53 protein-coding genes are annotated in these 44,993 nt (G+C 69.4%); 38 read left to right on the top strand and 15 right to left on the bottom strand.

Annotated features, from left to right (window positions below; genetic code table 11):
• The first annotated feature begins 123 nt into the window (after positions 1–123).
• Together AB0J39_RS15695 and AB0J39_RS15690 are read left to right on the top strand one after the other, a co-directional pair.
• Positions 124–849, top strand: a complete 726-nt coding sequence (locus tag AB0J39_RS15695; protein WP_363464705.1) for a hypothetical protein — start codon at positions 124–126, stop codon at positions 847–849.
• Between the two features lie 9 nt (positions 850–858).
• Positions 859–1,095, top strand: a complete 237-nt coding sequence (locus AB0J39_RS15690; protein ID WP_363464702.1) for a hypothetical protein — start codon at positions 859–861, stop codon at positions 1,093–1,095.
• Positions 1,096–1,208: 113 nt separating this feature from the next.
• Here the strand turns inward: AB0J39_RS15690 and AB0J39_RS15685 are convergent, their stop codons facing one another.
• Entirely contained in the window at positions 1,209–1,430 is a 222-nt protein-coding gene (locus AB0J39_RS15685; protein ID WP_079315524.1) for a BldC family transcriptional regulator, read from the bottom strand.
• Positions 1,431–1,689: 259 nt separating this feature from the next.
• On the opposite strand from AB0J39_RS15685, the gene AB0J39_RS15680 reads away from it, so the two are divergent.
• Positions 1,690–1,899: a DUF4229 domain-containing protein gene (locus AB0J39_RS15680; protein ID WP_346225051.1), complete on the top strand. Its 210-nt coding sequence runs from the start codon at positions 1,690–1,692 to the stop codon at positions 1,897–1,899.
• Here the strand turns inward: AB0J39_RS15680 and AB0J39_RS15675 are convergent.
• Entirely contained in the window at positions 1,896–3,026 is a 1,131-nt protein-coding gene (locus AB0J39_RS15675; protein ID WP_363464699.1) for a hypothetical protein, read from the bottom strand. The two genes, AB0J39_RS15680 and AB0J39_RS15675, sit on opposite strands and share 4 nt — an antisense overlap.
• Before the next feature lie 218 nt (positions 3,027–3,244).
• On the opposite strand from AB0J39_RS15675, the gene AB0J39_RS15670 reads away from it, so the two are divergent.
• From AB0J39_RS15670 to AB0J39_RS15580, 19 genes are all read left to right on the top strand, one after another.
• Entirely contained in the window at positions 3,245–3,967 is a 723-nt protein-coding gene (locus AB0J39_RS15670) for a demethylmenaquinone methyltransferase (protein ID WP_363464696.1), read from the top strand.
• Between the two features lie 163 nt (positions 3,968–4,130).
• A complete protein-coding gene (locus tag AB0J39_RS15665; RefSeq protein ID WP_363464694.1) occupies positions 4,131–5,384 on the top strand; it encodes a geranylgeranyl reductase family protein in 1,254 nt (417 codons plus the stop codon).
• The gene (locus AB0J39_RS15660; RefSeq protein ID WP_363464691.1) at positions 5,381–5,527 is read left to right on the top strand and encodes a hypothetical protein; all 147 of its coding nucleotides are present in this window, start codon (positions 5,381–5,383) and stop codon (positions 5,525–5,527) included. Before AB0J39_RS15665 ends, AB0J39_RS15660 begins: the two co-directional genes overlap by 4 nt.
• A gap of 2 nt (positions 5,528–5,529) precedes the next feature.
• A complete protein-coding gene (locus AB0J39_RS15655; protein WP_079315519.1) occupies positions 5,530–5,889 on the top strand; it encodes an NADH-quinone oxidoreductase subunit A in 360 nt (119 codons plus the stop codon).
• 2 nt (positions 5,890–5,891) lie between these two features.
• Positions 5,892–6,443 carry an NADH-quinone oxidoreductase subunit B gene (locus tag AB0J39_RS15650; protein ID WP_169980970.1) on the top strand — a complete coding sequence of 184 codons (552 nt, stop codon included), beginning with the start codon at positions 5,892–5,894 and terminating at the stop codon, positions 6,441–6,443.
• On the top strand, positions 6,440–7,105 hold the full coding sequence (locus AB0J39_RS15645) for an NADH-quinone oxidoreductase subunit C (RefSeq protein WP_363464688.1): 666 nt from the start codon (positions 6,440–6,442) through the stop codon (positions 7,103–7,105). The genes AB0J39_RS15650 and AB0J39_RS15645 overlap by 4 nt, the downstream gene beginning before the upstream one ends.
• Before the next feature lie 43 nt (positions 7,106–7,148).
• Complete coding sequence (locus AB0J39_RS15640) at positions 7,149–8,465, top strand: NADH-quinone oxidoreductase subunit D (RefSeq protein WP_363464686.1); 1,317 nt, start codon at positions 7,149–7,151, stop codon at positions 8,463–8,465.
• Positions 8,462–9,133 (top strand): NADH-quinone oxidoreductase subunit NuoE, encoded by a 672-nt coding sequence (gene nuoE, locus AB0J39_RS15635; protein ID WP_363464683.1) that lies wholly within the window; start codon positions 8,462–8,464, stop codon positions 9,131–9,133. Before AB0J39_RS15640 ends, nuoE begins: the two co-directional genes overlap by 4 nt.
• Positions 9,134–9,221: 88 nt before the next feature.
• Complete coding sequence (gene nuoF, locus AB0J39_RS15630) at positions 9,222–10,508, top strand: NADH-quinone oxidoreductase subunit NuoF (protein WP_363464680.1); 1,287 nt, start codon at positions 9,222–9,224, stop codon at positions 10,506–10,508.
• On the top strand, positions 10,505–12,901 hold the full coding sequence (locus AB0J39_RS15625) for an NADH-quinone oxidoreductase subunit G (RefSeq protein WP_363464678.1): 2,397 nt from the start codon (positions 10,505–10,507) through the stop codon (positions 12,899–12,901). The genes nuoF and AB0J39_RS15625 overlap by 4 nt, the downstream gene beginning before the upstream one ends.
• Positions 12,898–14,259, top strand: a complete 1,362-nt coding sequence (gene nuoH, locus AB0J39_RS15620; protein ID WP_363464677.1) for an NADH-quinone oxidoreductase subunit NuoH — start codon at positions 12,898–12,900, stop codon at positions 14,257–14,259. The genes AB0J39_RS15625 and nuoH overlap by 4 nt, the downstream gene beginning before the upstream one ends.
• Positions 14,246–14,761, top strand: coding sequence for an NADH-quinone oxidoreductase subunit NuoI (gene nuoI, locus AB0J39_RS15615; RefSeq protein ID WP_111700538.1), 516 nt, complete (start codon positions 14,246–14,248; stop codon positions 14,759–14,761). The genes nuoH and nuoI overlap by 14 nt, the downstream gene beginning before the upstream one ends.
• Positions 14,754–15,683 (top strand): NADH-quinone oxidoreductase subunit J, encoded by a 930-nt coding sequence (locus AB0J39_RS15610; RefSeq protein WP_363464674.1) that lies wholly within the window; start codon positions 14,754–14,756, stop codon positions 15,681–15,683. Before nuoI ends, AB0J39_RS15610 begins: the two co-directional genes overlap by 8 nt.
• Entirely contained in the window at positions 15,680–15,976 is a 297-nt protein-coding gene (nuoK, locus tag AB0J39_RS15605) for an NADH-quinone oxidoreductase subunit NuoK (RefSeq protein ID WP_030506864.1), read from the top strand. The genes AB0J39_RS15610 and nuoK overlap by 4 nt, the downstream gene beginning before the upstream one ends.
• Positions 15,977–16,042: 66 nt before the next feature.
• Positions 16,043–17,884 (top strand): NADH-quinone oxidoreductase subunit L, encoded by a 1,842-nt coding sequence (gene nuoL / locus AB0J39_RS15600; protein WP_363464710.1) that lies wholly within the window; start codon positions 16,043–16,045, stop codon positions 17,882–17,884.
• A complete protein-coding gene (locus tag AB0J39_RS15595) occupies positions 17,884–19,389 on the top strand; it encodes an NADH-quinone oxidoreductase subunit M (protein ID WP_182907084.1) in 1,506 nt (501 codons plus the stop codon). Before nuoL ends, AB0J39_RS15595 begins: the two co-directional genes overlap by 1 nt.
• Positions 19,389–20,942 (top strand): NADH-quinone oxidoreductase subunit NuoN, encoded by a 1,554-nt coding sequence (gene nuoN, locus AB0J39_RS15590; RefSeq protein WP_363464670.1) that lies wholly within the window; start codon positions 19,389–19,391, stop codon positions 20,940–20,942. Before AB0J39_RS15595 ends, nuoN begins: the two co-directional genes overlap by 1 nt.
• Before the next feature lie 11 nt (positions 20,943–20,953).
• Positions 20,954–21,949: a polyprenyl synthetase family protein gene (locus AB0J39_RS15585; protein ID WP_363464667.1), complete on the top strand. Its 996-nt coding sequence runs from the start codon at positions 20,954–20,956 to the stop codon at positions 21,947–21,949.
• Between the two features lie 213 nt (positions 21,950–22,162).
• Positions 22,163–22,306: a hypothetical protein gene (locus AB0J39_RS15580; protein WP_363464665.1), complete on the top strand. Its 144-nt coding sequence runs from the start codon at positions 22,163–22,165 to the stop codon at positions 22,304–22,306.
• 55 nt (positions 22,307–22,361) lie between these two features.
• On the opposite strand, the gene AB0J39_RS15575 is transcribed toward AB0J39_RS15580, so the two are convergent.
• Positions 22,362–23,105, bottom strand: coding sequence for an NAD(P)H-binding protein (locus AB0J39_RS15575; RefSeq protein WP_363464662.1), 744 nt, complete (start codon positions 23,103–23,105; stop codon positions 22,362–22,364).
• Positions 23,106–23,182: 77 nt separating this feature from the next.
• Between AB0J39_RS15575 and AB0J39_RS15570 the strand changes: the two genes are divergently transcribed.
• Positions 23,183–23,656, top strand: coding sequence for an Rrf2 family transcriptional regulator (locus tag AB0J39_RS15570; protein ID WP_363464659.1), 474 nt, complete (start codon positions 23,183–23,185; stop codon positions 23,654–23,656).
• Positions 23,657–23,658: 2 nt separating this feature from the next.
• On the opposite strand, the gene AB0J39_RS15565 is transcribed toward AB0J39_RS15570, so the two are convergent.
• Entirely contained in the window at positions 23,659–24,486 is an 828-nt protein-coding gene (locus AB0J39_RS15565; RefSeq protein WP_363464656.1) for an LLM class flavin-dependent oxidoreductase, read from the bottom strand.
• A 75-nt stretch (positions 24,487–24,561) separates the two neighbouring features.
• On the bottom strand, positions 24,562–25,467 hold the full coding sequence (gene rarD / locus AB0J39_RS15560; protein ID WP_363464653.1) for an EamA family transporter RarD: 906 nt from the start codon (positions 25,465–25,467) through the stop codon (positions 24,562–24,564).
• 135 nt (positions 25,468–25,602) lie between these two features.
• Here rarD and msrA point away from each other — a divergent pair, with 135 nt between their 5' ends.
• From msrA to AB0J39_RS15545, 3 genes are all read left to right on the top strand, one after another.
• Positions 25,603–26,268, top strand: a complete 666-nt coding sequence (gene msrA, locus AB0J39_RS15555; protein ID WP_363464708.1) for a peptide-methionine (S)-S-oxide reductase MsrA — start codon at positions 25,603–25,605, stop codon at positions 26,266–26,268.
• Positions 26,269–26,362: 94 nt separating this feature from the next.
• Complete coding sequence (locus AB0J39_RS15550) at positions 26,363–26,674, top strand: hypothetical protein (RefSeq protein ID WP_363464650.1); 312 nt, start codon at positions 26,363–26,365, stop codon at positions 26,672–26,674.
• Positions 26,650–27,066 (top strand): PIN domain-containing protein, encoded by a 417-nt coding sequence (locus AB0J39_RS15545; RefSeq protein WP_363464647.1) that lies wholly within the window; start codon positions 26,650–26,652, stop codon positions 27,064–27,066. Before AB0J39_RS15550 ends, AB0J39_RS15545 begins: the two co-directional genes overlap by 25 nt.
• 183 nt (positions 27,067–27,249) lie before the next feature.
• On the opposite strand, the gene AB0J39_RS15540 is transcribed toward AB0J39_RS15545, so the two are convergent.
• Positions 27,250–27,861 (bottom strand): DUF4240 domain-containing protein, encoded by a 612-nt coding sequence (locus tag AB0J39_RS15540; RefSeq protein WP_363464644.1) that lies wholly within the window; start codon positions 27,859–27,861, stop codon positions 27,250–27,252.
• A 108-nt stretch (positions 27,862–27,969) separates the two neighbouring features.
• On the opposite strand from AB0J39_RS15540, the gene AB0J39_RS15535 reads away from it, so the two are divergent.
• From AB0J39_RS15535 to AB0J39_RS15525, 3 genes are all read left to right on the top strand, one after another.
• Positions 27,970–28,311, top strand: coding sequence for a hypothetical protein (locus AB0J39_RS15535; RefSeq protein ID WP_363464641.1), 342 nt, complete (start codon positions 27,970–27,972; stop codon positions 28,309–28,311).
• Between the two features lie 427 nt (positions 28,312–28,738).
• Positions 28,739–28,963 carry a hypothetical protein gene (locus tag AB0J39_RS15530; RefSeq protein ID WP_363464639.1) on the top strand — a complete coding sequence of 75 codons (225 nt, stop codon included), beginning with the start codon at positions 28,739–28,741 and terminating at the stop codon, positions 28,961–28,963.
• A gap of 190 nt (positions 28,964–29,153) precedes the next feature.
• A complete protein-coding gene (locus tag AB0J39_RS15525) occupies positions 29,154–31,226 on the top strand; it encodes a WD40 repeat domain-containing protein (protein WP_363464637.1) in 2,073 nt (690 codons plus the stop codon).
• Between the two features lie 603 nt (positions 31,227–31,829).
• Here AB0J39_RS15525 and AB0J39_RS15520 read toward each other — a convergent pair.
• On the bottom strand, positions 31,830–32,570 hold the full coding sequence (locus tag AB0J39_RS15520) for a TetR/AcrR family transcriptional regulator C-terminal domain-containing protein (RefSeq protein WP_363464634.1): 741 nt from the start codon (positions 32,568–32,570) through the stop codon (positions 31,830–31,832).
• Between the two features lie 100 nt (positions 32,571–32,670).
• Between AB0J39_RS15520 and AB0J39_RS15515 the strand changes: the two genes are divergently transcribed.
• Positions 32,671–33,390 carry a DUF2306 domain-containing protein gene (locus tag AB0J39_RS15515; RefSeq protein WP_363464632.1) on the top strand — a complete coding sequence of 240 codons (720 nt, stop codon included), beginning with the start codon at positions 32,671–32,673 and terminating at the stop codon, positions 33,388–33,390.
• A 381-nt stretch (positions 33,391–33,771) separates the two neighbouring features.
• Here the strand turns inward: AB0J39_RS15515 and AB0J39_RS15510 are convergent, their stop codons facing one another.
• Both AB0J39_RS15510 and AB0J39_RS15505 read right to left on the bottom strand, forming a co-directional pair.
• Positions 33,772–34,077 (bottom strand): hypothetical protein, encoded by a 306-nt coding sequence (locus tag AB0J39_RS15510; protein WP_363464629.1) that lies wholly within the window; start codon positions 34,075–34,077, stop codon positions 33,772–33,774.
• Positions 34,078–34,502: 425 nt separating this feature from the next.
• A complete protein-coding gene (locus AB0J39_RS15505) occupies positions 34,503–35,126 on the bottom strand; it encodes an NAD(P)H-binding protein (protein WP_363464627.1) in 624 nt (207 codons plus the stop codon).
• A gap of 102 nt (positions 35,127–35,228) precedes the next feature.
• Between AB0J39_RS15505 and AB0J39_RS15500 the strand changes: the two genes are divergently transcribed.
• Complete coding sequence (locus AB0J39_RS15500; protein WP_363464625.1) at positions 35,229–35,615, top strand: helix-turn-helix domain-containing protein; 387 nt, start codon at positions 35,229–35,231, stop codon at positions 35,613–35,615.
• Between the two features lie 134 nt (positions 35,616–35,749).
• Here AB0J39_RS15500 and AB0J39_RS15495 read toward each other — a convergent pair whose 3' ends face one another.
• Complete coding sequence (locus AB0J39_RS15495; RefSeq protein ID WP_363464622.1) at positions 35,750–36,217, bottom strand: VOC family protein; 468 nt, start codon at positions 36,215–36,217, stop codon at positions 35,750–35,752.
• A gap of 92 nt (positions 36,218–36,309) precedes the next feature.
• On the opposite strand from AB0J39_RS15495, the gene AB0J39_RS15490 reads away from it, so the two are divergent.
• Entirely contained in the window at positions 36,310–37,323 is a 1,014-nt protein-coding gene (locus tag AB0J39_RS15490; protein ID WP_363464620.1) for a YafY family protein, read from the top strand.
• Positions 37,324–37,445: 122 nt separating this feature from the next.
• On the opposite strand, the gene AB0J39_RS15485 is transcribed toward AB0J39_RS15490, so the two are convergent.
• Entirely contained in the window at positions 37,446–38,171 is a 726-nt protein-coding gene (locus AB0J39_RS15485) for a MerR family transcriptional regulator (protein ID WP_363464619.1), read from the bottom strand.
• Between the two features lie 62 nt (positions 38,172–38,233).
• On the opposite strand from AB0J39_RS15485, the gene AB0J39_RS15480 reads away from it, so the two are divergent.
• A complete protein-coding gene (locus AB0J39_RS15480; protein ID WP_363464616.1) occupies positions 38,234–38,896 on the top strand; it encodes a hypothetical protein in 663 nt (220 codons plus the stop codon).
• A 94-nt stretch (positions 38,897–38,990) separates the two neighbouring features.
• On the opposite strand, the gene AB0J39_RS15475 is transcribed toward AB0J39_RS15480, so the two are convergent.
• Together AB0J39_RS15475 and AB0J39_RS15470 are read right to left on the bottom strand one after the other, a co-directional pair.
• On the bottom strand, positions 38,991–39,677 hold the full coding sequence (locus tag AB0J39_RS15475) for a siderophore-interacting protein (RefSeq protein WP_363464614.1): 687 nt from the start codon (positions 39,675–39,677) through the stop codon (positions 38,991–38,993).
• Positions 39,674–40,027: a hypothetical protein gene (locus tag AB0J39_RS15470; RefSeq protein WP_363464612.1), complete on the bottom strand. Its 354-nt coding sequence runs from the start codon at positions 40,025–40,027 to the stop codon at positions 39,674–39,676. Before AB0J39_RS15470 ends, AB0J39_RS15475 begins: the two co-directional genes overlap by 4 nt.
• Positions 40,028–40,055: 28 nt before the next feature.
• Between AB0J39_RS15470 and AB0J39_RS15465 the strand changes: the two genes are divergently transcribed.
• Entirely contained in the window at positions 40,056–40,481 is a 426-nt protein-coding gene (locus tag AB0J39_RS15465) for a MerR family transcriptional regulator (protein ID WP_363464610.1), read from the top strand.
• 302 nt (positions 40,482–40,783) lie between these two features.
• On the opposite strand, the gene AB0J39_RS15460 is transcribed toward AB0J39_RS15465, so the two are convergent.
• Entirely contained in the window at positions 40,784–41,155 is a 372-nt protein-coding gene (locus AB0J39_RS15460; RefSeq protein WP_363464608.1) for a DUF5997 family protein, read from the bottom strand.
• Between the two features lie 56 nt (positions 41,156–41,211).
• Between AB0J39_RS15460 and AB0J39_RS15455 the strand changes: the two genes are divergently transcribed.
• Positions 41,212–41,940 (top strand): LysR family substrate-binding domain-containing protein, encoded by a 729-nt coding sequence (locus AB0J39_RS15455; RefSeq protein ID WP_363464606.1) that lies wholly within the window; start codon positions 41,212–41,214, stop codon positions 41,938–41,940.
• A 159-nt stretch (positions 41,941–42,099) separates the two neighbouring features.
• Here AB0J39_RS15455 and AB0J39_RS15450 read toward each other — a convergent pair whose 3' ends face one another.
• Positions 42,100–42,993, bottom strand: a complete 894-nt coding sequence (locus AB0J39_RS15450) for an NAD(P)H-binding protein (RefSeq protein WP_363464603.1) — start codon at positions 42,991–42,993, stop codon at positions 42,100–42,102.
• An 80-nt stretch (positions 42,994–43,073) separates the two neighbouring features.
• On the opposite strand from AB0J39_RS15450, the gene AB0J39_RS15445 reads away from it, so the two are divergent.
• From AB0J39_RS15445 to AB0J39_RS15435, 3 genes are all read left to right on the top strand, one after another.
• Positions 43,074–43,637 (top strand): helix-turn-helix domain-containing protein, encoded by a 564-nt coding sequence (locus AB0J39_RS15445; RefSeq protein ID WP_363464601.1) that lies wholly within the window; start codon positions 43,074–43,076, stop codon positions 43,635–43,637.
• A gap of 84 nt (positions 43,638–43,721) precedes the next feature.
• Positions 43,722–44,570 carry a GNAT family N-acetyltransferase gene (locus AB0J39_RS15440; RefSeq protein ID WP_363464599.1) on the top strand — a complete coding sequence of 283 codons (849 nt, stop codon included), beginning with the start codon at positions 43,722–43,724 and terminating at the stop codon, positions 44,568–44,570.
• Between the two features lie 3 nt (positions 44,571–44,573).
• On the top strand, positions 44,574–44,822 hold the full coding sequence (locus tag AB0J39_RS15435; RefSeq protein WP_363464596.1) for a hypothetical protein: 249 nt from the start codon (positions 44,574–44,576) through the stop codon (positions 44,820–44,822).
• Positions 44,823–44,993: the final 171 nt, after the last annotated feature.

Here is a 44,993-nt window from a genome sequence, read left to right as displayed (position 1 = left end):
TGCCTAGTTTATTGCCTTTAGTACCTAGGTTTGCATTCGCTAGATGGGGGGGCGCGGGGGATCGCTTTTTGGCTTGCGTCCGGCGCTGTGTACTGGGGGGCCGGCCGGCCGCCGGAGCGGCCGGTGGACCGGGTCCACGCGGTCACCGCGCCCGTTGTGGACGACCGGCCGCAGTACACCTGGCAGGACTTCGAGCTCGACGACTCGCCGACGCGGGCCGCGCCCCACCCGCCCGACGCACCCGACCTGCGGGACGGCAGACGGCACTGCGGGCCGCTGGAGCGCATCCTGTACCGCGAGTGGGACGCCGCCGAAGGGCCTCCGTCCGCCGACGCCGTACGGGCCGTGGACAGCCTGGCGAGGCTGCCCGAGCAGCTCAAGACGAAGCTCGCCATCGGGCTCGAAGGCATCTACGTCGGGCGCGGCGGTGTGCCCGACCTGGACGACATGGGCTACCTGCGCGGCGCGCCGCTGCCGTCGGGACGGGCCACCTGGGACATCTGCGCCGGCGCGTACGGCGACCGCAAGATCGTGGTGGGGGACCGGCCGTCGCCGACGCCCGACGTGATGATGCACGAAGTGGGGCATGCGCTGGACGACGTGGACGCGGGTCCGGGAGAGTGGGTGTCGGACTCCCCGGAGTTCGCGGCGCTCTACGAGGAGTGCCTGCCGCTGTTCGCGTCGTCGTTCCATCGGCAGCCCGGCGGCCTGGGGCGCAAGGAGTTCTTCGCCGACGCGTTCGCGGCGATCGCGTCCCGGCAGCGTCCGGCCCTGGTCGACATGCTGGGCGGCGACACGCGGACGGCCCTCAACGTCATGCTCTTCTTCAACCGGCGTTTCGGAATCTAGGTGATTCGGATGTACGTGATCCGGCTCGGCGACGGCACGCTGCGCGTGCCCCGGTCACTGACCACCGATGACGGGCGCCTCATCGGCAACGCGTACGTGGAGGTCACGCCGGGCGAGCCCGGCTACGAAGGCTGGCTGGCCGAGTCGATCACCGAGGAGGAGGACGCCGAGCGCCGGCGCCGCTGGCGTGAGGGCGACGACGCGCTCGAGCAGGCGTTCCTGGCCTTCAAGGCGGAGCAGGACTGACGTACCCGGCAAGGGAGCAGGACAGGCCGGGGACGCAGACTCGACGTGGGACTGACTCCGGTGACCCTGCGGCGTCCGGGTAGCGCGCAGGATCACCTGGTGCTGGTACTGCGTCAGACTCGCGGGGAGTCGCCGTTCGGCCTTTCGGCCGTGAGGACGTCCTCTCCGCGAAGGAGGGCGTGCACTTCCGATTCACGGAACCGCCGGTGCCCCCCGGGGGTACGGATGCTGCTGATGCGCCCGGCCGCGGCCCAACGGGTCACGGTCTTCGGGTCGACCCTGAAGAGAGCGGCAACCTCTCCAGGAGTCAGCAGTCGCTCGCTGCTACTCTCCACAATCTCTCCCCCTCGCGTCCCGCGTCCTGCAGCGGGCGGACAGGTAACCAGTGTGCCGAGCGAAGCCTGATTTATCCGTGGTTTTCGGAGAAGATCACGGGTTGTTACCGGCTCAGTGCCCGATTGTTATATGATAGAGCCTCTTTGGGGCGCTCATGGGTGTTTCTTTACAAAAGCGCCTTGTTGTGAACACTAGCAGTGCCCGCAGCAGATGCGAAGAGAGACTGGCGGGCCGGGAGGGTGACGTAACCTCGACGCTGTGCATCCGGTTGTCGTTTACACCCTTTCGCGCCTCGGCCTGTTCGCCGTCGCTCTCGGCGTCCTGTATCTCGTCGGCCTGCGGTCGTTCCCGCTTCTCCTGGTCGCCGTCCTGGTCAGCGGTCTGGCCAGCTACGTGCTGCTGTCCAAACAGCGCGACGCGGTGAGCGAGCGCATCGCCGGGAAACGGCGGGAGGCGGGGAAGAACTAGGTCGCCGGGAACATGCCGACGCGGGCATGGTACTCATGCCCGAGCTCCGTCGTGTCGCTTCCCACCAAAAGACCTGTCTTTACGGTCAGGAAGGCCTTTACCCCGATTCCCCTTTCCCTCGTCGGGTTCCATCGCAGCGCCCTGCCTCTGACCGGGTCGATCGCCCCGATGCCGGGCCGGTGGACCGCCCCCGGGCCGGCCGTGTCGGCGCCCTTCGGGTTGTCCAGCCAGCGCTGGTGTCCGCCCACGTAGACGGCGGACCCCGTGACCGCGACCGCGTACAGGGAGTCGCCTCCGGTCAGGTTCACCCAGGTCGGGCGGATCGCCTCCCCCTTCGCGTACGTCTCGAACCTGGCGGCGGAGTCGCACAGCTTCGAGGTGCCGCGCGCCGCCCCGCCGGTCGTGACGACCACGAAGTAGCGCCCGTCCGGAGACAGGTCTAGCCCCCGCACGTACGACGGGAAGTCCGGCTTGCATGCCGGGGCGTACGCCTCGGTGTGCCAGTCGGCCACCTGCCCGGTCGTGAGGTCGATCACACCGAGCTGCGGGCGGCGCAGGCCGTCGAGCGTGGTGAACGCGCCGTCCACCACTAAGCGGTCGCGGACGGCGGCCATCGCGTGGATCCGGGGATCGCCGCGGCGCCCGTCGCCGGGCGTGACGGTGAACCGGGGGTCGACCGCGCCGGTCTCGGCGTCCACGCGGGCCAGCGCCGTGCGCGGGCTCCGGCCGATCCTGCTGAAGTCGCCGCCCACGTAGAGCGCGCCGCCCAGCCGTACCAGGCTGGTGACGTCCCCGCCGTAGACGGGGGCGGAGAAATCGCCGGCGACGGCGCCGTCGGACACGCGGAGGCGGACCAGGGCCCGGTCGGGCATCCCGAAGGCGCCGCCCACGTAGACCGTGTCGCCGGGACCGGCGGCCAGCGCGGCCACCGGCCCGTCGAGATCCGGCGCGAAGTCGCGCAGCACGCGCCCGGTGTAGAGGTCGAAGGCGAAGACGTTCGCCCGCGGCAGGTCCTCCCCGCCCCGGGCCTCGCGGACCGCGCTGAACTCGCCCCCCACCACGACGGTGCGGCCGACCAGCGCGAACGCGGTCACGATGCCGTCCACCACGTGCGGTGTGGTGTTCACCGGATTCTCCGACACCACGCGGGGCTGGCGGATGCGGGCGGACGCCGTGACGGCTGGGAGAAAGGCGGCGCATGTGACGAGCGATGCGACCGGAAGCAGTGCGGTGGTGACGCGCATTCCCCAATTTCTAGCAGACTCAGCGTAATCGGAAAACTACGTTCCGCTTATCCGGTGGCGGTGGTGAGGGGGCGCGCCCGTCGCGTCCTAGGCTTGCCTGCATGACGCGCGCATCGCTGGACAAGCAGCCGCACGAGGTCGCCGCGATGTTCGATCGCACGGCCCGGCGCTACGACCTGGTCAACGACGTCCTCTCGCTCGGCCAGGACCGCCTGTGGCGGAAGGCCACCGCGGCGGCGATCGACGCGGGGCCCGGCGAGCTGGTCCTCGACCTCGCCGCGGGCACCGGCACCTCGACCGACGCGTTCACCGAGCTCGGGGCGCGGGCGATCGCGTGCGACTTCTCGCTCGGCATGCTCCGCACCGGGGTCGAGCGGCGCGGCGGTTCCGGTCTGTACGGCGGGGGCGTGCGCGGGGTGACGTTCGTCGCGGGCGACGCGCTGCGTCTGCCGTTCCGCGACGAGACGTTCGACGCCGTCACGATCTCCTTCGGCCTGCGCAACGTGGCCGACACCGAGCAGGCGCTGCGCGAGATGCTGCGGGTGACCCGTCCGGGCGGCCGGCTGGTGATCTGCGAGTTCTCCCGGCCGACGCCGAAGTCGTTCGACCTCGTCTACTCGCAGTACCTGATGAAGCTGCTGCCGCCGGTGGCCCGGATGGTCAGCTCGAATCCCGAGTCCTACGAGTACCTCGCCGAGTCGATCCGGGCCTGGCCGGACCAGGAGGCGCTGGCGCGGATCATCCAGCGGGCGGGCTGGCGGAAGGTGGCCTGGCGCAACCTCACGCTCGGCATCGTCGCCCTGCATCGGGCGGTCAAAGCGTGATGAGGCGTGCTTGGCCGTACCCCTCTGACACTTCGCCCCGGATAGGGGTTAGACTGCGGCGCGACAGTTTGTGAAGTTGTTCACAAAGGCACGAAGGTCTAAACCAATTTCGAGGCCTTCCTTCCCTGGAACGGACAGGTCCCCCGTGAGTGAGCGAACCCGCGTGACGCGGAGAGAGGTCGACGCCGACGTCATCGTCGTCGGCGCGGGCCCCGCGGGTGCCACGACGGCCTTCCACCTCGCCCGCGCCGGTCTCGACGTGCTGCTCCTGGAGAAGACGCGCTTCCCCAGGGAGAAGGTCTGCGGTGACGGGCTGACCCCGCGGGCGGTGAAGGAACTCGTGGCCATGGGCGTCGACATCGACGCTCCCGGCTGGATCAGGAACAAGGGGCTGCGCGTCTACGGCGGCGGCATGCGCCTCGAACTCGACTGGCCCGAGCTGTCGAGCTATCCCGACTTCGGCCTCGTGCGCACCCGCGCCGACTTCGACCAGATCCTCGCCAGGCACGCCGAGCGCGCGGGCGTCCGGCTGCGCGAGGGCGTGAACGTTACAGGCCCCCTGCTCGACGAGCGCAGCGGCCACGTCGTGGGCGTGACGGCCAAGGCGGACGGCGAGGAGGTGTCCTACCGCTCGCGGCTCGTGGTGGCGGCCGACGGCAACTCGACCCGGCTGTCGATCGCGCTGGGCCTGCACAAGCGTGAGGACCGCCCGATGGGCGTGGCGGTGCGCACCTACTACAAGAGCCCGCGCCACGACGACGACTATCTGGAGACGTGGCTGGAGCTCTGGGACGGCGACCGGCTGCTGCCCGGCTACGGCTGGGTCTTCCCCGTCGGCGACGGCACCTCCAACGTCGGCCTCGGCCTGCTGAACACCAGCGACGCCTTCAAGAACATCGACTACCGCGACCTGCTGCGGCGGTGGATGAAGAACACGCCGGAGGAGTGGGGCTTCACCGAGGAGAACATGACGGGCCCGATCAGGGGCGCCGCGCTGCCGATGGGCTTCAACCGGCAGCCGCACTACTCCCGCGGGCTGGTTCTCGTCGGCGACGCGGGCGGGTCGATCAACCCGTTCAACGGCGAGGGCATCGCGTACGCCATGGAGACCGGCAGGACCGCGGCCGAAGTGATCGCGCAGGCGCTGTCCCGGCCGACGCCCGCCCAGCGTGAGCGCGTATTACTCGCGTATCCTCGTATGCTCAAAGACGCCCATGGCGGATACTTCACCCTCGGCCGACTGTTCGTGGAGGCGATCGGGAGGCCGGGTGTGATGAGCTTCGCCACCCGGCACGGGATGCCCCATCCCGCCCTGATGAGATTCGCCTTCAAGCTGCTCGCTAATCTCACAGACCGGCGGGGCGACGTCTCCGACCGCATAATCAACGCCCTGTCCAAGGTGGCTCCGCCATCATGATCGCCGAAGCCAGCATGACTGAAGCCCGCATGACCGAGACGATGCGCATGTCGCCCCCGGCCCCGCAGGTGGCCGCCCGGCCGGCCGCGCCCTCCGGCATTCTCGTGATCGCCCAAATTCATCGAGTAAGCGAGGACATGTAGCCATGGAGCTGTATGTGCCGATCGTGGTGCTCGCGGTCCTCGCGGCGGGATTCGCCGTGTTCTCCGTGAGCATCGCGCCATTCACCGGGCCCAAGCGCTGGAACCGCGCGAAGCTGGACGCCTACGAGTGCGGCATCGAGCCCACTCCGCAGCCGGTCGGCGGCGGCCGATTCCCGCTGAAGTACATGATCACCGCGATGTTGTTCATCGTGTTCGACATCGAGATCATCTTCCTCTATCCGTGGGCGGTGGCCTTCGACAAACTCGGCGTGTTCGGGCTGGTCGAGATGGTGCTGTTCATCGTCACCGTTCTCGTGGCGTACGCCTACGTGTGGCGGCGTCGCGGCCTCGATTGGGATTAGCCATGGGTCTTGAAGAGAAACTCCCGAGCGGGTTCATCCTCACCACCGTCGAGCAGGTGGCGGGCTGGGCCCGGAAGAACTCCGTCTGGCCGGCGACCTTCGGTCTCGCGTGCTGCGCCATCGAGTTGATGGCCACCGGCGGCCCGAAGCACGACCTGGCCCGCTTCGGCATGGAGCGCGCCTCCGCCTCCCCGCGGCAGGCCGACCTCATGATCGTGGCCGGCCGGCTGTCGCAGAAGATGGCGCCCGTCCTCCGCCAGATCTACGACCAGATGGCCGAGCCCAAGTGGGTCATCGCGATGGGCGTCTGCGCGTCCAGCGGCGGCATGTTCAACAACTACGCCATCGTCCAGGGCGTGGACCACGTGGTGCCGGTCGACATCTACCTGCCCGGCTGCCCGCCGCGCCCGGAGATGCTGATCGACGCCATCGTGAAGCTACACGACAAGATCCAGAACATGAAGTTCGGCGCGCACCGCGAGAAGCAGATCGAGGAGCTCGAACTCCAGGCGCTGCGCACGCTGCCGCTGATCGACCAGGGAGCCGGGAAGTGACCACCGAGAACCTGCCCGGGCTGCCCGAGGAGCCCGTCGCCCGCAGGGGCATGTTCGGCGTCAAGGACAGCGGCGACACCTCCGGCTACAACCGCCTGGTCGTCCGCCGCCCGCCGAAGCTGTCCAGCAGCCGGCCGTACGGGTCGTACTTCGACGAGGTGGCCGACGCGCTGGAGCCGGCGTTCGCCGACGCGATCGAGCGTGTGGTCGTCGACCGCGGTGAGATCACCTTCCACGTGCGGCGCGAGCGGCTGCCCGAGGTGATGAAGCACCTGCGTGACGACCCGGCGCTGCGGTTCGAGCTGTCGCTCGGCGTCTCGGGGGTCCACTACCCCGAGGAGATCGGTGCGGAGCTGCGCGCCGTCTACCACCTGTGCTCCATCACGCACAACCGGCGCGTCCGGGTGGAGGTCTCCTGCCCCGACGCCGACCCGCACATCCCCTCCACGGTTCAGGTCTACCCCACGCACGACTGGCACGAGCGCGAGACGTACGACTTCTTCGGAATCGTCTTCGACGGCCACCCGGCGCTGACCCGGATCGAGATGCCGGACGACTGGGAGGGACACCCGCAGCGCAAGGACTACCCGCTCGGCGGCATTCCGGTGGAATACCGCGGCGCCGAGGTCCCCGCGCCGGACCGGAGGAGGTCGTACTCGTGAGCGTCGACCTGCACGAGTGGACGAGGGCAGCGAGGAGAGCGTCGTGAGCACCACCGAGACCGAGGGCCGGATCTACGACGTCGCCGGTCAGGACTGGGACGAACTGGTCAAGACCGTCAGCGAGTCGGCCGAGGAGCGCCTCGTCGTCAACATGGGCCCGCAGCACCCGTCGACGCACGGCGTGCTCCGGCTCGTGCTGACCCTCGACGGCGAGACCGTGACCGAGGCCCGCACGGTGATCGGCTACCTGCACACCGGCATCGAGAAGAACATGGAGTACCGGACGTGGACCCAGGGGGTCACGTTCGTCACCCGCATGGACTATCTCGCGCCGATCTTCAACGAGACCGCCTACTGCATGGGGGTCGAGAAGCTTCTCGGGATCACCGACAGGATCCCGGACCGGGCGCAGGCCCTCCGGGTCCTGACGATGGAGCTCACCCGGATCTCCTCCCACCTCGTCGCGATCGCGACGTTCGGCATGGAGCTGGGCGCGACGACGCCGATGCTGTTCGGCTTCCGCGAGCGCGAGATGGTGCTCGACCTGATGGAGTACATCACCGGCCTGCGGATGAACATGGCGTACGTCCGGCCGGGCGGCGTCAGCGTCGACCTGCCGGCCGGCGCCGTCGACAAGATCGGCGAGTTCCTCAAGATCATGCCGGGGCGGATCAAGGAGATGCGCAAGCTCCTCGACGCCAACCCGGTCTACACCCGGCGTACCAAGGACGTGGCCTACCTCGACCTGACCGGGTGCATGGCGCTCGGGATCACCGGGCCCATGCTGCGGGCCGCCGGCCTGCCGTGGGACCTGCGCAAGTCCCAGCCCTACTGCGGCTACGAGACGTACGAGTTCGAGGTGGCGACGCAGAACACCTGCGACGTGTACGGCCGCTACCTCGTGCGCATGGCCGAGATGGACGAGTCCCTCAAGATCATTGAGCAGGCGCTCGACCGGCTGTCCGGCCCGCTCAAGGGCGGCCCGGTGATGATCGAGGACAAGAAGATCGGCTGGCCGTCGCAGCTCGCGCTCGGCCCCGACGGCCTCGGCAACTCGCCCGACCACATCGCCCACATCATGGGCAGCTCGATGGAGGCCCTGATCCACCACTTCAAGCTGGTGACCGAGGGCTTCCGGGTGCCGGCCGGGCAGGCGTACGCCTCGGTCGAGTCGCCGCGCGGCGAGCTGGGCGCGCACGTGGTCAGCGACGGCGGCACCCGGCCCTACCGGGTCCACTTCCGCGACCCGTCGTTCACGAACCTGCAGGCGGTGCCCGCGACGTGCGAGGGCGGCATGGTCGCCGACGTCATCTCCGCGGTCGCCTCGATCGACCCGGTCATGGGAGGTGTGGACCGATGACGTACTCCCCAGAGGTCCGTGAGCGTCTGGAGACGGACGCCAAGGAGATCATCGGCCGCTACCCCCGGCCGCGTTCGGCGCTGCTGCCGCTGCTGCACCTGGTGCAGTCGGAGGACGGCTACATCTCCGACGCCGGGCAGGAGTTCTGCGCCGAGATGCTGGGCCTGTCGAAGGCCGAGGTCGTCGGCGTCGCGACCTTCTACACCATGTACAAGCGCAAGCCGGCCGGTGAGTACAACGTCGGCGTCTGCATCAACACGCTGTGCGCGGTCATGGGCGGCGACCAGATCTGGGACGAGCTCAGCGAGCACGTGGGCGTCGGCCACGACGAGACCACCGGCGACGGCAAGATCACGCTGGAGCGGCTGGAGTGCAACGCCGCCTGCGACTTCGCGCCGGTCATGATGGTCAACTGGGAGTTCTTCGACAACCAGACCCCGGAGTCGGCCAAGCAGCTCGTCGACGACCTGCGCGCCGGCAAGGAGGTCGCGCCCACGCGCGGCCCGCGCCGGCTGTGCACGTTCAAGGAGGCGTCCCGGGTCCTCGCCGGCTTCCCCGACGGCCAGGCCGCCGAGGGCCCGTCGGCCGCCGGTCCGTCGCTGGAGGGCCTGAAGGTCGCCAAGGCCAACGGCTGGGAGGCCCCCAAGGCCGAGGGGAGCGCGGAATGACAACGCGGAGAGAACCCGACGCAGTGAGCGGAGCGGTCCGCGAGGTACGAGCGGCCCGCGCAGCGAACGAGGAGCGGTGAGCGACCAAATGACACAGCTTACGCCGATCCTGACGAGGAACTGGGACCAGGACGACTCGTTCACCATCGACGGATACGGCGAGTACGCGGCCGCCAAGAAGGCCCTGGGCATGGACCCCGACGCCGTCATCCAGGCGGTGAAGGACTCGGGCCTGCGCGGCCGCGGCGGCGCGGGCTTCCCTACCGGCATGAAGTGGGGCTTCATCCCGCAGGGCGACGGCAAGGCCCACTACCTCGTGGTCAACGCCGACGAGTCGGAGCCGGGGACCTGCAAGGACATCCCGCTCATGATGGCCAACCCGCACGCGCTGGTCGAAGGCGTGATCATCGCGTCCTACGCCATCCGGGCCAACCACGCCTTCATCTACATCCGCGGCGAGGTCGTCCACGTCATCCGCCGGGTGCAGGCCGCGGTCCGCGAGGCGTACGAGAAGGGCTACCTCGGGACGGACATCTTCGGCTCGGGTTACGACCTCGAACTCGTCGTGCACAGCGGCGCCGGGGCGTACATCTGCGGCGAGGAGACCGCGCTGCTCGACTCGCTGGAGGGCTACCGCGGCCAGCCCCGGCTCAAGCCGCCGTTCCCGGCGGTCGCCGGCCTGTACGCCTCCCCGACGGTGGTCAACAACGTCGAGTCGATCGCGAGCGTGCCGAGCATCATCGCCAACGGCGCCGACTGGTTCGCCGGGATGGGCACCGAGAAGTCCAAGGGCTTCGGCATCTTCTCGCTGTCGGGCCACGTGACCCGGCCGGGCCAGTACGAGGCCCCGCTGGGCATCACGCTGCGCGAGCTGCTCGACATGGCGGGCGGCATCCGCGAGGGCCACGAGCTGAAGTTCTGGACGCCGGGAGGCTCCTCGACGCCGATCTTCACGGCCGAGCACCTCGACGTGCCGCTCGACTTCGAGTCGGTCGGGGCCAAGGGCTCGATGCTCGGCACCCGCGCCCTGCAGATCTTCGACGAGACGACCTGCGTGGTCCGCGCGGTGATGCGGTGGACCGAGTTCTACGCGCACGAGTCCTGCGGCAAGTGCACGCCCTGCCGTGAGGGCACCTTCTGGCTCAAGCAGGTGCTCAAGCGGCTGGAGAAGGGCCAGGGCACCGAGGACGACCTGGCCACCATCACCGACATCGCCGACAACATCCTCGGCCGTTCGTTCTGCGCCCTCGGCGACGGTGCGACGAGCCCGATCCACTCGTCGGTGAAGCACTTCCGCGACGAATACCTCAAGCACTTCGAGATCGGCGGCTGCCCGTTCGATCCCGCCGCTTCCACGGTGTGGGGGTCCAAGTGACAGTTCAGACGACGCAGCCGGAGCAGCCGGTCGTGGACATGGTCTCCCTGACCATCGACGGCTTCCAGATCAGCGTCCCCAAGGGCACGCTGATCATCCGGGCCGCGGAGCTGCTGGGGATCCAGATCCCCCGGTTCTGCGACCACCCGCTGCTCTCGCCGGCGGCCAACTGCCGCCAGTGCCTGGTCGACATCCCCGACGCGGGCAATGGCCGCGGCTTCCCCAAGCCGCAGCCGTCCTGCGCGATCGAGGTCGCCGAGGGCATGGTGGTCAAGACGCAGCTCACCTCGCCGGTGGCCGAGAAGGCCCAGCGCGGCGTGATGGAGATGCTGCTGCTGAACCACCCGCTCGACTGCCCGGTCTGCGACAAGGGCGGCGAGTGCCCCCTGCAGAACCAGGCCATGTCGAACGGCCAGGGCGAGAGTCGCTTCACCGAGCAGAAGCGGACGTTCGAGAAGCCCATCCCGCTGTCGAGCGAGGTGCTGCTCGACCGCGAGCGGTGCATCCAGTGCGCCCGCTGCATCCGGTTCTCCGAGCAGATCGCCGGTGACCCGCTCATCGACTTCTTCGAGCGCGGGGCCAAGGAGCAGGTGGGCGTCGCCGACGGCGAGCCGTTCCAGTCCTACTTCTCGGGCAACACCATCCAGATCTGCCCGGTGGGCGCGCTGACCGGCGCGGCCTACCGGTTCCGCTCCCGCCCGTTCGACCTGGTCTCCACGCCGAGCGCGTGCGAGCACTGCGCGTCGGGCTGCTCGCTGCGCACCGACCACCGCCGCGGCAAGGTCACCCGCCGTCTGGCCGGGGACGACCCGCAGGTCAACGAGGAGTGGAACTGCGACAAGGGCCGCTGGGCCTTCACCTACGCCACCGCGCCCGACCGGCTGCGGTCGCCGCTGGTCCGTGACGAGAGCGGCAAGCTCGTCCCGACCTCCTGGCCGGACGCGCTGGCCGTCGCGGCCGAGGGCCTGCTGCGGGCCCGGGGCAAGGCCGGCGTGCTGGTCGGCGGGCGGCTCACGGTCGAGGACGCCTACGCCTACAGCAAGTTCGCCCGGATCGCCCTCGGCACCAACGACATCGACTTCCGGGCCCGCCCGCACTCCGAAGAGGAGGCGCGCTTCCTCGCCCACGCCGTCGCCGGCAAGGGCATCGAGGTCTCCTACGCCGACCTGGAGACGGCCCCGGCCGTGCTCCTGGCCGGGTTCGAGCCCGAGGAGGAGTCGCCGATCGTCTTCCTGCGCCTGCGCAAGGCGGCGCGCAAGCGGGGCCTGAAGGTCTACTCGCTCGCGCCGTTCGCCACGCCGGGCCTGGCCAAGATGCAGGGCACGCTGATCCGCACGGCGCCCGGCGCCGAGGCCGAGGCGCTCGGCGACCTGGTCGGCGGCGACGTGCTGCCCGCCGGCTCGATCGTCCTCGCCGGCGAGCGGCTGGCCACCGCCCCCGGCGCCCTGTCCGCGCTCGTACGGCTCACGCAGGCCACCGGCGCCCGGCTCGCCTGGGTGCCGCGCCGGGCCGGTGAGCGCGGCGCGCTGGAGGCGGGCGCCCTGCCGGGCCTGCTGCCGATCGGCCGCCCGGCCTCCGACGAGGCCGCCCGCGCGGAGGTCGCCAGGGTGTGGGGCGTCGGCTCGCTGCCCGGCGCGCCCGGCCGCGACACGGCGGGCATCATCGAGGCCGCGCTGAACGACGAGGTCGACGCGCTGGTCGTGGCGGGTGTCGACCCCTACGACCTGCCCGACCCGGCCCGGGCCCTGGCGGCGCTGGAGAACACGCCGTTCATCGTCAGCCTGGAGATCCGCGCCAGCGCGGTCACCGACCGGGCCGACGTGGTCCTGCCGGTCGCCGCGGTGGCCGAGAAGTCCGGCACGTTCGTCGACTGGGAGGGCAGGGGCCGCTCGTTCGGCGTGGCCACGGCCGTCCCCGGTCTGATGAGCGACCTGCGGGCCATCGCCTCGATCGCCGACCAGATGGACGTCCACCTCGGCCTGCCCGACCCCGCCGCCGCCCGGCGGGAGATGGCCACGCTCGGCTCCTGGAAGGGCACCCGCCCGGCCGCGCCGGCGGTCACCGGCCGTCCGGTCAGGGAGCCGCAGGCCGGTGAGGCCGTGCTGGCGACCTGGCACCTGCTGCTCGACGACGGCAGGCTGCAGGACGGCGAGCCGTACCTGGCGGGGACCGCCCGCTCGACGGCGGCGCTGCTGTCGGAGGCGACGGCCGCGGAGATCGGCGCGGTCGACGGCGGCAAGATCACCATCGGTGACGACGTGGTCGTGCCGGTGCGCGTCGCGGACCTGCCCGACCGTGTCGTGTGGGTGCCGTCCAACTCCGCCGGCCTGTCGGTCACGCGCGACCTGCGCGCGGTCGCCGGAGACGTCGTAAAGATCGGGAGCGTCTCGTGAACAACCCCGGACCCACGCTGAGCGACTTCGGCCACGATCCTCTGTGGATCACGATCATCAAGGCCGTCGCGATCTTCGTGTTCCTGATGCTGGGCGTGCTGATGGGCGTGTGGACCGAGCGCAAGCTCATCTCGCGCATGCAGCACCGCTACGGCCCCAACCGCGCAGGCAAGTTCGGCCTGCTGCAGACGGTGGCCGACGGCCTGAAGATGGGCCTGAAGGAAGACATCATGCCACGCACCGTGGACAAGGTGATCTACTTCCTGGCCCCGGTGATCATCGCCGTCCCGGCCTTCCTGGCCTTCTCCGTCGTGCCGTTCGGGCCGATGGTGTGGATGTTCGGCCACAAGACGCCGCTGCAGCTCACCGACCTGCCGGTCGCGGTGCTGCTGGTCCTGGCCACGGCCTCGATCGGCGTCTACGGCGTGGTGCTCGCCGGGTGGGGCTCCCGCTCGCCGTACGCCGTGCTGGGCGGCCTGCGCTCGGCCGCCCAGGTCGTGTCGTACGAGATTGCGATGGGCCTGTCGTTCGTCGCGGTGTTCCTCCAGGCGGGCACGCTGTCCACCTCGGAGATCGTGGCGAAGCAGGCGGGCGGCGGCACCTGGGACATCGGCGCGCTGTCCATCCCGATGCCGTCCTGGTACGTGGTCTCGCTGATCCCGTCCTTCCTGATCTACGCGATCACGATGCTGGGCGAGACGAACCGCGTGCCCTTCGACCTCCCCGAGGGCGAGGGCGAGCTGGTCGGCGGCTTCCACACGGAGTACTCCTCCTCGCTGAAGTTCGCGATGTTCATGCTCGCCGAGTACGTGAACGTCTTCACCGTCTCGGCGATGGCGATCACGTTGTTCTTCGGCGGCTGGCGGGCTCCGTGGCCGATCTCCATGTGGGACGGCGCGAACTCCGGCTGGTGGCCGATGCTGTGGTTCTTCATCAAGCTGGTCATCGCGTTCGGCTTCTTCGTCTGGGTCCGCGCCTCGCTGCCGCGGGTCCGGTACGACCAGCTCATGGCCTTCGGCTGGAAGGTGCTCATCCCGGTCAACCTGGCCTGGATCCTGATGGCCGCCACGTTCAAGGCGCTGCGCCTGCCGGACAGCAACCGCGCGGTCATCATGACCATCGGCGCGGTCGTCATCATCGGCGCCCTCGCGATCTGGCTCCGGTTCGACACGGTCAACCAGCGCCGCAAGGAGGCGAAGGCCGCCCAGATCGAGGAGGAGTTCGAGCAGCTGCGGGAGGAGCCGGTCGCGGGCGGGTTCCCCGTGCCGCCGCTCGACGCCCCGCACTACCACGGAGTCGTGCCCGCCGCGCGTCTCAATTCCGACGCCGCCAAGGAGGTGACCAGTGGGAGCAACTGATTGGCTGAACCCGATCAAGGGATTCGGCGTCACCTTCCACCACATGTTCAAGAAGCCGGTGACCGTCAACTATCCGGAGGAGAAGCGGCCCACCGCGCCGCGCTTCCACGGAAGGCACCAGCTGAACCGGTGGCCCGACGGGCTGGAGAAGTGCGTCGGCTGTGAGCTGTGCGCCTGGGCCTGCCCGGCCGACGCCATCTACGTAGAGGGCGGCGACAACACCGACGAGGAGCGTTTCTCGCCGGGTGAGAGGTACGGCCGCGTCTACCAGATCAACTACCTGCGCTGCATCCTCTGCGGGCTGTGCATCGAGGCGTGTCCCACCCGGGCGCTCACGATGACCAACGAGTACGAGCTCGCCGACTCCAGCCGCGAGTCGCTGATCTTCACCAAGGAGATGCTCCTCGCACCGCTGGGACCGGGCATGGAGCAGCCGCCCCACCCGATGCGCCTCGGCGAGACCGAGGAGGACTACTACCGGTTGGGTCGAAGCAATGGGTGAGTCCATCACGTTCTGGGTGCTCGCGGTCATCTCGGTGATCGCCGCGCTCGGACTCGTCTTCAGCCGCAGGGCCGTCTACTCGGCCCTCATGCTCGGCGTCGTCATGCTCTCGCTGGCGGTGCTGTACGCGGTCCAGGACGCTCCGTTCCTGGCGGCCGTGCAGATCATCGTCTACACCGGCGCGGTCATGATGCTGTTCCTGTTCGTGCTCATGCTCGTGGGCGTGGACTCGTCCGACTCCCTCGTGGAGACGATCAGGGGCCAGCGGTTCTGGGCCATCGTGGGCGGGCTCGGCTTCGCCGTCCTGCTCGCGGCCGGCATCGGCAACGCGGTCGTCGGCGCCCCCAGGGGCCTGACCGCCGCCACCCAGGCGGGCAACGTGCCCTCCCTGGCCGAGCTGATCTTCACGCGCCACGTGTTCGCCTTCGAGGTGACCTCGGCGCTGCTGATCACGGCCGCGCTCGGCGCGATGGTGCTCGCGCACCGGGAGCGCAGCGAGCCCAAGCCGACCCAGAAGGACCTGTCCCGGCAGCGCTTCGTCGCCTTCGGCAAGACGGGCAAGAACCCGGCGCCGCTGCCCGGCCCCGGCACCTACGCCCGGCACAACGCCATCGACATGCCGGCGCTGCTGCCCGACGGGTCGGTCTCGCCGCTGTCGGTCAACCGGTACATCGCGCGGTACGAGGAGTCCCAGGGCATGCTGCCCCCGGAGGTCGCCCGCGTGCTGGAGCAGGAGGAGGCCGCCCAGCGGGCCAACGGGCACTCCAACGGGCACAGCACCCCGACGGTCGCCGAGGAGGCCAGGGACGGCGGTCCCGACACCGAGCCCATGGCCGAAGAGGGCCCGGTGGAAGAGGGCGTCGTGGCCGGCCGGGTCGTCAGCGCCCGCGCTGACGCCCGGAGCGAGGAGGACGGCAAGTGACCACGCACTACCTGGTGCTCTCCGCGCTGCTGTTCGCGATCGGCGGCGTCGGCGTGCTCGTACGGCGCAACGCCATCGTGGTGTTCATGTGCGTCGAGCTCATGCTCAACGCCTGCAACCTGGCGTTCGTCACCTTCGCCCGGCAGAACGGCAACCTCGACGGCCAGCTCATCGCGTTCTTCGTGATGATCGTGGCCGCCGCCGAGGTGGTCATCGGCCTGGCCATCATCGTGACGATCTTCCGAACCCGCAGGTCCGCGTCGGTCGACGACGTCAGCCTGCTGAAGTACTAAGAGGTGGCCGTGGAACCCGCTGAGATCATCCAGCACTCCGGCGGAGCGATCGGAGCAGCCTGGCTCATGATCGCTCTGCCCCTGGTGGGAGCGGCGGTCCTCCTGCTGGGCGGCCGGAGGACCGACAAGTTCGGCCATCTGCTGGGCGTGCTCATGGCCGTCGCGTCCTTCGTGGTGGCGGCGCTGTCGTTCGTACAGCTCCTCGGCTTCGCCCCCGGCGAGCGCCGCCGCGGGATCGAGCTGTACGACTTCATCCCGGGCCTGGCGAAGGTGGGCCTGCTGGTCGACCCGCTGTCGATCTCGTTTTGCCTGCTGATCACCTTTGTGGGCTCGCTGATCCACGTCTACTCGATCGGCTACATGGCGCACGACCCGAACAGGCGGCGGTTCTTCGCCTACCTCAACCTGTTCGTCGCGGCGATGCTCCTGCTGGTGCTGGCCGACAACTACGTCGCCCTGTTCGTCGGCTGGGAGGGCGTCGGCCTCGCGTCGTACCTGCTGATCGGGTTCTGGCAGCACAAGCCCTCGGCGGCGACCGCGGCCAAGAAGGCGTTCATCGTCAACCGCGTCGGCGACTTCGGCCTGCTGATCGGCATCTTCACGATCTTCGCGACGTTCCACACGCTGGCCTTCGACGGCGTCCTGGCGAACGCCGACAAGGCGTCCTCCGGCACGCTCACCGCGATCGGCCTGCTGCTGCTCGTCGGCGCCTGCGGCAAGTCGGCGCAGCTCCCGCTGCAGTCCTGGCTCCTCGACGCGATGGAGGGCCCGACCCCGGTCTCGGCCCTCATCCACGCGGCGACCATGGTCACCGCCGGCGTCTACCTGATCGTCCGGTCCGGCCCGATCTTCATCGGCACCGAGACCGCGCAGCTCGTGGTGACGATCGTCGGCGTCGCGACGCTGCTCGCCGGTGCGATCATCGGTACCGCCAAGGACGACATCAAGAAGGCGCTGGCCGGTTCGACGATGTCGCAGATCGGCTACATGGTGCTCGCCGCGGGCATCGGCCCGGCGGGCTACGCCTTCGCGATCGCGCACCTGATCACGCACGGCTTCTTCAAGGCCGACATGTTCCTCGGCGCGGGCTCGGTCATGCACGCCATGAACGACGAAGTGGACATGCGGAAGTACGGCGCCCTGCGCAAGGTCATGCCGCTCACGTTCTGGACGTTCCTCATCGGATACCTGGCGATCATCGGGTTCCCGCTGCTGTCCGGCTACTTCACCAAGGACGGCATCATCGAGACCGTGATGGAACACAACGCCGTCCTCGGCTGGCTGGCCGTCCTCGGCGCGGGCATCACCGGCTTCTACATGTCGCGCCTGGTGTTCATGACGTTCTTCGGCGCCAAGCGCTGGGAGCCCACGGCCCACCCGCACGAGTCGCCCGCCGTCATGACGGTGCCGCTGATCGTCCTGTCGATCGGCGCGATCGTCCTGGGCTGGTTCCTCATCATGGGCAACCGGTTCATGACCTTCCTCGCGCCGGCCGTCGGCGCGCCGGAGGAGATGCCCTCGTTCCACCCGTTCAGCGTCCCCGGCCTGACCACGCTCGCGCTCGTCGCGGTCGGCGCGGCCTTCGCCTGGATGAAGTACGGCAGGGCCGAGGTGCCCGCGGTCGCCCCGCGCGGCTCGTTCCTCACCACCTTCGCCCGTCGTGACCTGTACGGCGACGCCCTGAACGAGGCGCTGTTCATGCGCCCCGGTCAGTGGCTGACCCGCCTGGCCGTGTTCTTCGACAACCGCGGCGTCGACGGCCTCGTGAACGGCCTGGCCGCGGGCATCGGCGGCACGTCCGGGCGCCTGCGCCGGGTCCAGACCGGGTTCGTCCGCTCGTACGCGCTGTCGATATTCCTGGGTGCCGCCCTCCTGGCCGGTGCCTGGCTCGTCGTAGGGAACCTGTGATGCCCTGGCTTTCAACCCTGATGGGCGTGTCCGTACTCGGCGCGCTGGGCGTGACCCTTGTCCGCAACGACAAGCTCGCCAAGCAGTTCACCCTCGTGGTGTCGCTGATCGTGCTGGCGCTGACCGTCGCCATGGCGGTCCAGTTCAGCCCGAACGGCGACAAGTTCCAGTTCGCCGAGACGTACGACTGGATTCCCGCGTTCGGCGTCCACTACGGCGTCGCCGTGGACGGCATCGCTCTGGTGCTCATCCTGCTGTCGGTGATCCTCGTGCCGATCGTGGTGCTCGCCTCCTGGCATGACGCCGAGGCCGGCAAGCGCTCGGTCCGGACGTACTTCTCGCTGCTGCTCGTGCTCGAGGCCATGATGATCGGCGTCTTCGCGGCGACCGACGTCTTCCTCTTCTACGTCTTCTTCGAAGCCATGCTGATCCCGATGTACTTCATGATCGGGTCGTACGGCGGGGCGCAGCGGTCGTACGCGGCCGTGAAGTTCCTGCTGTACTCGCTGTTCGGCGGGCTGCTGATGCTGGTGGCGGTGATCGCGCTCTACTCGATCGCCGGCAAGGGCACGTTCATGTTCACCGACCTGGTCGGGACCATCCAGGACGTGACGACGCAGAAGTGGCTGTTCCTCGGCTTCTTCATCGCCTTCGCGATCAAGGCGCCGCTGTGGCCGTTCCACACCTGGCTGCCGGACGCCGCCGCCCAGGCCCCCGCCGGCGCGGCCGTCCTGCTGGTCGGCGTGCTGGACAAGGTCGGCACGTACGGCATGCTGCGCTTCTGCCTCGAGCTGTTCCCCGACGCCGCGAAGTTCTTCACGCCGCTGGTCATCACGCTGTCGGTGATCGGCATCGTGTACGGCGCGATCGTGGCGATCGGGCAGACCGACATGAAGCGGCTCATCGCCTACACCTCGGTGTCGCACTTCGGCTTCATCGCGATGGGCGTGTTCGCGATGACCACCAGCGCGGGCGCGGGTGCCACGCTCTACATGGTCAACCACGGCTTCTCGACCGGCGCGCTGTTCCTGATCGCGGGCTTCCTCATCTACCGCAGGGGCTCGCAGTTCATCGCCGACTACGGCGGCGTGCAGAAGGTCGCCCCGATCCTCGCCGGGACGTTCCTGGTGGCCGGCCTGTCCAGCCTCTCGCTGCCCGGTCTCAGCACGTTCGTCAGCGAGTTCATGGTGCTGACCGGCACCTACCAGCGCTACGTCGTCCCGGCGGTGATCGCCACCGTCGGCGTCATCCTCGCCGCGATCTACATCCTGTGGATGTACCAGCGGACGATGAACGGTCCGACGGCCGAGTCGGTCAAGTCGCTGCCCGACCTGAACGCCCGGGAGAAGTGGGTGGTGGCGCCGCTCGTCGCGCTGCTGCTGGTGTTCGGCTTCTATCCGAAGCCGCTGCTCGACGTGATCAATCCCGCCGTGAAGGACACGCTGTCGAGCGTGTCGGTCACGGACCCGCAGCCGGCCGTACCCGTTGCTCAGGAGGGCCAGTAGTGAACGGCACCATTGAGGCGCCCACGATCGAGTACGCCCAGCTGGCGCCGCTGCTCGTCGTCTTCGGCGCGGCGATCGTCGGCGTGCTTGTGGAGGCGTTCGCCCCGCGCTACCTGCGCTCGGCGATCCACCTGCCGCTCACGCTGCTGTCGCTGGCCGGCGCGTTCGCGCTGGCCGTCTGGCAGGCGGTCAAGGGCGTGCCCACCGAGCCCGCCGCGATGGGCGCGGTGGCCGTGGACGGCCCGGCGCTGTTCATCTGGGGCACGATCCTCATCCTCGCCTTCGTGAGCGTGCTGCTCATCAAGGACGAGGAGCACTTCGTCGGCTCCGCCGCGGCCGTGCCGGGCTCGGCCGAGGAGGAGCAGTCGCTGGTCGAGCGCGCCACGCACACCGAGGTCTACCCGCTGCTGCTGTTCGCGGTCGGCGGCATGCTGCTGTTTCCGGCGGCCAACGACCTGCTCGTCGCGTTCGTCGCCCTCGAGGTCATGTCGCTGCCGCTGTACCTGCTGTGCGGCCTGGCCCGGCGCCGCCGCCTGCTGTCGCAGGAGGCCGCGGTCAAGTACTTCCTGCTGGGCGCGTTCTCCTCGGCCTTCTTCCTGTACGGCACGGCCCTGCTCTACGGCTTCGCCGGTTCGGTCGACCTCGTGAAGATCAACCAGGCGCTCGGCGCGGTCGGCGGCCAGGACACGCTGCTCTACATCGGCGCGGCCATGCTCGGCGTCGGCCTGCTGTTCAAGATCGGCGCGGCGCCGTTCCAGGCGTGGAAGCCGGACGTCTACCAGGGCTCGCCCACGCCCATCACCGCGCTGATGGCCTCCGGCACCCTGGTGGCCGCCTTCGGCGCGCTGCTGCGGGTGTTCTGGGTCGGTCTCGGCGGTCTCGACTGGGACTGGCGCCCGGTGCTGTACGGTGTGGCGATTCTCACGATGGTGGTCGGCGCGGTCCTCGCGATCACGCAGACCGACATCAAGCGGATGCTCGCCTACTCGTCCATCGCCCACGGTGGCTTCCTGCTCATCGGCGTGATCGCCACCGGTCACACCCAGGCCGAGAACACCTCGGCCCTGTCCGGCCTGCTGTTCTACCTGGTGGCGTACGGCTTCACCACGGTGGGCGCGTTCGCGGTCGTCACGATGGTGCGCGACGCGGGCGGCGAGGCGTGGCACCTGTCCCGCTGGGCCGGGCTCGGCAAGCGCTCGCCGCTGCTGGCCGGGGTCTTCGCGTTCTTCCTGCTGGCCTTCGCCGGTATCCCGCTGACCAGCGGGTTCTTCGGGAAGTACGCGGTCTTCCAGGCGGCCGTCGCCAACGGCGCCACGCCGCTGGTCATCATCGGCGTGGTCGCCTCGGCCGTCGCCGCGTTCTTCTACGTCCGTGTGATCGTGCTGATGTTCTTCAGCGACCCGGCCGCCGACGGCCCGTCCGTCGTGCTGCCCTCGCGGGGGACCGCGGCGGTCGTCGGTGTCGCGGCATTGGCTACGGTAGTTCTCGGGGTTTATCCCCAGCCCGTGCTGGACCTCGCGCACACGGCAGCACAGTCCCTGTTCGTCCGATAGGAGATTCCCGTATGGCCGCGCCGCCCGTTGTGGACATTCCTCTCGTAGACGAGCGGCTGGCCGACGACCTCGCGGGCGGGCTCGCGGCGGTGGAGAAGCTGCTGCGCTCGTCGGTCGAGAGCGAGGACGCCTTCGTCACCCAGACGTCCAGGCACCTCATCGAGGCGGGCGGCAAGCGGTTCCGGGCGATGCTCGTGCTGCTGGCCGCCCAGTTCGGCAACCCCGACGCCCCGGGCATCGTGCCCGGGGCCGTCGTCATCGAGCTGACCCACCTGGCCACGCTCTACCACGACGACGTGATGGACGAGGCCCCGGTGCGCCGGGGCTCCCCGTCCGCCAACGCCCGGTGGGACAACACCGTGGCCATCCTCACCGGCGACTACCTGTTCGCCCAGGCGTCGGAGATCCTCGCCGACCTCGGCGCCGAGCTCATCCGGATCCAGGCGCGTACGTTCTCCCGCCTGGTGCGCGGTCAGATCCGCGAGACGATCGGGCCCGCCGAGGGCTCCGACGCGATCGCCCACTACATCGGCGTGCTGGCCGACAAGACCGGCTCCCTGATCGCCACCTCGGGCCGCTTCGGCGCCATGCTCGCCGGCGCCCCCCCGGAGGTGGTCGATCGCCTGACCGACGCCTGCGAGGCGATCGGCGTGGCCTGGCAGCTCGGCGACGACCTCATCGACGTGGCCGCGCCCACGGCCGACTCGGGCAAGACCCCGGGCACCGACCTGCGCGAGGGCGTCCGCACCCTCCCGGTGCTGTACGCCCTGACCTCCGACGACCCCGCGGACGAGCGGCTGCGCGCCCTGTTGTCCGGGCCGGTGGCCGAGGAGGACGTCGAGGAGGCGCTGACGCTGCTGCGGGCCCACCGGGCCATGGACCAGGCCCGCGAGGAGCTCACCCGCTGGATCGGCCGGGCCAAGACCGCCCTCGCCGGCCTGCCCGACATCCCCGCCCGTACGGCCCTGATCGCCCTGTGCGACTACGTCGTCGACCGCACCGGCTGATCTTCTAGGGGATCATTGCCCGGGTGAGGATCACCCGGTGTGCGGTCGTACTGTCGGCGGCCGTGTCGCTTTCCGTGAGCGCGGCCGCCTGCGGCACACATGTGGGCACATCCGCCGCTCCCACGCATCAATGAGCGTGAAGCCGTTCCCCGTGGCGCCTCTCGGCAGCCGGTCCTGGGCCTTCTGGGTCTTCGAGGAGAAGTCGGTGACACAGTGGGTCGAGGTGGTGCAGACGCCGCGTTACGTGCTGGAGATCCGGATCCCGGCCAGTGGCCGAAGCCGCACACCGACCCCGCCGTGCTGCTGCCCAGGATCGCCGGGGCCGCGTACGCCAGGGCCGAGGCGGCGCTGGCCTGACGCGTCCGTGACCGTGGCCGCCCTGACCGGCCGACGGCCGAGCACGGGACGGGATCTACTTCTGGTCGGCGAGCCATTCGTCGAAGGTGGTCGGCGCGATGCGGGCGCCCTCTCCGGGCAGCAGCACGTCGCCGGCCATCTCCGTCCCGAAGAGTCCCGACCAGGTCGGCACGAGCCTGACCGTCCGGCCGCGTGCCGCGAGGGTGCGCCGGGCCATGTCGACGAGGTCCTGCGGCTCGGGACCGGCCACGTCGGCGTAGCGCCCCTGGGGATCGCCCACCGCGATCTCCGCGAGGACGTCGGCCACGTCGGCGGGCGCGATCGGCTGCACCAGCAGCGGCGCGATCGTGGCGACGCCGTCCTGCTCGGTCCACCCCGCCACCATCTCGGCGAAGTCGTGGAACTGCGCGACCGGAACGATCGTCCACGGCACCGGACCGGCGGAGACCAGGCGCTCCTGCTCGCGCTTGCCGGCGTAGTGGGCGTTGCCCTCCACCCCGTGGATGCCGATGATCGAGAGCAGCACGTGGTGGCGGACGCCCGCCCGCTCCTCGGCGGCCAGCAGGTTCGTGGTGGTCGTGCCGAAGTACGCCACCGACTCGTCCCGGTCGGTCGCCTCTGAGCTGATCGCGTCGACGACGGCCTCGACGCCGTCCAGGGCCTTGTCGAGCCCCTCGCCCGTCAGCAGATCCACGCCGAGTGAGCGGCTGACGCGTACGACGTCGTGCCCGTCCCGTTCGAGGGCGGCGACGGTGAGCTTCCCGATGTTCCCGGTGGCGCCGGCGACTGCGATTCTCATGGTCTCTCCTTCGCTAGACGCCTCGGATGCTATCTCGGACAAAAAAGATCCGCAATGTCTTCGATAGACTGTCGGGCATGAAGCTGCCTGCGAGCACCGAGTGGGTGTTGCACTGCGCCACAGCGCTGGCGCAGCTCGAGCCGGGAGCCACCGCGTCGGCGGCGCAACTCGCGGATTATTACGACGTTCCCGCGCCCTACCTGGCCAAGCAGTTACAGGCGCTCGTCCGGGCCGGTGTCCTGGCCGCGATGACGGGCCCGCGCGGTGGGTTCCGGCTCGCACGGGCGGCTTCCGACATCACGTTGCTGCAGATCGTCGAGGCGGTCGACGGCGCGTCCTCGCCGTACGAGTGCCGCGAGATCCGCCAGCAGGGGCGGGGGGCGCTGCCTCCCGAGGACTGCCGGCGCATCTGCGTCATCGCCGAGAAGATGGCCGAGGCGCACCGCGCGTGGCGGAGCAGCCTCGCCGGGGTGACGCTCGCCGACATCCTCGCCGAGCTGCCCGAGTGGGCGCCCGCCCGCACCCGGTCACGCCTGTCGGCCACGCGCTGACGTCAGCGGCCCGCGAGGAGTTCGACGACGGGGGCGAGGGCGTCGGCGTAGAAGCCGTTGACGGTGATGTAGGAGAGGCCCAGCTCGTCGCGGCGGCGCAGCAGCGTGCCGGCCATCTCGCGGGGCGAGCCGCGCAGCACGGCGGCGGCGTCCGGCGACGGGGCCGTCAGCCCGCCGGGCACCCACGGGGGCGGTCCCTCGCCCACCTGGAGCAGGTTCATGCTCAGCTCGATGTCGTCGAACCTCGCCCCGGCCATCTCCCGTAGCGTGCCGACGGGCCCGCGCAGGCCCTCCTCCGGTGTGGCGGGGGGTACGGCGAGTGCGACGATGTCCGCCTTCTCCGCGGCCAGCGCCAGCATGCGGGGACCGGCCCCCGCGACGAGGATGGGAGGCCCTTGGCGTTGCACGGTGGTCCCGCTCCTGGTGAAGGCCGCCCGTACCTCGTCGATCAGCGATCGGACCAGCGCCACGCGCTCGCCCGCCGTGCCGTACGGCATGCCGAGCGCCCGAGCCTCCTCCTCGGCCGCGGCGCGGCCGGCCCCCACGCCGACCTCCAGCCGTCCGCTCGACAGGAAGTCGAGCCCGGCGAGCTCGTGCGCGACCTGTGGGGGATTGCGGTAGGGCGCGGCCAGCACGAACGTGCCCACGCGCAGCGTCGTCGTGACGGTGGCCGCGGCGGTCATCGCGAGCAGCGGCGGCAGCGTCCCCAGGGTGTCGGGGACGAGCAGGGTCGAGTAGCCGAGGTCCTCGGCGCGGCGGGCCGTCGCCGTCCACGCGGCGGCGTCGGGGGCCAGACCGGCGACGATCCCGAAACGGAATTCCTTGCTCATGCCGCCGATCCTCGCCGTCGCGGCCCGTGCCGTCGTCCCCCAGCCGGAGGCGGGCCTGGTACTCCGGGAGGCGTATCAGACGGTCTCGAGCGCCGACGTGCGTTCCTGCCGGGACGTACGGGCGGCGCGGACGCTGTCCCAGGTGAAGACGCTCAGCGCGAGCCAGACGACCACGAACCCGGCCCACCGGCTGGCGGGCATCGTCTCGTGGACGATCAGCACGCCGCACAGGAACTGCAGCACGGGGGCGATGTACTGGAGCAGGCCGATGATGGTGAGCGGAACCCGCAGCGCGGCGGCCGTGAAGAGCATCAGCGGCACCGCGGTGATGAGGCCGGCCGTCACCAGCAGCAGCGCGTGGCCGAGACCGTGGTTGGCGAAGGTCCCCGTGCCGTCCGCCTGCAGGAAGATCAGGTAGCCCAGGGCCGGCACCAGCAGCACGAGCGTCTCGATGGTCAGGCTCTCCGCGCTGCCCACCCCCGCCGCCTTCTTGATCAGCCCGTACGTGCCGAAGCTGAAGGCGAGCACGAGGGCGACCCAGGGGAGACGCCCGTAGTCGAGCGTGAGGATGAGGACCGCGAGCGCGCCCAGCCCTACGGCGATCCACTGCCACGTGCGCAGCCGCTCACGGAAGACCAGCACGCCGAACAACACGCTGACCAGGGGGTTGATGAAGTAGCCCAGCGCGCTCTCCACCACGTGACCGGCGTTGACGGCGTAGATGTAGACGCCCCAGTTGACCGAGACCGTGACGGCCGCGAGGGCGAGGAGGAGGAACTGGCGGCGGGTCATGGTGCGGATCCAGGACCAGTGGCGGCGTACGGCGAGGACCGCGACCACCACGACCAGAGACCAGACCATTCGGTGGGCGAGGATCTCCACGGCGCCGGACGGCTTGAGCAGGGGCCAGTAGAGAGGGAACAGACCCCACATCGTGTAGGCGGTGACGCCATACAGGACACCACGGCGCGTATCAGGCATGACCCCCATCTTCGCTGCTTACCTAGATTCAGCACAAATAAGGGTCTCTATGGCCGAGGTTTAGAAGCGCTTACGTGAGGAACAAGGCGGCCCGGCGCCTGGTTGGGGATGGCAGAGCGGAAGGAAGGCTACGTGATGGGCTGGCTGTTCGGCACAGACAAGACGACGATGGTGGACCCCGCGGACGCGCTGCCGGGCCGGGCCGAGGTCATGCCGGTGGCCACCCGCCACCAGGTCCTCGGCGCGCCGCTGGCTCCGCCGTACCCCGAGGGCACGGAGATCGCCGAGTTCGCGCTGGGTTGTTTCTGGGGCGCCGAGCGCAAATTCTGGCAGACCCCCGGGGTCGTCTCGACCGCCGTGGGCTACGCGGGCGGTTACACGCCGAACCCCACGTACGAGGAGGTCTGTTCCGGGCTTACCGGGCACACCGAGGTCGTCCGGGTGGTCTTCGATCCGGCGGAGGTGACGTACGAGGAGCTCCTGAAGGTGTTCTGGGAGGCCCACGACCCGACGCAGGGCATGCGCCAGGGCAACGACGTCGGCACCCAGTATCGGTCGGCCATCTACATCCACGGCCCCGAGCAGGCCAAGGCGGCCTCGGCCTCCAGGGACGCCTACCAGGAGGTGCTCGCCAAGGCCGGGTACGGCGAGATCACCACCGAGATCGCCCCCGCCGGCGAGTTCTACTTCGCGGAGGATTACCACCAGCAGTACCTTTTTAAGGTGCCGAACGGCTACTGCGGCATCGGCGGCACCGGAGTCAGCTGCCCCGTCGGCCTGGCGACCTCCAGCGGCGATTAGCGGGACCGTGAGACCTCCGAGCGGCGTCGCGCTGCTCGGAGGTTTCGTGTTTCCGGTGCCGATGGTTTGCTACTTGAAGTAGTAAACTGCCGCTATGAGTCTGCCTGAACACGCCTTCCCGCCAGGGGAAGGGCCCGCGGCCAAGGTGAGCGTCTCCTTGCGGGCCGGCAACATCCGCGCCATCAAGGAGCGTGTCGGCACGCGCGGGTTTTCTGCCTACGTCGACGCCGCTGTGGAGCGGCAGATCGAGCGGGACCTGCTGGAGGAGGCCCTGCAGGCGAACGAGAACGAGTGCGGTCCCATCCCACAGCATCTGCGGGATGAGGCTGAGCAGTTGTTCCGTAGCGTGAAGTCCGCTCCGGAGCTACAGGAGGAGCGTGGATGGCACGCGCACGAAGCAAGCTGAGTGCGGGGACGGTCATCCTTGACTCCGAGGGACTTTCGAAGTGGTGTGCGGCCGACCAACAAGTCACGGCGATCGTCCGAGAGGCGCAGAACAACGACTTTCGCGTTGCCGTCAGCGCCTTGACGCCTATCGAGGCCTTCGACGGCCGGGTGGCAAACGATCGGTTGCGCTGGCACCTGTCCCGACTGCGCGTCGAGCCGGTGACCGAGGAGGTCTCCGTCCACGCGCTGGACCTGCTCCGCGAGAGCGGTCTTCACGGCCACAAGTACGCGATCGATGCCGTCGTGGCCGCCACGGCTCTTCGCTCCACCCGGCCCGTCATCATCCTCACCTCGGATGAGGACGACATGAGCAAGCTCTGCGGCAAGGCGGTTCGTCTCGTGCGCGTGTAGGTGCTGAGTTGTTGCCCCTGAAGATGACGAGGGGCAACGACCAAGCCGAACTCAAGCGGCGTGCGGTCAAGTTTTCCGGGTATCGGAGGGTGGGGAGGGGCAGCGCTCACCGCCTCTGCGTCGACCTCACCTGCGCTTTTGGAAACACTTTTCGGCACCAGTAGTAACGGGGAATCACTTAAGTCAGCCACGGCTGGTCAGGTAGCGGGCCAGCCTGGGAAGCCTGCGGGCGACCTCCGCATCATCGGCGATATCCCAGTCTGCTTCGCCGAATTCGGCCGCCAGAAGCGGAAAGCCACGTTGGACTCCTCTGGCTTCGGCGGCGGCATAGAGATCGTCCACAGCCTTGCCGGTGACCTGCTCATGGGCGTCATGTGGTACATACGCAAGGAGTTCGAAGGCCGGGTACTCCTCGTCGGACCACGGGAAGCCGCGACGTCGTTCGGCAAACCAGCGTCGCTTCAGGTCGAGGAGGTGTACGACCTGCGGCAGTTCCATGACGCGATCCGGGCAATCGGCGACTTGGTCGTACGCCTCTCGGCCCAGGCTCATGAGCCAATAGACGAAATATTCGAAGCCGTCAGTCGATTCGCGTCGTAACAGGTGACAGCTCAGCGCGTACATGTCACATGTGCGGCCGCGGTTCGCATTGAGTTCCCACCACATGTGGTAATCAACGATCTCGTCGGCGGAGAGTTGGCAGAGCCGGGTGTTCAGCCAGGCCAGGCGCTCCTTCCTGCTGCGTGTTTCTCTGTCGGAACGCTCAATCAGTTCCCAGAATCGGTCCTCGTCCACGAGAAGCGATAATGGCACGGCGTTCACGCCATAGTTCAGCGGAAGCAGTCACCGTGAGCAGTGCACATGCGGGAGGTGCGCAAGCCGCCCATATGCGGTCCGGCGTCCGTGATCGCCATCGCCGAACGACGGGGCATCTCCCACCTGTTCTGCGAAGTATGGGCCGTCGGGGAAAGAGCCGACGCCGAGGTGTACGCCGAGGCGACAGCCAGGGTCCGTGCCGGTGGAAAGGGCCGTCCCGAGGTAGTGCAGCTTAACCAGATCATCGAACGCCTGGGTGCGCTGGCCGATCACGTTCGCGTCGAGCAACCGCCCCCCAGGGAGCCGGTGCCGGATTGGCTCGCGGATCGTTTGATCTCCACCGTCGGCATGTCTCGCGAAGACGTCGCCGCTCTCGACTTGCAGCAGGCGGTCGACCTTTGGGCTGACTTCCGGTCCAAGCCACGTTAGCGGCGACTTATTGCCCGAAGAAAACCGCTACCACCAGCAATACCTTTTTAAGGTACCCAACGGCTACTGCGGCCTCGGTGGAACCAGCGTCAAGCTAGTGACCCCTCCGAGTGGATCGACTACCAGACGGGCCTGCCGGACTCGGAGAAGTACGCGCGGCAGTGGGGAGACTCTCGCGCGGACTCAAGGTGGTGCCGGGGACACCTGCCTTGTCGGCCTCATCGCCGGTGAGGTGTGACCTGACTTGACACGTAGCCTGGCCCAGGATCGTCCCACGACGGTCTTACGCGCGGATCCATCGCATGCGCCGGGCACACGAGCACCGGCACGAACTCCTTGACGCACGCGACATGACCTGACGGCTCGGCCGTGCCGGATGGTCGCACGTCGGCGAACCTGACGTCGGATCATCGAGAACGGAGTCGTCGTGGCCGGCAGGGAGTACGAGATCGACTGCGTCATCTACGCCTCCGGTTTCGATGTCGGCACCGAGTACACGCGACGGGTCGACTACGACATGACCGATCATGACGGTGTCAAGCTTTCCGAGTACCGGGCCGAGGGTATGCGCACCCTGCATGGCACCCACATGCACGGGTTTCCGGATGCCTTCATCGTGCAGCCGGTGCGGGGCGCGAATCTCATCTCCTAATCAGCGCGTGGCGGCATCGGCACCCCTCCGGTGATGCTCGGGCCGGAATGCTGCGAGGAGGGGCGCTGAGCATGAAGCCTTAGATGGTCCCGCGTCTTCTGGACAGCCGCTTGACGGTTGGTTCACGCTGCGAACTGCCGGCGGGGGACGCGGTTTATGCTCGAGAGCGATTTCGGCGACAGGGGTTCGGATGTTCTTTCGACGGCTGCCACCCCTCCTCGCCGTGCTGGTTCTGGCCGGGTTCGTGCCGCTGGCCTCGGCCGGGTCGACCGTCGTGAGATGGCCCCGGGCGGCCACCACCTGCCAGGAGACGTCACCCGGTGGCGTTCCCGCCTCGTTCGCGGCGCCCGTCGCGATGGACATGGGCGGTCACTCCGACGTGACCTCGGTGGCCGTGGGTGAGCTGGACGGCCGGCCCGTCGCGATCAGCGCGGGTGCCGAGCACACCATCCGGATCTGGGACAGGGCCACTCTGAAACCGATCGGCGATCCGATCCCCGGCGACGGCCCGGTGGCGTACGGCACCGTCGACGGCAGACCCGTCATCCTCGGCCGGAGCCACGGGGCGCTCCAGAGGTGGGACGCGACCACTCGGCTGCCCGTCGGCGGACCGCTCCCCGCCGGGCGGTTTCGTGCCGTCGCGTTCGGCGAGCTCGACGGCAGGCCGATCGCCGCCGCGGCGGGCACCGACGGCGCCCACGTGTTCGATCTGGCGACCGGCCGCCGGATCGGTCCGCCCATCGGCACCGGGATCTTCGGCGCCGTCGCGCTGACCCGCGTCCACGGCGTCCTGCTCGTGCTGACCGGAGAGGGCGACGCTGTGATCGCCTGGGATCCGGTGTTCGGAAAACCCGTCGGGAAACCGCTCACTCTTCAGAGCGAGTTCATCCAGAACATAAACACGATCAGGACGACCATGATCGGCGGCCGTCCGGTGGCCCTGATCCCCACGGCCGATCTCGGGGTGATCCGCTGGGATCTGGTCACGCGTGAGGCGACCTACCACTCGCTGAAGGGGAGGTTCGGCCCTTCGTCGCTCGCCGTGCTGAACGGCCGGACCGTGTTCGTCTCGGTCGAAACCGTCGAGGGCATCGCCACCGACCCTTACGGATCGAGGCTCCGAAGCTCGATCGCGGTCATCGATCCGGCCACCGGTGAGAGGGTATCGTCCTTCGAGATCCCGGGGCACGTCACGTCGCTGGCGGTCGGTGATCTCGGCGACCGTCCCGTGATCGTGACCGGCGGGCGCGACAACGCCGTCCGCGCCTACGATCTCGCCACCGGCCGGGAATCCGCTCCTCCCGCCACCGGGGGGCCCAACGGTGACATCTACGGCGTGAACGGCGAGCTGCGCGGCAGGCCGATCGTGGTGGCCCAAGGGAACGGTGACGACAGATTCCCCCGCGTGTGGGATCTCGGCAGCGGCAGGCCGCTGGACGCGCCGGTCAGGCTGCCCGGGCGCATCACCTCGTTCGCGACCGGCGACTACGGCGGACGAGGGGTTCTGGTCGCGGGGATCGGTTTCGGAGACTCCTCGATCCGGGTCTTCGATCTTGCCAGTCGCATGCCGATCGGCGAACCCCTCATCGGCTATGACGGCTTCGTCAACGGGGTCGCGCTCACCGAAGCCGATCGCCGGGCGCTTGTGGTCGGAGCGGTCGACGAGGACGACGCGGCCGGTGACTCTTCTTCTCGGGGCACGGTACGCATCTGGGACTTTCCTTCGGGAGCGCTGCTGCACGATCTCGCCGTCAAAAACGGCCCAGTCGGACAGCTGGCCCTCATCAGCCTCGCCGGCCGGCCGGTCGCGGTGACTTTCAGTGCCACCCGCGCCCGGCTCTGGGACGTCGGCGCGGGAAAACGGATGGCATCGTTCCGCATCGCGAAGACCGAGCACTCGGCCCCGGTGGAGATCGCCTTGTTCGACTGCACGACGGTCGCGATCGTGGCCACAGGCAGGACCGTGGAACTCTACGACCTCGCCACGGGCAAGCAGGTCGAGCGTCCGTTGCTCGGCCACTCCAGGCAGGTGAACAGCATCGCCTCCGGGCGGGTCGCTGGTGTCCCGATCGCGGTCACCTACTCGCCACAGGACAGGAGCATGCGGGTCTGGGACCTCACGACCAGCCGGCAGGTCGGGACGCTTCAGCGTCCTTCCCGCTACCTCGGCTCTCTCTCGATGAGCTACCTCGACGGCCGCGCCGTGCTTGTCGGCGGCGGTCGCGAAGCGCTGTGGACCTGGGATCTGGGGCCTGCCGCGTAATACAGGAAGACCGTCCCATGATCATCACAGCGTTGTCGATGCCGTAACGAGCGCCACGTCCTACCGGTCGGCGCGGCGTCCACGCCACCGGCCGAGACTCTCGCGTGGACGCCGGGTTCGCCGCTGCCCTCTTCGTGCGGGCCGCCTCGCCAGAGCGGCTCCCGCCCCTCGCCGATGGTGAGGTCTACGCCGAGGCCACGGCCAGGGTTCGCGCCGTCGGCAAGGGGCGTCCGGAGGTGGTGCAGCTTGGGCAGATCATCGAACGCCTGGGCGCGCTGGCCGATCACATCCGCGTGGCACAACCGCCTCCCAGGGAGCCGGTGCCGGATTGGCTCGCGGATCGCTTGATCTCCACCGCCGGTATGTCTCGCGAGGACGTGGCCGCCTCGACTTCCAGCAGGCGGTCGACGTCTGGGCTGACTTTCGCTCCAGCCCACGCTAGCTGTCCTGGACCACGAAGGAGCCCAAGAATCGGGGCGCAGCACGGCCCGAACGCTCACGATGCGCTCGGCATGGACCGTCTTGGGGCGTAGGTCCGGCCGCCTCGGCTGCCTGGGCTGAAAGCCCGTGTCTCCCGGCGCAGCGCCTGCCCGCAGACCCCGCTCAGGCCCGGGCGGCGCGTTCGATCGCCACTCCCACCCCGTCAAGTAGGTGGTTGAGGCCGGCGCGGAAGTCGTCGTCCGGAGCGGCCCCCGCTCGGGGGTCGAACACCCCGGCCTCGACGGCGCGGGCCAGCGCCGGGAACCGGGCGGGGTCGGCGAGCTCAGTGAGCAGGGCGACGTACGTCTCGTCGGCCCTTTCCTCTGGTTCGGCGGGGATGGACGTCAGGAGTTGGGCGGCGCCGCGCACGTAGTGCAGCACCAGCATGACCACGGAGAACCGGGCCCGCGGGTCCAGGGGCGTGCCGCCGAGGGAGCGCAGCGCGGCGTCCAGCCAGGCGAGCTGGCCGGGGTCCATCGGCGGGGAGTTCGCCAGCTGGGCGATCCACGGATGCCGCAGGTAGACGTCGAACAGCTCGACGGCCCACCGGGTGAGCGAGCCGCGCCAGTCGGCCGGCGCCGTGTCGAACTCCGGCGGCGGGCCGGGTGCGGCGGCCAGCATGAACAGTTGCAGGTCGTCCTTGCCGGCCACGTGCCGGTACAGCGACATGGGTGCGCAGCCGAGCCGTTCGGCGAGCCGGGCCATGGACAGCGCGGCCAGGCCCTCCTCGTCGGCGATGGCGATGGCCGCCGCCACGATCCGCTCCAGGCTGAGCGCGGGCGTGCGTCCCCGCCCCTTCGGCTTGGCCCGTCCCCACAGCACGTTCAGCGCGTGCGGCAGCTCGTTCCCGATGTCATCCGGCATTCCAGGGAGCTTACCAGTTTGCGTATGGCCTACGCGTTGCGTATATGGTACGCATTAAGCGTATGACATACGCATCTCCCGACCTTCTCTTGGAGCCGTCATGCACACGACGATCGACAGTCCTCCGCCGGTATCGGCCCGTCGGCGTCCGTGGTGGCGGCGCCGCTGGACGATACCGCTCGGCCTGGTCACGGCCGGGTTCCTCGCGTTCTCGCTGCCGCCGTACCTGACCGGGGACCCGTCGCTGTCCCGGGTGCCGCAGCCACAGGGGTTCGGCCTGCACTATCCGCTGCTCGTGGCGCACGTGCTGTTCGCCTCGGTCGCCATGGTCACCGCGTTCTTCCAGGTGTGGCCGTGGTTCAGGCGGCGGCACCCGGTGGGGCACCGGCGTGCCGGGCGGGTCTACGTGTTCGCCGGGGTGCTGCCTGCCGGTCTGACCGGCCTGGTCATCGGGGCGCGCTCCCCGTTCGGGCTGTTCCTCGCGGTCAGCGACGTGCTCCTCGCCCTGCTGTGGCTCGCCTTCACCGTGGCGGGCTGGCGCGCCGCCCGCGGCCGCCGGTACGCCGACCACCGGCGCTGGATGCTGCGCAGCGCCGTGCTGACCTACTCCATCATCACCAACCGGGTGTGGACCGGGATCCTGATCGTCACCCTGCCCCCGCTGCAGAACACCGTCTTCCACGGCGACCCCGACCTGATGGCGTGGACGATCTCGGGCCTGTCCGGCTGGCTCGGCTGGACGATTCCGCTGCTGGCCGTGGAGTGGTACCTGGAGCGCGAGGTAGCCCGCCGCGGTCGCCGCACCGCCCCCGCGGCCTGATCCCGCTACTAGGGCACGCGTACCTGTTGGCGTATCCGTACAAGAAACGTTTGGACCAACGGGCGTCCAAGCGGCGATTTTCTCAGAAACGGGCGCTGAGCCGGAAGAACCTTGTTATTGGTTGTCGTTGTCTGTAATTGCTGAGCAACGTCAACCGGAATGGAACCGGAACAGAAGGGCCCGGCACTGTGATCGGTGCCGGGCCTTTGTATGCCAGCCTGCAGCGAGAGGAGGTGACATGGGCGGGATGACTTGCAAGGTGCGTATGACCATGCGCTGAGCCTGAGGCTCAATCTGGGTGGATTCAGCGTCCCGGGCCTGCTGGCGCTGGGCTCCACGATGGCGGGCGACCCCGGCGGGGGCCGATCTGCTGAACCTTGATCAGTCGACGCACCTCGCCTCGTGGGTGGACCGGTAGGCCCACGTGCCGCCACCCGGAGAAATATAGATCGAATACGTGTGATACCTCCCAGCGTCGCAGTCGTGGCCGACCGCGAGGACGGCCTGCCGGGCCCGCTGTTCGGCGGATGCGATCCCGGCTGCTTGGGTGTTGCCTGCTCCGTCGGCGGTGGCGCTGCGGGGAGTGTCATAGCCGTCGGCGTGCGCGGCCACGGGCGCGGTGGTCAGGCCGACCGCCACCACCGCTGAGACGAGGCCGAGCCGGCGGGGCCAAGAGACTTTTTGCATGCTTCTCCTTGTGCGGGACGGGCAGGTGATCGATAAATATTGATTTAGCCCGGATCGATACAGCGCGGTATTGCCAGTTGGCCACAAGGGTCTGGCGACCGTTGTCCTCACGGCGGAGCGCATGGCTGATGCGGCAGCCGCCATTTGCAGAGTGAGCTGGCGCAATGTGCCCAACTCTGATCGATCTTGTGACGAGAATTCTGCACAACGAGAGCAGCCGCTTATGATCAAGTGTGTGAAAATTACAAAATCGGAGCGGTACGCGCGGCTGTACGGCAACCTGTGTCCCAAGTCGTGACACTTCCAGCCCTAACGGTCGCCGTTGCTCGCGTAGACCAGCTCAGTGCGGCGCAGCTCGCCGCTTTCCCAGAAACGACGGATGTGCTCGGCGGCCCAGGGGTCCGGATTGTCGTGGACCTCGGGCATCATGCCTCCCGGACGCTGATTGCGGCACGGTGGTGGCGGGGCGCCTCGACCTCGTCGAGCAGCGCGATCGCGAAGTCCGCGTACGTGATCCGGCTGGCCGGGTCGCCGTGATCAGCGATCAGGTACCGACCGGTGCGCGTGCCGTCATGGTCGAAGTCGCCTGCGGGCGCCACGTACACCCAGTCCAGGTCGCAGATCCGAAGCACACCAAGGCCTGCTGCGTGGCCGAGGTAGAACGCGCGGTACTCGTTGGGATAGCCGGGCTCGTCCATCAGGGGAGCACCGGACGCCCCGGGCATGATCGATGCGAGACCGACCACCACCAGGCGGGGCACGCCCGCCTTCGCCAGGCCGGTGGTCAGGGCGCGGGCCGACGCGGTGAAGAAGTCGTGCGGTGACACGGACAGGTTCACGGCGGCGCTGATGGCGGCGTCATGCCCGGCGGCCGCATGCTCGACGCTCACCGGGTCCGTGACGTCGCCCGCCGCCACTCGCACGTCGCTCAAGTCGCTGTGGCCTGCGGGGTCGCGGACCACGGCGGTGACCTGGTGGCCGCGCCGGCGTGCCTCCGCGACCGCCTGCCGTCCAGCCCGGCCGCCCGCGCCAAAGACCACGATATTCATGGCGAACCGCCTCTCATCAGGGCCGGAGCCCATCCGTCCGGCCGATTCCAGGACGCTATCCGGGCCTGCGGTTACCACCGGGATACCGGCTATCGTGAGGCCATGAGGGAACCCCTGCCCGCCGACATGTTCGACGAGCTGTGCCCGTCCTCGCTCAATCCGATTCGATTCGGCGACAAGTGGGCGCCGCTTATCATCCGCTGCCTTGAGCAGGGGCCACGCCGGTTCTCCGAGCTACGCGTGCCGCTGAACCGTGTCACTCCCAAGGTCCTCACCCAGTCGCTGCGGTCCCTCGAACGGGACGGTCTGGTCAAGCGCACCGTCTACGCCGATGCCACCCCGCACGTCGAGTACGAATTGACCCCGCTCGGCCGCAGCATGCTCAAACCAATGGCGGTCGCCTGCGCCTGGACGGCGGAGCACTGGGACGACCTGCTCGACGCCCGCGAGTCGTACGACAACGGCGCCCACCTCGACCGCGCCGGCTAACGCGGCGCTGCCCCGCACGCATCCGCTGCACCGATCACCTCGTACGCCGTCGACTTACCGCGGAGCGGCAGCGGACCGGCGAAGGAGGGGCAAGCCCTGACTCGCGTGTACGTCAACCGGTCGTCGTTCCTCCGTCATCGATTGCCATCGGTCACGGCCGGGCTTGAGGCGTAGGACCTGGTCTGCTGAGCGTGGCCGGGTCGATGGCGCGCGAACTTCTCGCGGGCCGCTGGCGTGACGGGGGTGAAGAAGTTGACGAGGTTGCCGTCGGGGTCACGCAACAGGAGCGAGCGGTTGCCCCAGGGCATCGTGGTGGGCTCGTTGACGAACTCCTCGACGAAGCCGGACAGATTCCGATGCACGCCGTCCACGTCGTCGACGAGGAACTCGATGATCACACTGTGGTTGCCGGCCGCCCGGGCAGCGCCAGGCGTAATGAGCGAGACGGTCCGGGTGCTGCCGATGGCCAGGGTGCCGGAGGTGGTTCTGAGCTCGGCGAAGTCCTCGCTGTATCGGGTAGCGCGTACTCCCGTGGCTCGCTCGTAGAAGTCGGCGAGGCGTGCGACGTCGCCCGTGATGATGCGGATCGATACGAAGTCCATGGCGGTCTCCCTGCATAGCGGCTGTTCTCCGACCGCAGGCTAGGGCGGATACCGGACAGAAACCGTCCACTATTTCCACTAACTTGTATGGCGTGGCTCGACCTACTCACCGCGTGCTCACGCTGTTGGAGCTCCTGCAGTCGGGCGGCACTCGGACGATGGCCGAGCTCGCCGACCGGCTCGGCGTCGACGAGCGCACCGTACGGCGGTACGTGGACCACCTGGTCGACCTCGACGTGCCCGTCGAGTCGGTGCGCGGCCGCTATGGCGGATACCGGCTCGCCCCCGGGTACCGCGTGCCCCCGCTCATGCTGAGCGACGACGAGGCGCTCGCCGTGCTGCTCGGCCTGGTCGCCGGTCGCCGGTCCGGGTTGACGACGACGACGGGCACGGCGAGTGAGACGGCGGCCGCCAAGATCCGGCGGGTCCTGCCCGCGAGGCTCGCCCGCAGGCTCGACACCGTGATCGAATCCCTCGCCTTCACAGCTCCACCTGGCGAGTCCGTCATCCCGGAGACCGCGGTCCTGCTCTCCATCGCCGACGCGGTGCGTCATCACCGGCCGATCTCGATCAGGTACACCGCAGCCGACGGCCGGCGCAGCGAACGGACGCTGCATCCTTCCGGGCTCGTGGCCCATTCGGGCCGGTGGTACGTCACGGGCGCCGATCCCAAGATCGGTGAGGAGCGGGTATTCCGGCTGGATCGCATCACGGACGCGAGGACGCTGCCCGGTTCGTTCGAGCCGCCCGCCGGGCCTGATCCGGCGCAGCGCGTTCTGTCGGCACTCGCCAAGGCTCCGTACCGGCATGAAGTGGTCCTGCTCGTCCAGGGGACGGTCGAGCAGATCCGCGCCCGGCTTCCCGCCGGCGTCGCGACTGTGGAGGAACCCACATCCGTGGACGGCACGGATCGCGAAACCGAGGGCTGGCTCCGCGTCGAAATGCGAGCGGAGCGGCTCGACTGGTTGCCTCCGGTGCTCGCGTCGCTCGACCGGCCGTTCGTCATCGAGCGGCCGGACGAACTCCGCGGCCTTGTCGCCGCGCTGGCCGACCGGCTCGCGGCCTCCGCCCGCAGGGGCCCGCCCGCCCCGGGCGCGATCGCGTGAAGCGAAGGGCCGCCACCGGCTCCATGCGGGGCTACCGCTGGATGACGCGGCCGTCCCGTGACGCGACGTATGACCCCGTCCGGCTTGGGGTCCCGTCTCGGGAGCGAACGTGTGAGGAGCGGTCAGGCCGAGGGGGTGCGTCGTCGGGGGCGTACGGATACTTCAAGGACGACGGCATGGGCGCCGTCGGCGTCGACGAGGTGCTCTTCCACGGTAGGGCCGGTGATTGCCAAGTGGTGGCGGTGCAACCAGCCGAACAGGTCCTGACCGGCGCGGACCACGTCTGTGGCAGGCGGAACGACCGCTCGGACGACGGCGCGAGCGGGCAGGGTGAGCCGCTCGCCGTCGTGATCGGTGGTCACCGCCGCCGTGAACCCACCGGTCGGCTGCCCGCGCAGCCAGGTCAGCAGGGTCGCCGGCGATGCCGGGCACAGGGCGGCGAGCTCGGAGGGATGATCGAGGCGCAACCGGCGTACGCGTAGGCGGCGAGATCCCAATGTCGTCTCCTGCGGAAGGATCGACATCGGCGCGGCAAGGCGGTCCTCGGCGCGAGCCGCGGCGGCGGCAAGGGCGGCGATGTCATGCCTGATGCCCGTCACGATCTCGGTCAGGGCCTGTCGCAACTGTGCCTCGGGAGCGTCCAGCAGATCGGCGATCTGGCGTAACGGCAGGCCGAGGCGCTGCAGGCCGCGGACGCGCTCCAACCGTGACAGCTCGGCCACGCCGTACCGGCGATAACCGGTGGACGGGTCTACCGCGGCGGGACGCAGCAGCCCGATCTTGTCGTAATGGCGCAGGGTCCGTTCGGATACGCCGACCATTCGCGCCAGTTGCCCGATTCGCCACACCCTGGGTCCTCTCCCCGGCATGTTGACTTTGTCCCTGCGGCAAGGTCCTAGCGTCACCGTCCATGACCAGTTCGATCCCTCGGACCCGGCTCACCGGTGTCCTGCTGTTGACCTCGTTGGCAGCCATGGTGGCCGGTGCGGCCATCGTGGTGCCATCGGGGTTGACCCTGAATTCGGCCGACCCCGATGCCGTGCTGGCCGCGGTGGGCGAGCAGTCCGGGCTGCATCTGACCGAGCTGGCCTTCGACGTGCTGGGCTGGCTGGCACTGACCGCGGCCGGGCTCGTGATGTCCGCTCGCTCCGCCCAGGCACCCGCACCGCACCTGGTGACGCCGGCCGGCGGACTGCTGGCCGCCGCCGGGCTGGCAGGCCTGCTTCATGACGCCGGGAACCTGGCGCTGACCCAGATGGCCGCTGACCCTGCAGCCCCGGCGGCCGCCACCGTGGCCTGGGCGGTACTGCTCACCGCCAAATGGACGGTCAACCTGGCCGGGCTGCTGTGGGTCGCCGCCACGGCCACCGCAGCGGTCGGCGTCCCGATGCCGAACGGGCTCCGCGTCGCCGGTGCGGTCGCCGCGATCTCAGGTCTGGCCGCGGTCGTGCTTCCGTGGACGACCGGGACCGACGGGCCGACGGTGGCGCTGGAACAGCTCGGGTACGCCCTCCACCTGCCGGTCATGATCTGGTACGGGGTGCTGGGCTGGCGGTATCTGCGTAACCGGTGACCGGCGCCCGCGAAACTGCGCGTCCTTCTGCCCGGACGGCTTGGAACGAGGCGCCGAAGGCGCCACTGAGAAGGGCGGGCGTCGGGAAGAGGGGTCAGTCCATGCCGCGCCGTCCGGGAGTCCAGAACGGTTTCACGACGACGGCTCTGCGCGACCAGCCGCGTTCCCGGACGAGGTGGCCGCGCACCGATTGGCAACTACGGGCCTCTCCGGCGATGTAAGCGACACCGGGCGTACGGGGGAGTTTCAGAGAGCGGACCACGTCGGCGAGATCGGTCGGCCGGCGGCTCCACGTCAGGCGGTCCGTGTGTTCCACTGGGAGACGGTCGCCGGGGCCCTCGACCGAGATCGCGCCATGCACGATCGCGGACGAGGGCAGCGCGCGCAGCATCGCCCCGAAGGCGACGGTCGCGGTCTCGTCGCCGACGAACAGGTGGTATCCCGCGTCCTCGCGGAGGACGAGCCTGCCTTCCGGCGGGGTGAGAGCCGCCGGGTCGCCGACGCGTACCCGCCGCGACCACTGCGCTCCGGGCCCGGCGGACGAATGGTCGAGTACGCACAGGTCGAGGTGGCCGGTGGGGGAGTAGTCCCAGATCGAGTAGGTGCGCAGGAATCCACGCAGCCACGAGCGGGGAGAGCGGGGGTCGCCTACCCGCAGACGGATGTGCATGCCTGGCGTCCAGGTCAGGTTGCGCAGATCGGGGCCGGTGATCCGGACGCGGCGCATGCGGGTGGCGATCCGCTCGATCTCTTGGACCGTCCCGTGCAGGAACAGACTCATCGTGCCGGCTCCCGGCGCTCGCCCGTGGGCAGGTCCACCACCGTCAGATCCGGTCCAGCCAGGGCGATCGCGTCCGCGGCGGTGCCTGTGGTGCGGAACGGCGCCGAGAGCGGATCATGCCCGTGGACGTCGTGCACCGGGACCAGCGCCTTCGCGCCGAGTGCGGACGCCCCGGCCACAGCCTGGGCGGGACCCACCACCAGAGGCTGCCCGAGCAGCGGCCGCGGCTCGCCGCGGCGCAGGAACCACCGTTCGGTTAACCACGGGCCGGTGAGTACGGCGTGGCCGTCCGGTTCGAGCGGCACACACGAGTTGATCACGCGGGTGACCGAGATCGCTTGCTTGAACATGCGGCCAACGGTGCCGGTTAATGTGCACATGAAGTCAAGTGAGGAACTGACCATCGGGGAGCTGGCGGACCGGTTCGGTCTGGCCACGCATGTGCTGCGGCACTGGGAGAGCATGGGCCTGATCGAACCCGCTCGGCGGGCCGGCGGTCAGCGCCGCTACGGACAGGACGCGCTGGTGCGAGTGGCGCTGATTCTGATGGGCAAGGAGGCCGGCTTCGGACTGCGCGAGTTGAGCGCCGTGCTGTCCGCTTCCGACCCGATGGACCACCGGGACCTGTTGCGCCGCCACGTCGTCGAACTGGAACAGCGCATGGCGCGGGCGCGCGCGGCCAAGGAGCTGATCGAGCACGCCCTCGCCTGTCCGCACAGGTTCGCCGACTGCCCACACGCCCGCGAGCGGATCGCGGCGCGTATCCCGCCCGGCCGGAAGGACCGTGCCGCCGGCACGTCATGATGCCCGAGATGAGCTGCCGCCCGGCAAGGGGCCCCTCTTGCCGGGGGAACGACCGCGCGGCATCGGGGCCCGGCGACGGCGGAGCCCGCTGGATGCCTTCCGCACGAGCGAAAAGGCCTGCTCCGCGGGCTTCTCGTCAACCTGGGGTATGGGACTCAGGGCGTGTCGGAGGTGCCGACCTGCCCGAGACCCTGCCCGAGACCGGGGTCGCCTTCGCCGACAACGGCCATCGCGACGTCACGGACTTGGGCACGGCATCCCCGTGACGGTCGACGCCCCAAGAAGTGCCGAATCCCGGCCGTCTAGCGCTGCTTGAGACGGAGCGCCTCTTTGCGGACCTCGGCCTGGACGGACCGCTCGTGCTCCAGCCACGGCGGGTTCTCCGCCTTCAGCGCGTCGATCTCGGCGGTGGTGAGCGGCCCGGTGATGCCGCCTCTGATCAGACCGGAGATGGAGATCTTGAGCTTCGCGGCGATGACCTGCTTGGGGTGCGGGCCGTTGCGGCGCAGGTCGACGAGCCAGGCGGGCGGCTTCGACTGCAACTCGTTCAGCTCGTCCCTGGAGACGACACCCTCCTGGAACTCGGCGGGAGTGGCCGAGAGGAGGACACCCAGCTTCTTGGCCGCGGTCGCGGGCTTCATCGTCTGGATGGTCTTCGGCTTGGACGAGCTCATAAACGTCAAGAGTAGTCAGTCGAAACGGGTTCCCATGACATCGGTAGCCTGAGGAAGTGACTGATGGAGAGACCGGCAGGGTGTTCCGGCTGGCGTACGTGCCCGGGGTGACACCCGCGAAGTGGGTCAGCACCTGGACCGAGAGGATGCCCGACGTGCCGGTCACCCTGGTCGCGGTTCCCGCCGCCGAGGTGGTGGGCCTCCTGCGAGACGGCGGCGCCGACGCCGGATTCGCCAGGCTGCCCTTCGACCGGGACGGGCTCAGCGTGATTCCTCTCTACGTGGAGACCACGGTGGTCGTGGTGCCCAAGGATCACGCGGTGGCCGCCGCCGACGAGGTGACCGTCGCCGACCTTGACGACGACGAGGTGTTCCACGCCCTGGACGACACCATCGAGTGGACGGTCCGGCCCGGGCGGAGCGCGTTCACCCGCCCGGCCACGACGGCGGACGCGGTCGGGCTGGTGGCGGCCGGCACCGGGATTCTCCTGGTTCCGCAGTCGCTGGCACGCCTCTACCACCGCAGGGATCTCACCTACCGGCCGGTGCTTGACGCGCCGCAGTCCCAGGTCGCGCTGACCTGGCCCACGGACGCGACCACCGACCTGGTGGAGGATTTCATCGGCATCGTCCGGGGCCGGACAGTGAACAGCTCGCGGGGCCGCACCCCCGCCTCTCCCCCCGAGAAACCCGCGCGGCGGCAGGCACAGAAACCCGCGCAGAACGGGTCCGGTCGCCGGGCCGTGCCGGCCGGCCGTAAGAGGAAGGGCTACCGGTCTCGGTGACCTGCGGCCCCTGACCTGCCGGCGCAGGCGACCCTTCGGCTTGGAGCCCGGCCGGGCCGACGACTTCTTCGGCTTCTTCGGCACGGCGAACGGTCCGTCGTCCCGGGCCCGATCGCACTCTCATGTGGTCGCCTGAGTGCGATCCCCGACCCATGAGCCTCAGCCCCGGCCGGATACCCGGACGGCCGCGGCGGGCTTGAGCACTTCCCGGCACCAGGTGCGGAAATCTGTCGACGTGGGCGTGGCGGTCGCCCAGTCCGCGTCGTAGACGCCGTGGTCCTGAGCGGCGAACGCCTCGGTCACGTCCTTGATCGCCTGGTCGCCGGCGCCCCGGGAACGGAGCAGCGACGCGTAGTCGTCCACCCTCATGCGGCGGTAGGCGACCGGACGCCCGAGCTCCTGGCTGATCACCTCGGCCATGCCGTCAGGGGTCAGCCGGTCGGGGCCGAACACGGGGAGATTCTCCTGTCCCGTCCAGGACAGATCGCTGAGCAAATCGGCGGCGGTGCCGGCGATGTCCCGCGTCGCGATCAACGCCAGCGGCAGGTCGCCCGCACAGGTCAGGTGGAACGCGCCTTGCCCGCAGATCGCATCGAGCTGCCCGAGGAGGTTCTCCATGTAGAAGGGCATGGACAACGCCCGATAGGCCGCACCGGACCTGCCGAGTTCGGCGTCCATCGCGAAGGCCGCCGACAGGACGCCGGCGGGGGCCGGCCAGCCGTGCCCGGCGCTGGACACGCCGACGACGTGACCGACGTCGTGGCGGGCGACGGCGGCGGCGCCGGCCCGGGCGAAACCGAGATAGTGCTCCTCGGCGCTCGGCGCCCGCGGATTCGGCGGGACGAGCCAGAACAGCGCTTCGGCCCCGGGCAGTGCCTTGTCGAGCACGGCCGGATCACCGTGGGAGCCCTCGACGATCTCGACCCGCCGGCGAACCGTGTCGTCCAGGCGTGAGGCGTCACGGACGACGACCCGGACCTCCTTGTCCTGGTCGAGCAACCGACGGACCAGCCGGCCGCCGATCTGTCCCGTGGGTGTGGTGACGACGATCATCGGATCCCCTAACCTGAATATGAATTCCGGTTCCGAATATGGCACGGCTTCCGCGCGTCGTCAATTAGAGTGGAGTGACCATGACCGCTCCCGAACGCTCGTTGCGCGCCGACGCCCGGCGCAACCGTGAGGCCGTCCTCGACGCCGCCGGCGAGCTGTTCGCCCAGCGGGGCGACGCCGTGCAGATGGACGAGATCGCCGAGCGTGCCGGCTTGGGTGTCGGCACCCTCTACCGGCACTTCGCCGACAAGCGAGCGCTACTCGCAGCGATCATCGGCCGCCGGTTCGAGGCGATGACCGCCCTCGCCCGCGCCGCCGCGGAGGCCGAGGACCCCTGGGTGGCGTTCGAGACGCTGCTCTACGGCTATCTGGAGTCCGCGGAGTCCGACGCCGCGTTCCGCTTCGCGCTCCTCGGCCCGGAAGAGCCGAGCTGGAACGACATCACCGCAGAGAAGACGGATTTCTCGGCGATCACCGAACGCATCGTGCGGCGCGCCGTCGACGCCGGCCGCCTCCGTGAGGACTTCCGCGCCGATGACTTCGTCCTCGTCACCCGCGGCGCCATGGCCAACATGACCGGCGCCGGTGGCTGGCGCAGGCACCTCACGCTTGTGCTCGAGGGCGTCCGCGGCCCCGGACGCTGATCACTGCTCCGTTCCGGAGACGAGGACGAGATGAGCGAGCTCCGTGCCACAAGAGGGCATGATGTGATGACTCACGTGAATGAGATGAAACACCAGGTTCCCGGCGATTTTGACCTGCTGGTCGCGATGGAGCAGAACCTTGCCGAGCATGCCTGCCACATGCACCGCCGCATGGAGCGCTCAACCGTCGTGGAGACGGACGACCTCCTGATCGCCGACAGCGGGCTCGACGACGACACTTTCAACATCGTCGCGGCGGCGCGTTTCACCGCGGACACCGCCCCCGCCCGGGTGGAGGAGACCGTTCGTGCACTGGCCGCGACCGGCCGCCCTTTCTCCTGGTGGGTCGGCCCCGCCTCCACGCCGTCGAACCTCGCCTCGCTCCTGAAGGACGCCGGTCTGGAGGCGGCCGAAACCGAGGCGGGCATGCGCATGGACCTGCACGCGGCACTGCCGAAGCCGCACGCCGATAATCTGGACATCCGCCTGGTGACGACTCCGGAGCGGCTCGCGGACTACGCGATGGTCCTGGCCGCGAACTGGGACCCGCCGGCCGCCACGGTGCGAAGGTTCTTCGCCGACGCCGCCGAGTGGGCCCTCGCCCCCGGCTGCCCCGCCCGGTATCTGGTCGGCTACGTGGGCGGCCGCCCGGTCTGCTCGGCCGAGGTCTTCCTCCACGGTGGAGTCGCCGGGATCTACAACATCGCGACCCTCGCGACGGACCGCCGGCGCGGCTACGGCGGCGCCATCACCCTGGCCACCTTGCACACCGCGTACGACGAGGGCTACCGCACCGCGGTCCTGCAGGCATCCGCGGACGGTGAGCCCGTCTACCGCCGCCTCGGATTCGACACCTGTGGCCGGTTCACCGAGTACGCCTTCGCAGGCGGCGCCTCCGAAGGAACCACGGTCGTCGGCTCCACGCTGCCTTAGCCGGTGCCCGAACGGCGTTTCGAAGATCCCGCGCAGGCGCGGTGCGATGTGACCTGGTGCCTGACCGGCACCCAGGCGGTCCGCCGCGACGGCAGCCGAGTTCTGGACCTGCCGGGCGACAGCCCCCGGTCACTCGTGGCCGGCCGCTTCGTCACCCTGACCCAGGTCGACGAGCAGGGACGGAAGGCCGAAGTGATCTTCGATCTCGCCACGTCACGGGGCCGGGAGGCTGTGGATCCGCGACGATCGTAAGGCGTCCCCCACCCTCTACACCGATGCGGAGATGCTCTACTTCAAGCGCGGCGACAAGTGGGCCGTCATCCACGACCCGGACCGTTAGGCCGGTGCACCTGTGGCCCGGCCGCGGCGCAGAGACGCGGCGCAGAGACGCGGCGCAGAGACGCGGCGCAGAGACGCGGCGCA

The organism is Microbispora sp. NPDC049633, assembly GCF_040675265.1.
Lineage (GTDB): Bacteria > Actinomycetota > Actinomycetes > Streptosporangiales > Streptosporangiaceae > Microbispora > Microbispora maris.
The sequence above is the reverse complement of the archived record's forward strand: the minus strand, read 5'-3'. Positions and strand labels throughout refer to the sequence as shown.

Coding starts and splice junctions, on each gene's coding strand:
- AB0J39_RS15450 (WP_363464603.1), bottom strand. CDS start 42,993: ATGATCGTCGTCACCACACCCACGGGACAGATCGGCGGCCGGCTGGTC.
- AB0J39_RS15670 (WP_363464696.1), top strand. CDS start 3,245: ATGACGCGCGCATCGCTGGACAAGCAGCCGCACGAGGTCGCCGCGATG.
- AB0J39_RS15475 (WP_363464614.1), bottom strand. CDS start 39,677: ATGAGTCTGTTCCTGCACGGGACGGTCCAAGAGATCGAGCGGATCGCC.
- AB0J39_RS15585 (WP_363464667.1), top strand. CDS start 20,954: ATGGCCGCGCCGCCCGTTGTGGACATTCCTCTCGTAGACGAGCGGCTG.
- AB0J39_RS15495 (WP_363464622.1), bottom strand. CDS start 36,217: ATGGACTTCGTATCGATCCGCATCATCACGGGCGACGTCGCACGCCTC.
- AB0J39_RS15505 (WP_363464627.1), bottom strand. CDS start 35,126: ATGAATATCGTGGTCTTTGGCGCGGGCGGCCGGGCTGGACGGCAGGCG.
- AB0J39_RS15445 (WP_363464601.1), top strand. CDS start 43,074: ATGACCGCTCCCGAACGCTCGTTGCGCGCCGACGCCCGGCGCAACCGT.
- AB0J39_RS15515 (WP_363464632.1), top strand. CDS start 32,671: ATGCACACGACGATCGACAGTCCTCCGCCGGTATCGGCCCGTCGGCGT.
- AB0J39_RS15480 (WP_363464616.1), top strand. CDS start 38,234: ATGACCAGTTCGATCCCTCGGACCCGGCTCACCGGTGTCCTGCTGTTG.
- AB0J39_RS15510 (WP_363464629.1), bottom strand. CDS start 34,077: ATGCAAAAAGTCTCTTGGCCCCGCCGGCTCGGCCTCGTCTCAGCGGTG.
- AB0J39_RS15595 (WP_182907084.1), top strand. CDS start 17,884: ATGCCCTGGCTTTCAACCCTGATGGGCGTGTCCGTACTCGGCGCGCTG.
- nuoF (WP_363464680.1), top strand. CDS start 9,222: ATGACACAGCTTACGCCGATCCTGACGAGGAACTGGGACCAGGACGAC.
- AB0J39_RS15650 (WP_169980970.1), top strand. CDS start 5,892: ATGGGTCTTGAAGAGAAACTCCCGAGCGGGTTCATCCTCACCACCGTC.
- AB0J39_RS15545 (WP_363464647.1), top strand. CDS start 26,650: ATGGCACGCGCACGAAGCAAGCTGAGTGCGGGGACGGTCATCCTTGAC.
- nuoE (WP_363464683.1), top strand. CDS start 8,462: ATGACGTACTCCCCAGAGGTCCGTGAGCGTCTGGAGACGGACGCCAAG.
- AB0J39_RS15610 (WP_363464674.1), top strand. CDS start 14,754: ATGGGTGAGTCCATCACGTTCTGGGTGCTCGCGGTCATCTCGGTGATC.
- AB0J39_RS15655 (WP_079315519.1), top strand. CDS start 5,530: ATGGAGCTGTATGTGCCGATCGTGGTGCTCGCGGTCCTCGCGGCGGGA.
- AB0J39_RS15440 (WP_363464599.1), top strand. CDS start 43,722: ATGAAACACCAGGTTCCCGGCGATTTTGACCTGCTGGTCGCGATGGAG.
- AB0J39_RS15525 (WP_363464637.1), top strand. CDS start 29,154: ATGTTCTTTCGACGGCTGCCACCCCTCCTCGCCGTGCTGGTTCTGGCC.
- AB0J39_RS15565 (WP_363464656.1), bottom strand. CDS start 24,486: ATGAGCAAGGAATTCCGTTTCGGGATCGTCGCCGGTCTGGCCCCCGAC.
- AB0J39_RS15460 (WP_363464608.1), bottom strand. CDS start 41,155: ATGAGCTCGTCCAAGCCGAAGACCATCCAGACGATGAAGCCCGCGACC.
- AB0J39_RS15470 (WP_363464612.1), bottom strand. CDS start 40,027: ATGTTCAAGCAAGCGATCTCGGTCACCCGCGTGATCAACTCGTGTGTG.
- AB0J39_RS15520 (WP_363464634.1), bottom strand. CDS start 32,570: ATGCCGGATGACATCGGGAACGAGCTGCCGCACGCGCTGAACGTGCTG.
- AB0J39_RS15690 (WP_363464702.1), top strand. CDS start 859: ATGTACGTGATCCGGCTCGGCGACGGCACGCTGCGCGTGCCCCGGTCA.
- nuoL (WP_363464710.1), top strand. CDS start 16,043: ATGATCGCTCTGCCCCTGGTGGGAGCGGCGGTCCTCCTGCTGGGCGGC.
- AB0J39_RS15550 (WP_363464650.1), top strand. CDS start 26,363: ATGAGTCTGCCTGAACACGCCTTCCCGCCAGGGGAAGGGCCCGCGGCC.
- msrA (WP_363464708.1), top strand. CDS start 25,603: ATGGGCTGGCTGTTCGGCACAGACAAGACGACGATGGTGGACCCCGCG.
- AB0J39_RS15500 (WP_363464625.1), top strand. CDS start 35,229: ATGAGGGAACCCCTGCCCGCCGACATGTTCGACGAGCTGTGCCCGTCC.
- AB0J39_RS15570 (WP_363464659.1), top strand. CDS start 23,183: ATGAAGCTGCCTGCGAGCACCGAGTGGGTGTTGCACTGCGCCACAGCG.
- AB0J39_RS15575 (WP_363464662.1), bottom strand. CDS start 23,105: ATGAGAATCGCAGTCGCCGGCGCCACCGGGAACATCGGGAAGCTCACC.
- AB0J39_RS15660 (WP_363464691.1), top strand. CDS start 5,381: ATGATCGCCGAAGCCAGCATGACTGAAGCCCGCATGACCGAGACGATG.
- rarD (WP_363464653.1), bottom strand. CDS start 25,467: ATGCCTGATACGCGCCGTGGTGTCCTGTATGGCGTCACCGCCTACACG.
- AB0J39_RS15465 (WP_363464610.1), top strand. CDS start 40,056: ATGAAGTCAAGTGAGGAACTGACCATCGGGGAGCTGGCGGACCGGTTC.